Source organism: Vibrio sp. Vb1018, assembly GCF_033338775.1.
GTDB lineage: Bacteria > Pseudomonadota > Gammaproteobacteria > Enterobacterales > Vibrionaceae > Vibrio > Vibrio alginolyticus.
In genome coordinates, this window is the sequence record NZ_JAWOTI010000026.1 from 1 (window position 1) to 57,671 (window position 57,671).

Genomic DNA, 57,671 nt, shown 5'->3' on the forward strand with positions numbered 1-57,671 from the left:
CCATCATCGATCTCATTCGCGATTAGAGAGCCACTAAATAAAATTGCTGACATTGCTAAAGCAAGCCCTGTTTTGTTGAGAGTCATAACAATTACTCCATTTCCTGTCATAGTAGTAGTTCGGATTAAAAATTTTTCAGCTTCCTTCAAATGTTGTGGGAAGCGATGAAATTATAAGAAAGGATCAGTGAAAGCTGTTCTCATGATTGAGAATAATTCAGGCTAGAAAGGAGTATTTAGGTGCGTCTCTTTAGTAGATTAAAGAAAAAAACAGCATAATCATAATGTTATTTTTTGTATTTACTTTAAGTGCTCATCAAGTATGAAATGAAGATAATATAAAGAAGTAATTCGTTCTATTGCATTGTTCAGATCATTCATCCTTTATTGATAAAGGTATCTTATCCAACAATCACCTTTATTATTTAATGTTTAAAATCATTAACTTATAATAATTAAAACTTAAAAGGTATGAGATAAAATATAGCAGGTTCATACTTTTTAAGTCTTTTTCGGTACTAAAATCCAATGTGATATCATTCTGAAGTGCTAAATTTTCTACTTAAAATTAAGATAAATTCTCTTTGCTATCCCTATTTAATTTTCTATGGGGGTAGTGAAACGAGTAAGTTAATGTGGTAGGAACATGGATGATCAGCTCTTTTTATTCGTCATTATTGGTATCGATGACACTGGAAACAAAAAAGCCCCTGGAATTCTGGATCGTCACCAAGAGTCAAAAACAAGTTACAGGACTCATTAAGCACTCAAAAGAACAAGAATTGCTGTTAGCACCCAAGTTCGCCACCGGAGATGGCGAACTTGGCTTCTGAAAAGTCATGGCTAAGTGCGGGCCGCAAGCTACAGTAGCGTAAGTGACAAATATGCTTAGCAAGGTACCCAAAAGCGTGCTACCACGGATGAAGGATGCATTACAAGATATCTTGGATGGCAGAGATCTCTACCTTCCTAAAGCGCCTCTAAGCCAATAGAATCCATGTTCGCCACAGTATGTTTGAGTACGAACAAGACGAAGAACTGTGGGACCAGAAAGACTACGTTGATGATGACCTACAAGTTAATACGCAGTGCAGAAATGAAGTAGTGCCGTCTACAACAGTTGTGTCCTCCTGACGGATGTTGTAAAGGATTTTAGCTTTATTAGTGGAGTGAAAGAAATGGAAACTCATCAACAGGCTACTGTACGCTCTCCATACATTATCTTTGACAATAGTTATTCCTATAATCCACACTTACTGTACCTCCATTTTACAAATTAAAAGGTACTCGTACTGTTAACTGAAAGTCGGGAGTGTCTTCTGTAAGACCAGCTTGAGCACTAACATTGATAGATGAGCGTTCACTAAAGGCATAGTTTATACCAAAAGTTAATGCATCTAATTGAAGCAACTTAGCATCATCTGCCGATCTGCCATTTACTTTGCTTTTTAAAATAGTTTTATGACTAAGCCCTAAAGAGAATGAAAGATCAGGATTCACCGCAAAGCCCATTCCCCCAGAAAGAGAAATAGTGTCCCCAAGATCAACATCAGCTTTTGTATCGCCAACTGTAACAGTATCTTCTAAGTTATAAATGTAACTTAAACTAGCGAACAAAACCGCAGGATCAACAGGGTGAATAAGAGATAAATTAGGCTCAAAACTCCAAAAACCCGAGCCAGTAGGGACATCACTAAATGCGTTGCTTCCATCTTCAATAGAAACATCATAAGGCGATCGTCCTGTATCCGACTTGACTCTAAGGCCACCTACCCAGTATGGCGCAGATTCAAAGTTAAACTGGTGCCTCAATGCGAACTCTACATCACCAAGCCCTCCACCATCCACCGTTGTGTTTACGACTTCACTGTTTGAACCATCTTGAATGGGACGCGTAGAAACTTGGTCATTACGATATACATATGGCACTCTAACTTCTAACTCTGTGGCGTTTGTTAAACCATACCGAGCAGTTAAGCCAACGGTTACTGTAGTCCTATCCGAATCACTCACTTCAATTCGCCCAATAATCAGAGTTGGTAAGACTGTATACCCAACAACAGATACTTTGTTTGAAGAGTTCTGTGTATAGCTTAAAGACGAATCAAATGACCATTTACCTTTAGGTGTGAGAACGCCTGGACGCTCAATAACATCACCAGCAGTTTGGGCGCGTTGAGGAATATCATCTCCTTCAGCGCCATATGCATTTCCCACAATGAATAAACTACAAAGATAGGTACCCAGTAAAGCCTTCCGTAACATCGCATCTTTCCTTTTGCTGATGATCGTACCCAAGTAATCTCAGGCAATAGCTTGAGGTGAAGCCACTAGCTTATAAACAATTAGAATAGATTCTATGTTTTCGCAATATTATTAATAAAATAAATTGCTTACAAACGCGATTCCAACAACGCCCCCATAGTTCTTTGCTGATTTGGTTGCGTATTTCGATAGCTATATGTAACATGTAGCCAAATGGAAAGAGGTTACAGTGTAACAATTTTTTATATTTATAACTAATGCGACAGATTGATAGTCTTTAGGTCATCATAACCGCAACCAAGCACCAGCTTGATTGCCTTTTTTCTGAACCCTTTTTTCATTAATTCTCTTACCTTTGGTTTAAGGTCATTCGGAATTGGGGTTCGGGAAAATTCCTGTTGTCGAAGCTTAAATTCGTTTACTCGTAAGTTCGCGTTCATTAGAGCCTTACACATAATTTCCCCTCCCTTTATTCTGCCTTTGGTTTTAATGAAATGCCTGTTGTGTACTCTTTCGCTTCGTCGTGGAACGTTCTTAAGTAGTGGTCAGTCACGGCAACACTAGAGTGACCAAGCGCGTCCTTAATCACTTTCAAAGAAGCTTTCTTTTCAAGCAGTAGCATGGCGTACATTTTTCGCATCGAGTGTGTTGATAGCTGATATGGCAATCTCAACTCCATTGCTATGCGCTTATACGCTCGGTTGATATACTGGATGCTGATCGCATTGCCCTTTTTGGCCAAGTGGTGATTAGATTGAAACATCAACTCATTATGGCCATTGTGTAAGTAGATACGTTTAATTAGTTCTTCCAGTTCGGCATTAACGTGAATGGTGATTCGAGCGGCCTCTTTAGCGGCTTTTTCGCTCTTACCTCGGGCCATACGGCCTTTAAAACCTTTTGATTGAACAATGTTAAATGAAGACCGGATCACGCCATTTATCATCACATCGCTGAATTTTAGCTTCGAAATGTCGCAATAACGTAAACCTGTACGAACCTCCATTTCAATCATCATAGAGATAAGTGGGTTAATGTCATCCATTAAACGGATTATTTTTTCCAACTCGTCTAAGTCACGCGCAGGGAAAGCAGCCATTAGATCAACTCCACGTGATTAGCATTAACCGTTTTAAACTCGCCACCAACGAACACTTGAATTTGTAGGGTTCGAGATAACAAGCTAAATCCCAAGAATAAGCCTAGTTCGCCATCGACACGCACGAAGTCGTGGTGAACAGGTAAGCGGCCAAAGTGATTGATCATCTTGGTTTGTGCTTGGATGCTTTGAGCTTCTTTAATTGTGTTTATGGCAAAGCGAAGTTGAGAGCGAATCTTTAGCGCATTATTACCTTTTCGAGCCTTGCTGATCGTGCCTTGCACACAAGGGAAACCGTAGAAATTGCGAATGATGGCGGCGGCTTGTTCTTGGCCTCCACATTCATTAATTAGCTCATCCAAAGAGATAAGAATAAGGTCGTGGTGGCGCTCTTGGATGGCACTGCGTTTACTCGCCCACTCATCCGAAAGCGACACCAATTCATTTTTTTTAAACATTTTTGCTGATCCTTTTTTGGCAAAATGCCAGTGTTTGCCCAGAATACAATATATTCCAAAGGAATATCTTTTTCAACTATGTTCGGAATACTTAAATTAAAAGCACGAAGGGTTCCAGAAGTGACCGACTAATCAACTTTTGACAAATAACGCAATAGCGCTCAAAACACCACCAGCAAGAAGTCATTTTTTATCAATATTCCTATGGAATATTTAGGTTCATTCACACAAAATGCCAGGATTAGAAAGCAATCTTAGATATTTGATAAGTTGTTGTTTTTATTGGATTTTATGTCTTTTTGCGTCGATGACCAGCGACAAAACATTGGATAAGTTAGTTTCAGTTCTGTCTAGAACTGAAACTAAAAGAGGTTTTTTGAAACTCGCTACGACAATTACCCGTCTTTGGAAATATAATGACGGTGTTACGTCGTCACGCGAAACGAACAAATATGCATATCCTCAATTATTATGCGGTATAGGTCACGTTCTCAAAACCTAACTGCTAGTAACGATATGTTTGCATTATTTTGCATATCTAGACAATCAAAGATCACAGTCTCATAATACTCCGCGAACATCAGCTCGGCTGGCGAGAATCCCCTAAACTCTTTCCAAATCAGAGCTATATACGTATTGGCTATCCAGTCAATTGGCTTAAGAGATATAGATATGCACTGCACGTTGAATCAATTAATTCCAATCGAAATACTAGACAAATGTGACCTGTCCCTAGATGTATTTAGCAGCTCGTTCCTCGATGACGCGACCGACATTTGCATGATGCATCTTATCCAATCGCATCCGAACGCACTATGCAATTCATCCATTAATCGTGATGACGTATTAAACTTCGTTCGAGATCACTTCTTCGCTTAAAAAGCAACACTTATAACGTTCTTCTGTTCGTTTTTTATTTAATTCCGAACACAAAAACGGTATGCTACGCATTAAGGATAAAGGTAGGGTTTTTCGTTACTCGCATACGCTCAGGGATGGAGTGTAACCTTTATCCTCCAATGTAATTTGGAGCAACCGTTCACCATGATTAATAAAAAAAATACTGAAATTAAAGATTTAAAAGCTATTGATATAGAAACACTTAATCAATTACTTGCAAACAAACAAACGGCAGATGCGCGCCTAAAACGTGCCTTGAAGCACCGCGCGACTTTTTCCGAACAAATAGATGGCAAAGAAGATAGTGGACTATTCAATGATCGCATCGTAGCTGTAGTAAAACGTGGTAATCCAACCACTCGTTTACTTGAGTATATTGAGGCCGCGAAATCAGCCAATAAAGAGCTTTTAGAGCGCGCACCTCAATACTTCAACAGCTCATCTAACTCATTTAAAGAGACGACCGTAATTGAGAACGTCCGTCGCGTTAACATCACAATTAATAAAGCAGCTAGCAGCCAGAAAGTCACTGGCGCACGTCTAGCCAAAAGACTTGAAGCATACCTACGCGACCTCGACCGTAAACTCTCCTACGATCTTCCAGAAGATGAGAAAGAACAGCTCACTAACAATAAAAACACTGCATTGAATGAATTGAAATACTTCAAAGACAATGCAGACGTTGAGTTTAGAAAGCGCGGTCAAGAACACAATGACATTGTAGCTATCATCCATACCTATGATGGCAACAATGGTGGCATTTCTCGCGTAGCTAAAAAGGTTCACGTTAACGCTGGTGGCCTTGTTCTAATTAGGCATCGCTCTTGTAAAGATCACGATGTGCTAATCACGAACAACACCACTGAGGGACGTTCGATATTCGATGAAGCGAATGCTTTTAAGTCGGTACTGTACCCTAACGCTAATATGTATATAGAAAGCGAAGTTGACGCTATTCGTGAAGCCAGAAAAGAGCTTAGAAGCAAGAACGAAAGCAAAGCACGTTCGCAGTTCGATGGATTAGTGAACTAAGGTTTTAAGCTAAATTATTGTTGTTCCGCTTTGATTGGTGATTTGGTGGCGATATTTAACGGTATCGCCACCTTTTCATATTACTTTTATATGTTGGCACCAACGGAATTAAGCATCGTCCGATTCAAGCGCTTCCAGTACCCATTGTTCTACTGAACTGCGAGACTCTAGCATGCTCTCTGTTACTTCCATTTCGTGCGGCACATAATCTACCAATTGAGAAAAACAGTATGTATCCCAACGGTCAGGTGATGGGATGTTCATTTTCTCTTTCATCATCGGTTTTGGCATCATTACCCATTGGCCTGACTCGTTGATTGCACAAGGTATTTTACTGCCTTGTTCTGCCGTCTTGACGTTCTTATCTATCTGCATGCGGCCTTGGTTTATCGCATCCCGAGCCATAACATTGGCATACGCACGCTGGTTAAAGAAACGCTGCTTATCGCTGGTGGAGTGCATCTTCTTACCCCAACGAATGCGCTGTACGCGCCGTCCGTAGCGTTCTAAGCAAGTCGCCGTGTCATAACCTACACCGTCACTATCCACTGCTATCGTGATGTTTGGGTACAAGTCCTCACTACACTCTGCATGGATAATGTCAGCGAACCGAACCGGATCGACCGTGCTTGGTTGTTCAAGCAATTTCACGCTCTTAACGATGCGCTCCATGCGTTGACCCCAAACCTTGCAGATATTGAGTATCGAGCGGTCACGACCATTACCAACGTCCACCAGCGCAGCCCAACCCCAACCATCGGGCATATCGAGGTTGAGCCTTGCGCTTTTGTCCAGCGCATCCCGACTAAGCAGCATGCCAGCAATGGAACTTGGGAACTCCCCACGTACTTTAATCAGGTATTCCGGTGCCTCTCGACCGCCATACTCCAATCGCTTATCGAGGATAAATTCCACGGTTACGAACGGAGATTCCTCGGAGTTAAGCCGGATGGCTCGCCATCGACCACTAGGCTCGGCTAATCGGTGATGCGTATCGTAGAAATAGCCGCTAGGGCGCGTTGGCTGGCTCAATAACAGCATTCGGTTATCTTTCTCGGTCAATGCCCCCGCTAACACACCAAAAGCCTTGTCAGAGACGCCTGACGCCTCATCGACAATAACAAACAAGTGTTTAGCGTGTTCACCCGCTAGCGCTTCCTCGTTACCAATACGGCACGATTTAGCACTGGTTTGCCAGATACCTTTTGCTGAGTTTTCAAAAAAGGCTGTCTCGGTAATGGTGAAGTATTGCTGCAACCAACCATGCTTTTGTAAGAGCGTGTTCCAGTTGGATTTTAGGTACTTCCATACACCGATTTGTACCTGTCTCGCGTTGTTCGCCACCAGCACAACACGCGCATTGGGGAAGCAGAGCATGAAAGCAATGATCATGATACTGGTCATGTCTGACTTGCCTGTACCGTGGCCAGAGCTGACAGTCGTTCGCGCACCAATACGCTGAGCACTATCAATGATTTTGCGCTGCTGCCAGCTCGGCTTCTTACCGACTAGCTCAACAGCGAGGCGTTTCCAGTCATAGCGATACCGCTTAACTAGGGCAGGGTAACGGGGATCTTGTGTTACGCTCTTTATTCTTCTAGCCACCAAGTACCTCGAAGCTGTCTACATCGTCAAACCCCGACACTCCCTCGTTATCGAGGTCATCATAGGCTTGCTCTTTAGCGGCTTCGTTTTGTATTTGGGATGGGGATAGGGTAGGTTCTACGCCGTTCTCTAGGTCTTCGGCTTCTTTGATTCGTCGGTTTACTTCTTCTTTGCGCGCAGGTAGCCAGTTATCTTGCTGCTCAATCTGCTCTAACGTGTAGTCATCAAACAGCTCATCCAGCTCTTGCTCACTGATACCAGTGTCGTCTACTTCTGGCTCTAGGTTCGCTAGTTCTACCTTAGCTTCATGCAATAGCGTTGCTGGTGGACGTGCGCCTAACTTCTCGATTTGCTGACACGTCTCTAAGGCTGTCCAGTTGTTCTTAGTGCGCAGAGAAAGCATTTCTATTACTAGGCTGGTTTCTTCCGCTGGCAGTAAGTGTGGCATCATCAATTCAGCGTATTCCTGTTTACGCAAATCGATGTAGCGCTTGGCCTCTTGTTTGGCCATCGTGGAAATACTCAATTCCAGTTCACGCAATCTGGTGCCATAGCCAAAGATGAGACGGTCACGCATGGCGTTTATGTCTACTGGCTGGTTTTCGTCATCGAGCGGAATGTCTCCGCTTTCTTCCATTTCATCGATCTCTTTAAGGCGTTTAGCTAACGTCTCATTCATTCGGTAATACTGCGAACGGGCAATAATCAGTTCGTTGCAAACCGAAAGCGGATCGGTATCCATGAGAATATCCATGATTTCGCCAGTAATACCCGCACTACGGGCATAACCACCATGCACAACAGGGCGACCCACTTGAGCACTGGAATACTGCGAAAGTCCCTCAACTGATCGCGGCTTGCGCAGTGATCCAATACCCCCTGTTTTCGCGCGATCGCCTTGCGCACTTTGCGCTTGCGCAGTTGCCCCCGCTTCTTTGGACTTTGATTTATCAGCTCTTTTTTTCTTCTTGTCGTTTTTCGCTTCTTGAAATTTCGCTAATTGCTCATCGTAAAGATCAAATAATCGATCAAACTCGGGCAGCGATCGCATGGAATTAAACTGGCGGCGCAATGTCGCACCATTCACCCCTTTATCTTTCGCAAAAGCGGCCATCGTGAGCGTTGGGTTTTGAGCGCCACGCACGAGAAATTCTTTCAAAAGGGAATGCCAGTCATTGCCCTGACTGGTCTTTTTCGCTTTGATTTTTGGCATAACGGACGGTTGGAACTTGCCGCCCGTTTTGGCTGGCCGTTTTATATATCGCTTAGCGGTGCCGTACTTCAATCCGTTGGCTTCGCAATACTCGGCCAGCGTCAAAGTCGGCTGCTTCTCTAACTGCTCCCAAAACTGCTGTTGGTGAGCCTGATAGTCAATCTTGCCGGACACGGTTAAACCCCATTCATTTTATTACGTTCGGAATAATACAGAGTTCAAACAGGTGACAACAACACGAACTAGGCCAGTTAAAAAATAATTTAATTGTCAATAATGTTTTAAAGACAAAATTTGATAACGCGACATTAAATAGTATTTACAGTAACGATTTTCTGCATATAATCATGGCCAGCTAGTGAGTAACGCTACTCATGTACAATTGATTCTGCGGCACGATATAGTAATTGGCTGCGTTATCTCACTAGCCACCTTCCCCCATACCCAAGACAACGCGCTACGTGACGAAAGGAATACCCCCTTGAAAGCACCCGAGCGCATCAAATTCAGACACAAAGCCAAAACCAAAGCACGACAAACCATGTTTAGAACCCGCCAACGGGAAAAGGGATTAACGCTACTTCAAGTGCGAATTTCACGCCTTGCTCACGCAAAAGCATGCGAACAATGCGAACAGAACGGAATTACCCTGACCGAGCTGTATCAGTTGGCCATCAACAACACTGATCCAAACCAACTACCAGAAAAGCACCCCGAAGTAATCGAGGGCGACCTAGTAGGGGCACGCCAAATCAGTCCTTGGATTGACCCCGAAGTTGCAGAGACGTTTGAGAAATTGGCCACCAACTACCGCAATCGAACCATAGCGATGAGTGCCATCGTCTATGCGTATTGCGCTCGATGCGAAGCTGAATGAGCCGAACTGGACACGCTTGGGGCGCACTGTGCTTTGCGCCCGTTCCTCTCGCCTTAATGGCAGACACAACACCACTGCATTCAATCCTGGCATTTCTTGGTTGCTTAAGCGGTTCGAGCGCACCGGACTGGCTTGAATTTGACAGAATCCCGCACCGAACTTACACCCACATCCTTTCGATATGGCTCGCTGTAACGGTTTATGGCTATCATTTAGCGATAGGGGGCACATTAATACCCATTGAGGCGTTAAAAGCCACCAGCACGATTCTAGGTGCGATTCTGTGTGGATTTGGATGCGGTTGTGTGTCGCATTGGCTTGGGGATGTGTTAAACCGCCAACCAGTGCCGATTTTTACCCCATTTGATAGGTACTGTTTGAATCTATTCGCTTCGGGGAGCCACCAGCGAATCACATGCGTATTCATTTTCTCGGTAGCGTGTATTTTAGTTGGTTTTTTACGGCCTTTATAATTCCGAATAGACTTTTTAAAAATGATGTTTTTAACATAAGAAAAGGCCACATTTTACCGTGGCCTTTTGATTTTGAGGAGTTGTCAATAACAGGTAATTCAATAACCAATCAATTGGCCATCTATATTTTGGAGTATCCACGTCCATTTTCTTGCGAGCGAGGTAAATATAGAACACTAAAAATGCCTCTTCAATAGGTTGAAACACGACACATAAAAAGAGCCAGTATTTCTACCAGCTCTTTTGCAAACCTTCTTTGAATCACTCGCCGAAGCTGTACGCTTCACACGAAAACAAGGCAATTATATTGATACTTACCTCGAAAAATCAAGAAAAAAGCGCCAATGGAATAACCAAAGGCGCTTGAGCACAGTTGTCTAAGATTTTTAAAGGAAAACACGGTCGTCACAATGGCAACTATTTAAATCGCGTATACATAAATTTATCCGTTCGGAATGCTAGTTTCAAGTATTTTTTACCTAGCTACTCGCCTAGCTCTTTACTAGAAACACTGGCTAGCTCATCACTATGTGCCGTGTGGGCATTTAAGCCATTCAATAGCTCTGCCTCTGTAAACAATGAGCGTTTCTTTTTGTTCTTAGTCGCCTTGGGAACTGTTTTACCTTTCTTTTGTGCTTGAGTACGCATGCTTCACCTTTTGTAGTGCATCGCTTTGTTAATACTATGCTCTTTACTCCACTCAATCTAGCTGACGCTTTCAGTTTGCTTAAGGTGATTGTTTATTTCGTGAATCATCTTGCGTAAGGAGTTATCCAGCTCTTTGGTGTACAGCTTATCCTTGGCCAGCTCTCGCTTAAGGATGCGGTCGTGTTTGCGATGCCAGAATAGTTCGTGGACTTTTCTCATAGTGCCTGCTCATATAGGCGCTCTTTGGTAGGGGATAGATAGAACAAAGGGCTAACCCTCTTTCGAAGATCAACCCTTTGCCCTCTTTGGGAGCCTGTAGGTTTTACCCTACAACGCTTGCACAACCTTATTAGACAAGCGCACCGTATAGGAAGTCGTATCCGTCACTGTCCTATGGGAATAATACTAAACTCATTCCGAACATATCACAATGTTAGTTTGCATTTCATTTTGTGATTTTTACCCATTTAAAGATTGTTTCTGTCGCTTTTTTCTGGTGGCTTTCTTGAGTGTTTTATAGTAGCCAATCTTTATCAGAAAGAAGTACCACAGCGCGTTAAGAGGCGTAGCCCTCAACCAAGTCCAGCCACCACGTTGTGAGTTCTTCATGTGGTAACAACATCATGCCTTCACGGCCTTTTCTGGCTTGTTCTAGCGCCTTTTCCAGAAACTCAAACTTAAGGTCGAACGGAGGATTGCACCACCAGCCATCTTCCCATTCACCTTGTAGGCCATCGAACCCAACACAAACAGGGTTTAGGAGCTGAGCTGCCTTGTGTTTTGGCTTAAGCTCGGCTGTTCGTTAATCCAGTCAGGAGCCACGTAGAAGCGGTTCGCCTTGGCGGTTTGTGGCTCGGCGGCCACGTCTAAAACAAACTGTTTTCCGGTATCACGTCGAAAGAGGAATTGAGCATCAAAGAAATAGTCCCAACGAGTCGCCCATTTGTTCTTTGCGCCCTCGACGGTCTTACTTTTGACTAGGTGCGCCATTCTCTGACTTCTCCCCACTCTTGGCCGCTACAGTAATGCGCTCTATGCGCTCTGCGTCCAAATCAATCTTCACTCGCTCTATCTTTGGATAGACCACCAATCCATAAAAGCTGTATGTGCCAATACCGACAACAGCCACCAGCGCTAACACAATGGTTATAGCCAGTAGCCGAACGGAGCCGATAAAGACACGTAGCCCAATTGCCTTACTATCATTCATGGACGCGTACCATGTCCTTGTAAGCAGAGAACAATACGCTGTGCTCGGTTTTGACACCTAAGCGCTCTTTCGTCGCCGGATTAATGGTTGTGCGTTCACGCTCTATGTGACGGAAACGGCCAAAGCCTCGAATTTGCACCTCACGGCCTTTCGCAATCTCAACCAGAATGTGATTGATCATTGCATCCAGACAATCGCCCACCAGCTCTGCATCATCACCAGTAAGCTTTAAGCCAAGGCGTTTAGAAATGTTTCTTTCAATGTCAGTTCGGTTTAAGCGTGTACTCATTAATGTGCCCCCTTGATCTCGTTTACCTTGCTTGCCAGCTCATCGCGGAATACATCCGATGCACTAAAAGTCAGCTTGTCTCGCGCAGCTACAATCGCTGGTGCTCCCGTTTTTGGATTACGGCCAGCTCGCGCTTTCTTAAGGCGAGGTGCGAACGTACCGAAACCACTAAGCAATACAGCATTGCCCTCAATCATGGTTTGAGTTGAGATTTCTTCGATAAAGGCATCAAAAACCAGCTCGCATTCTTCACGTAATGCGCCCGTTTCTTTTTTCATTGCTGAGATCAGTTCGTGCTTACCTACGGCTTTTTGTTTAGACACGCTAAGTCCTCTTGAATATCTTTCAGATAAATTCCGTGCTGTTGGCCTAGAAGATTGATGGCGTAAAGAACCAGTTCTTCTCGACTGCTACAGCCAAGTTCTATTTGGAGTCGCCTAATTTGCTCTCGTTGTGTCGCGCTGGCGCGGTAGTATTGACGTTTAATGTCAAACCTAGCCATCTTGGCAAGATGACGATTCCAGCGCTGCTGAGGGGTTAAGGCGTTTTTCTTGGGTTTACGTCCTGCCATTAGACGATTATAACCATTCCGAACACACCGTAAATATTCCGAACACAATTTCTGTTTTTAATACAAAAAAAATACCGCCCATATAGGCGGCATTTGTGGAAAGATGATCAAGGATTGGCGTTAAGCTCGTTTGAACTCCGAAAAGTGGCTGCGCATGCCATCACGAACTTTGAGAGGCGTTTTGCGCAGCTTGGCGCGTGTCGCTGTGTCGTATAAGTATTGTTCCCATTCCCAATAGGACATATCACGTAGTCGGCCTACTGGCTCACCAACACTATTCATGAATATGTAGGTGTTCTTGGCTTGGCCGTTCGGGATTGAGTTGCCATTACCATCCAATATCTCAAAGACACCTCTCGCACCGACAAACGTCACGGTCAGACCATATTGCGCCGCTGTAGCATCAATCATTGCGCTAGTGAGGTAAACATTCTCGCCAAAGATTTTAGTACGGAGGATTTCACGACGATATTTCTTAATGTCTCGAACCCATTCAAAGATAACGCAGCGAGTATGTGGCGTTCGGATGTTGGTTTTTACTTTGATTAGACCAGCATCGAATAGCATTCTAATGACTCGATAGTTGATCTTCTCTCTTGGTGCAATTGTGTCGCCAGTAGCATCGTAGTCACAAATATGACCACCAGTAAGCCAACGATACGCTTGAGCGCTACCAAATTCCCCTGCGGGAGCATAGCTTAGCAACAACTTGTCATAGTAAAGGTAATCGCATAGGAAGTTACGGACTACCTTTGTTGCTTCTAACACGTCTAAATCAACTGGCTTTTGGCCAATGCTGTGGTATTCACTCGCTAACATGAGATAACTAAGCCCTTTTTATATACTTATGCGGCTAGTCTAGTTTTGTTATCAAATGTTGGCAATTGGAGATAGCTATTAATTTGACAAATGCACTCATCAAACCCCTTGGCCACAACCACGTAATATCCTAGATTTTGGAACATTTTTATCTTTTCCTGCTGTTCCTTACTTGGGCGACCTTCTTCCGTTTTCACCTCCAAAAAGAACCCGTGATACACCCCTCTCGGGATAGGAAAAAATATATCTGGCACACCTTTCTTTTGTCCCTCATAGCTCATCATCGAAGCCGCTTTAGGTGTTCGGTAGCCACCATTAGGGATTGAGAAAACCAGCGGGTAAATGTCCTTGTACTGCGTCTCTAACGTGTAGAACAAACGCACCTGTAACCAGTGTTCGGCCAGCTTCGTGTCGTTAAACTCTTTCGGGCGCTTAATCCCTTGTGCAAGGCGCGTTTTGTGTGGTGAATCCAGTTCCACTTTCTTCTGTGTCGCAGCGCGCGCAACGTCAATGTCTTTCTCAAGAATACGGATAAGCCAGGCTGGTAGCTCTGACTTGTCCACCAGCGCAGTATTTGGGACGTTTATCGATACCGGATTGATGATGTGATTAACAGAACGGTTAATCTCGTTAAGTGCTGCATCGATATTGAAGTCGCCGCCGTGGCCAGCTTTCACGCCTTTGCTTTTCCACTTCTTGCGCTTAGCAACTTGGTTTGCGAGAAAAGAGTGATCGAATCGTGGTGCTCTGGCCATAACTAGATAAGCCCTTGTACAACTAAAATCTCTTGCTCCTTACGGCGGTTGAAGTAGGCAAACACCTCGTCCTTGGTGAATTGCTTAGATACCACCTTGCGGCGGCCTCCTTGAGAGAAAACACGCTTAGCAATGTCCTCAGATAGCGTCCAACAAAGTGCAGTTTCGATTTCGGATTCGTCATTGATAGCGCGGTAGGCAGTGATCACCTTGGGTAGCTTGGCGAACGCCTTGCGCTCTGACGACTTCATAACCTTGTGCTTGTTGCGTCTCGGGCACGTAAACAGGGACGACCACACACCTTGATGTTGGTGCGAGCCTTGCGCTTTCCATAACGTTCCAAGCACGTCCCAATAGGTTGAGTCATCTTGGATAGCTGGCACACCAAGGAAGCTCTACAGTAAAAACATCGCTCATCGGGCAATTTCTCTACTACTCAAAAATTGGGATAAGGGAATAGGGTTAAAGTGTTTTATTCTTGGTTAGCAAAGCGCTCTAGGCGTTCTTCTAAGTCATCCAGCCAAACCAGTATTTCGCTACCTTTGTGAACGTAGTCGAGGTAGCTGTCTTGGATTAGTTCGGCCACATGACCCGAACACCCGTTTACTTCTGCCGCGATTGCACGGTTACTGAAATAAAAAGCACTTGGTGTGTCCGTAAAATCCGTTTCGCCTGTCGCCTCGCGCATTTCCATAAGCGCTTTAGTGGTCATTCGACGCAATGCAATCAGTAAGTCGTCTTGAGTTGCTAACGCTAAATTTTGCTTACTCACCGTTCAAGCCGCCACGTAACTCAGCATCTTGTAATGACGAAACTCGTTCTGGAACGGTATTTCATCGTCAAAATCCATTGGTGGCTCGCCGTATTGCTGTTGAGATTGATCCCAACCGCCTTGTTGTTGCTGGCCACCAGCTCGGCTATTGCCAAGCATTTGCATCACGCCATTAAAGCCTTGAACTACTACCTCTGTGCTGTAACGGTCTTGGCCTTGCTTGTCTTTCCATTTGCGAGTCTGCAATTGACCCTCGATGTAAACTTGTGACCCTTTGCGTAGGAACTCCCCCGCTACTTCGGCCAACTTGCCGAACAACACCACTCGATGCCACTCGTTTTTTTCTCGGTTCTCCCCTGTCGCTTTATCGCGCCAAGTTTCGGATGTAGCGATCGTGATATTCGCTACTGCGCCGCCATTTGGCAGGTATCGGATTTCGGGATCTGACCCCAAGTTACCAACCAGAATGACCTTGTTAATGCCTCTTGAAGCCATTCGTTATTCTCCGGTATCTCTCTTTACCGCTTCGTCTCTGTTAGAAATCGCATCACCAAAGAACAAATTGCCCACGTCTGTACTTGTGTAGACAGCTATCAGTTCTAGGTTTTGCACCCTTGGGTTCACTTCGCCATTCTCGATTTTTCGATAAGTGTCTGGTGATAACCCGATTAACCTGCTCATTTCGAGTATGGTTAAATCTGCATGCCGTCTCGCTCGCTTGATTCGCGCTGCACGTTGCTGTCTATACTCAAGCGATTGGATTCGAGCGGCCTGTTTAGTCTTTGCGTCTCGCATTTTCATAGAAGCTCTCCACTTCACTTGCTAGTCGTTCTTCCTCGGTTGTAGTCCCCTTAATCAATGCAACGCGATATTCATATAACCGATTCTTTGACCAATCGAGGCAGAGCTTTTGCCACTTGATAACGGCAACCGGATCGGAAAGGTCGTAACCAGTCCCAAAACAGCTACAGCACTCCCACTTGCTAAATAACGACTTGGTGTAACCTGTGCCATTGCAAGTCGGGCAGCGATCCGGTTTGTCGTCCAATGTCACATCGGCATCTTGTAACCGGTTCGCCAGAGCTTCGCGTTCGTCCGTAGGCTCTATGCCCTCGAATGTATCCAGGATTGATGGTGAGCTTTTGTCTCGCTCTCTTTGCCGTTGTTCCAGTTGAGATCGCTTAATTTCAGAAATTATTTCACCCATCAATAATTCCGAACAAGTAAATTTTTAATTCAGTATAAACCGGATTAAGAAACAATTCAAAAATCACCAATACAAAAACCGAAATGATGTATTTTTATATCAGAAACAGGAAAACGGAATAATATAATGAATCAGAAAGTATCAGAGAACAGCAGCAAAAAAGTTCACAACCAAATCCAAGAAGACGTTAAGGAGTACATGACCAACACCTCTAACAGCGTCTTAGGCTTCGCTTTGGCCAATGCAATTAAGAGCGGTCAGAACAACCTAAATGAATTGTGTAAAATGTGGAAAATCCCAGTAGACAAGCTACTTAGCAAGTTAAACACTTCTCTTTTCAAAGTGGATGATGATGAAGTCCACCTCGCATAGACGGATACGTTTAGCTATCGGGATAAGAGTAATGGAAAGCTTCGGGGAAACTAGAAGCTTTTTTTATCCAATATCTAATCCGAATACTCCAAAATTTAATGTATATATAAAGTTACAAATCATAGATAAATAATTTCCCATTCGGAATGACAGAAAACACAAAATAGCAACAAAAATAAACAATACCAACCAAACAAAACAATAATACTGTCGCGTTACAAATATAGATGAAGGATTGAAAAAGCATCAATCGCGAAAGCTAGTTTGAATTGGTTCATCAAGAAACCTCGTCCGTTAGGTTCCGTAATCATTAAATAACGGTATAGTAAAAAACAGATGCCTTACGTGACCATGACTCCAGATCGTTTAGCATCTTATCGACGTCAAATAGTTGAGTTTAATACTGCCAACACTTAGGCTAATTAGAAATTAGTGGGCAAAAACTAGCCAAAATGATAGGAAGCTTAACCACTTAAGTTGTACGGGGAAGCATTTTTGTTTTTAACAGGATAAGATGAGTTAACAGCAATATATTGAATGCGCTAACCCATCTGCTGGAAGCGGCAACTTTCTTTTGAGGTTAGCATCAAGCAGAAAGGGAAAATGAACATGAATTATTGGATAAAAATCTTGCTCATATCCCGATTCATGTAGAGAAATGAATATTTTTCAAAGCGTTTCTTTATGAAAGGGGAATTATCTGATCACAATGGGACATAAGGACTTGGGAGTTTTCATACGCCTTAACCTGAAAGAGATAACCAACTCGTTTGGGCGTTTGCAAAATTAGCAAAAAGTCTGGAATACTCGGCACTGCAAGACTTGGAACAAAACGTTCCCTAATAACCTTGATTGTGTGAAGAATATAAAAAAAGGCTGGATTCGAAGAACCCAACCTTTAATTAATTAGGAGGTAATTATGTAATCACCAACCAAGCTCGAAGCAGCTAGAAAGCTTCACTTCGTGTATGCGGGTAAACGATGGCGGCCACCATCAAAAACCCTTGTGCGTTGTCTTTCACCATGAGCCTTATCAGGGGAACAAATGGTAAATTTAATTGAACTGATTATAGCGATAATCAATCTCGTCGCCGTTATAGTGCAAGCACTATTCGGTTAACCAACGCTGCTGCTCTAGAAGTACATTGTTGCTTCTAGAGCACACTTACAACTATCCAATAATTAATATTTCCTGTCAATTCGTGTTTTTGTCAAGAACTCACACAAATGCGGCCGCTATTCGTTGTAGCATGCCGTTGTCTATAGCTAGGATCATTAACTCATCTAAACAACAAAAACTTGTTGTGTATGTGGGAAACTGTGTAAATCTTTGATTTTCCAGTTATCCACATACGCTATAAAGATCTATATTTAACTATATCAATCTATGGAAACTATAGAACTATAAGATCTATAGGAATCGTAACGTATTGATTTTAATGCGGTTTAACTCGCTTAAAGATCTTTTTTTAGGTCTTTAAGTAACAAGATCTAGGTTTAATTGATCATTTATTAGGTGTTTGTGATCTTCTTATAGGCTTTAGTGCTACATAATCTAGGTGAAAGTGATCATATATCAGGTGATTGGATAACAGGTTTTAGGTGTTTCTGTTCTTAAATGACATATTTTAGGTGTGTGAGATGGTTGTATAGGAGTCTTGTCCGGTTTTTTCTACTTTCGAGTCAATGATCACGTCGAATTCCCTCCCATATACCTAAAATGTGTCACATAGCTCATTTCAACCTAGAAAATGTCATCTATCGAGCCCATGACCTAAAACTTGTTAGCTATCAGTAATCGTGTGTATCGGTTAGTTCTGAAAGGGTATCTATCTTTTCCATTAACGACTCTAATTCATGCATTCCATCATCATGATTTTGTTGCTCTTTTTCTGAGTGTCGCTTTGACAAGCTAGCTTCAACTTTAAGAGCGTGGTCTTCTTTACCCACATAGCGGTACGCGATGGCAAGTGATTCTAGTTCAGACTCGGTGAGTCTGACTTGGTTTTGAAGCCTTTTCAATTCAAGTTGTCGAATTGTCTTAAGAGCATCGTGTTGATTTAGTTCATCAATTGAACCTAGTTTAACCCACCGGAAGAGAAACTTGATTCCAGTAATGGTTCTACCTTTCTTTACAACCTCAAAACCCTTATCACCTTGGCTGCTTTCTAAAAATAGAAGCTCTTTGCTAATCTGAGGGTGTTCAGAAAGTTCTTTAATGCTTTCCCTGATACAACGTTTCATAAATACGCTGTTGTTTTTGAAGGAACTTTTATCTTTTTTCAGCTTCCCTGATTCGTCCAAAAGCCCAAATATTCCTTTCAGTTCACTAAGCTTTTGCGCATGCATTTCAAAGCCCTTGTCTTTGAAGCGACTAAGCAGTTCGTACAAGCGCTTAGAATACTCCTTCTTTACCTCAAAGAAATTGCGAGTATTAATCAGAGCAAATCCTTGATTATATTCAATATACTCTGATTTGAGCATATCGTTAGGAACCATCGTAAGTATGCCGTGTTTATAAGCTATATGTTTAAAAAGAGGTCTATAGTCGAATTCAATATCACCTTTCGGGGTTTCCACCTTTATCCCGATTTTTCGACTAGCTAGGCGGTTCGCTACTGGACTTAAGTTGCTACCGATATGTTTAGACTCAACACCTAACCACTCTGATAATTGATGTGAAGTAAACTCATAGTGTGGTGTTTTCTGCTCCCAATCACTTGGTTTCATATGTGCAATCATCAACGCAAACATATCTGCTTCCCTAGCGGATAGATCTTGACGACTAAAGACCAGTTGATGGCCTTTTTTGATATGTTTCGGGAGGTTATCGCTTACCGCAGGGTAGAAATATTCTTCATCACTCATGCAAATGCACATCCATAAATAACAAGATTTAGGTAATTATGACACATTTTAGGTCACGCATGTATAGAAATACTCACATCAAGCAGTGATTACAGATACCTGACTTGTACTCGCCCGACTGCGTCACGATAGTATTCAACTAAGCCTTGAGACTCTTTCTCGGAAATGGTGTTCATGTACTCTGCTAACATGGTGGCTGTATCACGAACCTTGTTCACGCTAGCTTTCACGGCGCTTGCAGCCTTGTTGTGCCAGCTAGCAATCACAAACTTAAGGTATGACACGAACTTAGGCGCTAAAGGCTGTTGGTGCTTGTTGTACAGCTTGATAACACGACGAGCTCCACTAGCTGATAGGCGGCCTTGCTTAGCTGCTAGTTGAAGTTGTTTTACTTCGTCAGCGTCACGTTTGAAGATCTTCAAAAACCAAGAATCAGACGGGATACCGTTATTAATTTTATTTTTACTCTCTGTAGAGAGATCTTTTGTATTTATAGTGCCATTTTTGTTTTTGTCTGATTGCTCGCAAGCCTTGTCAGCACTGGCCTCAAGAGTTTTTTCCACAGAAGCCCCCCCTGAGTGCCGTTTCTGTCTATTAAAACGCTTTTGTGCAGCTTGTAGCGCGTATTTGTATGCGCCAGCGAACATTTCTTGGATGGCGTCTACGCATAGAGTGATGTGACGTAGATTCTGACCTGTTGCATTGTTTGGCTTCTGTTCTCGGACAATTAAGTTCAAGTCTTCTGCTGTTTTCAGTTGTTTTTTGAGAGTGTCAAAAGTGGTTGGACGACAACCATAGCGATCGCAGTTCTCGTTGTAGACCTGTACCAATCGAGTAGTTGATGCAAAGCAGGTATGGCCATGCTTAAGAATATGGCTTGAGATAGTTTCTAGTAGGCAAGCAAGTTTACGTTGTGCCGACGGTTTATTGGCTTTGATATTGGAGGCTTGGGTTCTGAATCCTGACTTCCAGTAGCAAGGATGCAGTAAAAGCGGTGTGTTTTGCATAAAATTTGCTCAAAAAAAAGGCGTAAAAATTTGCCACCGATCTCTTTGAACGTTATACTTACACCTGCTTTAGTGTGGTGTAATTTGTGTTAACATTCGCTGAGATTGATGCTCAATCTAAACTGTTAAACTAATTACTAACCATTTGAGGCATTAGTCGCCAACTAAATGTCTCGCCTGATTAGGCTTCGGTCTAATTCATTACGGCATAATGACTTTCCTTAAGTTCGTTTGTCGTGACGCTTTAAGTTAGCCGCTTAAAGCTCGATTTCAGTAAGAAAGCCCGCTCGCCAAAGCGGGCTTTTTTATTTTCTGTTGCCCGAAATCGAATCACTTTCTCTCTATCACGGTATCGCCATGATCTAATTACAGAAAAACTCCCCTATTATTGATCGTAAATGGTTGATCAAACAAGTCTCTGTATCAAAGCGATTCCGAACAAGGTGCGTTACCATCTGGCGCTAGAGTTTACCAAAAATTTTATCTATTTAAACTCCTTTTGGACGTGTTAATATTCCGAACACATCGAATTTTGTGGATAACTCTGTGATGAAATTTACTCCTCCACCAAGTGCTGAACAGCAATTAGAAACTCAAGTTAACCAATTAAAACAACAATTTAAGCGCCGACAGTTCCCGAAAAAGAACGCCCCAGCGCTACCGTTGGATTTGTTAGTAACAATCTCAGGTTGCACCTTTGGTTTGCATAGCCAAAAAGACGGTAGACTCGTTCTAAAGGCCGATAAGGCGATTAACTTTGATAAGGGTGTCAATGTGTTGCGCTCAGTGTCGTATATTACTGGCGCGCGAGATAGCGTATCTATCGCTGGTTGGGACTGGCGACCAACGCACTTCAAGAAAGATAAACTCTATTTTCGTCCTGTCGCGCCTAGTGATTTATAAAATTCCGAATTGGCCACCAGTATTTTCGATTTTATTGAGTGTTTTTTGTACTTAATTACTAATCGCTGGTGGCGCTTTTTAATTGATCAACTTATTGGAATTTTCGTGCCGAAGATCCGAAGTTGACGAACTGCTGTTTAATTTGAGGCGCAACACTCACTTTTTGCTCTACTGGAACGTAGCTATTTGTCGGTAAAGTCGCCATTTTTCGGGAACCTAGCGACTCAAACATAGCTCGCACCACTTGATGATCTTCCTTGCTGGCCATGTTGGCGATCGCTTTGCGCTGCGCATCGGTCACATAGATAGGTAAAGAGTCCACAACATCAAGCAGCATCGAGGTTGCCTTAGCGTTTTGCTCTACCTTTTCACGCAACTCTGCGTTCACGCTTTCTAGGTACATAAGCTGGTTAGTAAGATCACCGACAAGCTCAACATTAGTCTGTTGAGTCATGTTCGCGTAGATATTACGCGCGGATTCCTCATCAAAACCTTGTTCCTGTAGCGATTCGAGGATCATTTGCTCGCTGTTCGCACTTTCCATCATCATGGCCGGATGGTCTAGGCTGATATAGTTCGGCTGCAATACGTAGTCCATACCGTGATATGAAGTCGTGATCGATGCCTCGCGTGTATCTTGGCCACCAGTCGCCCAGCTCCAACCACCAGCACGGCTATTGTGCAAACCTAAAGCAATACGGCCTGTGTCGGTATCTAAAAACTCTTGAGTGTGTTCAACAATACCGTCATCTGAACAGGTGATAGAGATTGTGCGGTTAGATGGCACGTTTTCTACCACAACCGGACGACCATTAATCATGATCACCTCAGTCTCACCGATTGAGAGCTTATTCGCTCGCTGGCGGGATTGATGGCCATAGTAACCATACGCTTCACCGAGTCGTAATAGCTCTTGAGTTCGTGGGCTGTTGAGCATCGCTTGAACGGCTTTGATGATGTAATTGCGCTTGTTGGCGCTAAGCTTGCGACCGTCATTGAATAGGCTGAAACGGTCGGATACTTGTTTAAGTGCTTTTGCTGTCACTTTCTTTTCTCCATTAATGGCTTTGGATTTCGGTTAGTAGGTCGAGAACTACGTCTCTAACGAATCGTTCCGCTTCGCTTTGGTCAGTCATGCCAATGGATTCCATCATTTTGTCGTTTTTAGAGACTTGAGCGGCCAGCTCGGAAATGACTTCCTTGGCCAGCTCGGAATCGAGGCCAATAACAGACGTGTAAAGGTGATTTTTGAGTTTTTCGGATTTGCCGATTGGGGATTGCTCGATAAGGTCAAGCACGGTGGCCAGCATGGTTGCGTAGTTCGCTTGAGATTCCATTGCATCGGCTTTCTCTTGCTCAATAGCGGTATTGAGAGAGTTAAAGCGGATCTCGAATGGCATATCGTTATCGTTCCACACCTTGCCGTCTCGGTAGATGGTGTGAATATCGATAGCGCGCTTAACGAACGCCACCACGGCTGCGCGGATTTGGTTGGCGCGTAGTGCAGATTGAATCGATGTGCGGAAGAAGCCGCCCTCGCCTAGTCCACCAGAAAGAAGATCACCAAACCCAAGCATGGATGGGTCTACGCCAAGCGTTCCGGCTAAGCGTTTAAGGTGAAACATAATGTCTTCGATGTGGGAGATATTCGGGTCAGTGGTAAAGGTATCGATCTGCAAGCCACCTTTAGCGCCGCCCATAAAGGGCAATAGCGTGTTGATGACGGTTGGAATGAAACCTAGCTTGCGGGAACGGTCTACCACCTCTTGACGGTCTTGCTTCATCTGGTCAGCGACCATGTTGATGTATTCCGCAGCTCCGGCCGCATCTAAGCCGTCAGTGTTTACCGCTACCATGCGATCGATAAGTGAAGCATTCACACGACTTGCGCCGAGCGCTGCAATGGACTGGCGAAGCATCGACCAAGCCTCAAAACAGGTAAGAAGAATGGATGTGCCGTAGTTCTGCGTCTCGATTGGCATGCGTGAATACGCATCGTCATAAAGTGAGTAGCGCTGGCCAGTGTAGTTAACTGGCGGTATATCCATATCTGGCCGCCAGATTGGCATTTTTAGTGGGATAAGCGCCCAAGGTTCGGCAAGGCGTACCTGTTCGCCGTTCGCTCGGGTTTGTAGATATTCCGCAGTAAATCCCGCTAGCTCGCCCGAACGTTCGTACTCACGAATTTGGTTTGGCAACGTGTAGTAGTTGGCCTCAAAGTGAGTAATACCCACGCCCTCTTTCGTGTATGGGCGAACATAGTTAACCCCATAAACCAGCGTTGAATACGTCCAGTTCATTAGGTTTTCGTTGATTGGAGTTAGCAGCTCTCGGTTAAGACGGCCTACGTACTCGGCGTACTTCTCATCGGTTGGATGAAGATACACAGCCATGCCATTGTCGTTTGATACCGAAAGAGCGTGACCAAGGTGCAGATTGAGCGCGGCATCAATCGTGCTGTCCTCGGCCATTTCCTTGAGTATCGGATATAGCATGAAGCGATCTTTCGGCAGCTTGTGCAGAAAAAAGCGGTCTGAGCTTTTTCGACCGTCATTGGTCAGAGCGCCGTTGCTTTCATCTAATTGGTGTTCGCGATCGTGGAATGGCGATCCCGTGTATCCAGCGCCAGATTCAAAACTTATCCCACTCTCTTTATCGTCATTCTCGTTAAAGAAAGGGAACGCTTGTTTTAAAGCTGCCGCTAGCCCAATTGATGCCTTATTTTGCGACATGTGCGACCTCGGTAATTTGAGGCGCTTTTTACAGGGATGGGGATGATCTTGGATGATAGCGCATCGCGTCAATGTGACCAATACGCTAATAAATCATTGATTTTCTATGCGTTAATTTTTTTTAGTCAAAGTTCAATTGCTTGCCTTTGAATCTTGGTTACTCACCAAAAACACTAATTTTTATTCTTGATGATAATGGCCGTGTTCGGAATAATTCTTTTGTCCCTAAAAATCTACTTCCTTAGATATTTTAGATTATTCATTAACTTAAATTGATATTGATAGTGGCGTTTTTTTGGGATGGGGAATAGGAAAGGAAAAAGTCGGGCGAAAGCTCGACTTTTTTTTTGGCTTTTATCCAAAGAATAAAAGGCACGTTCAATGAACACTGATTTAACCCGCAGTATTGAACAGGCGACAACAATCGATGAACTGGTACGCCAGTTTGAAGCCTTGCTCGCTGTCGATATTAGCGACACTCCAAAAGGCCACCAGCGCCTTAAGGCTAACCAACTAGCCAAAGATATTCTCGCCAAGTACAACGGCGACTACTCTAACGTTTCACCCGAAGATAAAGCAGCTCTGCGCGACTACACAGGTTTTGGCGGCATCGGTGGCTCCACCAACGAATACTACACGCCTAAATGGCTGGCGAGCGCGACTTGGGATGCAGTTCGTTCCTATGGCTTTACTGGCGGTAGCGTACTTGAACCAAGTTCGGGCGTGGGCGTATTTAGCGAAACCAAACCTAAAGGCACCCTGACTACATCCGTAGAAATGGATCAGACCTCAGCGGCCATCAACCAAATTCTTCACCCCGAAGACCATGTAATCCAATCGGCATTCGAAGCGGTAGCAACTAATCCTGGCATTGGCGACTTTGACCTAGTAATCGGCAACCCGCCTTATGGTGTTCGAGACGCTAGCGCGATGAAAGACAAAGCGTACAAAGACATTAAGTACGCTGATCAGTATTTCGTTTCTCGTTCTATCGATAAGGCGAAAGCTGGTGGCTTGATTGCCCTAGTGCTGCCAACTCGTATTTGTGATGCGAAAAACCTTGAGAAGTGGCGTACACAACTCGCGCTTAAAGCGGAGTTTTTGGGCGCGCACCGACTACCAACGGGCACGTTCTCTGATACGGGCGTAGTGACTGACCTTGTTATCTGGCGAAAACACAGCGACCAAGCGAAAGCACTGATTGATAGCGCCGACCGCGACACGCTGATTGAATCTAACGTACTTTGGGACACTTGGCTCAAAGGTAAGTGGTTCGAGCGCGAGGGTAAGAAATTCATCAACGGCGAACAGACTGTTGAGGGCGTAGGTAAGTTTGCGCGCAAAGTCGTGAAGCGTGGCAACCGTTCTAACGATGATATTAAAGAGTCGTTAATGCGCCGCTTTGACAGTCGCATTGATTGGATGTTACTCGATGAAGCGGTTAGCGAGCCAGTGAGCGCGAAATACTCCGATGGAGACACGATTTTCCGCAATGGCCAGCAGTACGAAATGATTGATGGCGAATGGGAGCTATCTGAAAGCAATGCGAAAACAGGCGTTATCAGTAAGGCGACCTATGGCGTAGATAACACCGATGAGATCGGTTCTATCACCTACTCTACTGAATCGATGCTTAAGCTATCGGCCAGCCAAGCGCTCAAGCTTTTCGAAGATTACGGTTACCTGTGTCATGACGACTTTAAAGCCCTAATGCGCGAGATTGCCAAGCTGCCAAAAGCAAGCCAAGAACACGCTTACAAAGGCATTCTACTTGGCATGAAAGTTCAAACGCTTGCAACGTTGGTTGCTGGTAGCCGAACGACATCCAATAGCGACTTGGCCAACATGGCAATGGGCGCGGAGGACTTCCAGACCGAACAATATCGCGTGAAGTTAAGCGGCGAAGTGTTAGAGCTGAACGCGTTAATGGGCGGTTCTAAGGTATCGAAGAAAGCGCTAAGCAACTTAAGCGAGAAGTACGTCTCTGCATGGAATTACTACCACTCATCGATCGATTCTAAGGGCAAACTGTCTGACCTACTCAAAGGCGACCTTAAGCGTGAGCTGACCGTTCAATACAGTTCGTCTCGCATTTGTGACGTGTTCCATCTATGTGACCGTGAACTAGGCATAACCACACTGACACTGAATGACGTTCGCACGTATTACACCGCAAGCGGTATCGATGCGATGAGCGATGAGCAGTTGCTTGATTACCTAGCGAACATGGATGAGGTAGCGGTAAACCCTGACGGCACGGTGACGGCATTCCATAAAGCGACGACTGGCCTAGTCGGTAAGCGCATGGATCAGCTGACCACACAATTAGTATCGACCACCAGCGATACCGTGAAAGCTAACATCATGCGCCAAATTAAAGCCATCGAATCTAAGCGAAACAAGATCTCGATTGCCGATGTGAAGATGAAGCTTACCGATAAGTGGATTCCTAAAAACATCATGCTTGAGTTCCTGCATGACCGTGGCTACACGGAATTTATCTTGGGCGACTTTACCGAGGATAAGGACGGCTTTGAGGATTTCGTACAAAGCGAATCCGGCCAATACCTTACTGGCTACCGTTGGCGTGATGGCGAATGGATTGATGGCCTAACTCGTAATGGCGTGAAAGGTAAAGCAGCGAACAGCGATGAGCGATTTGAGCGTCAAATTGAATCGTACATCAACTATGGTGCGGTTCGTGGCGGTAGTAAGAACGAAGATAAATCACTTATCCGTGAACAAATGCGCCGCCTCGATGATGAGTTTTCTACATGGATTGCATCATCTGACCATTCAGAATACTTGGAACAGGTTTACAACAATACGTTTAACGGTTGGATTAAGCCGGAGTTTGATGACTCACCACTAACGCTAAATGGCGTATCTGGTGCGATTGAGTTCCTACCTTACCAAAACTCAACGATTCGCCGTCACAGTGCAGACGGTAACGGCATTATTGCCTTTGGTACTGGCTTGGGTAAAACGCTCACTGGCCTTGGCCTCGTGCAGCACAACCTAGAAACCAAACGCGCCAACCGTGTGGCCATCGTTGTTCCTAAATCCGTGTTAGAGAACTGGTTCTATGAGTCCGACCTGTTCTTTGGTGAAAGCAATCTATCTGACAAGGTATTTATCGGCCTTGAAGTTCACAAAGACGATGACGGAAAAATCATTCGGGAACCGGTATTAGATGAAACGGGCGAACCGAAGTTAGACAAGAAAGGCGATCCTATCTTGCGCGCCAAACTGACCGTAGACACAAACGGCAAGCGCGTAGCAGAACAGCTCCACCAGCTTACACAGTCAACCGCTCGCATCGTGGTAATGACAAAAGACGTGTACAACCGCATTCCATTGAAGCCGGACACGATTTCGGCCAACGTGCTTGAAATGCGCGATGCTGGTTTGATTGCTGGTTCAAGCAAGCTAGTTAAGGAAGCGGAAAGCCACACAGATCAAGCGAAGAACGCGCGCTTTGAAGCGAAATATGCTGACGATGGTACGGCCAAAAACGAAGAACTACCGTACTTTGAGGACTTGCTATTCGATTCGGTGATGGTCGATGAGGCGCATGATTTCCGCAACTCGTACAAGGGCGGCTCATACCGAAACAATCTGGCATTCTTGCCTAGCCAAGCGCAAGCCGATCGCGCTATCGATATGCAGCTTAAGAACAACGTCATTAAGGCTCGCAATGACGGTCGAGGCGTTTACTTCCTAACAGCTACGCCAACCGTAAACAGCCCTGTTGATATGTTCAATATGCTGTCCCACATCATTCCGGCAGACACGTTTGCCAAGATGGGGATCTTTGACAGCGACGACTTTATCCGCATGTTTGGTAAGACTGGCGAAGCGCTGGTTACTAAGATTTCGGGCGAAGTTGAACAGCGTGAAGCCCTACTCGGATTCCAAAACCTAGACGCACTTCGAAACATCGTTAACCGCTACATGACGATCGAGGATGCTAAATCCGTTGGTGCCAACGTTCACATTCCTGACCTGATTAGCCAGCAAAGCGTTGTCCAAATGAATAGCGAACAGGAAGCGCTATATGAGGAACTACGCCAGCGCGCTGACGCAATCAGTAATCCAGACAAAGACGAAAACCAAGAGATTGTCGAGCAATACCCTAACGACACGGTTTTCGGCCTAATCCGTAAAATGGACAAGGTAAGTACAGACCTTGATTTGTACTATGAGCGTGTTACCTACCGATTCGCCAAGGACAACAAAAAAGAGGTTGAGGCGGCAGTAGCTAAGCTACCAAATACCGTCACGGTCGCTTTTGAGGATGTGGCACCAGACGGCACGGTTAAGCTAAGCAAAATCCAAGTTAAGGTTGATAAGAGCGTTAAGGTCGAGGGCGATCACTGCGTGGTTCAGCTCCACCAGCAACTTGATGACCGATTCACAAACATTTGTGACAAGGCCAAGTTGAAATTTACGCACCCTGTCTCCCCTAAGTACGCCAAGTTCCTTGAGAACGCGCGCGAGATTTATCTGGCTGGCGGTAAGCAGCTTGTCTTCACCGAAGAAAAAACACAGCACAAGAAAGTCGCGCGAATCATTGCGGATTTTGTTGGTTGTAAGCTGTCTGAAATCGGTATTTTGAACAGCGATACCGTTGCGGGTAAGAAAGGCTCTAAAGCGACTGAGGACGATGAGGAAGCGGGTTTGGAAGCAATGGCCAATGCTTACAACACCTCGAAATACAAATTCATGATCCTCAATAAAAAAGGCGAAGTCGGCATCAACTTGCATCATGGCACAACCGATATTCACCACTTAACGCTACCTTGGACTCCAATGAGTATCACACAGCGTAATGGCCGTGGCGCGCGTGTTGGCTCTAAACAAAACAGCGTGAACGTTCACTACTACACGTCGAAAGGCTCATTCGATGATTTCCGCTTGGCCACAATCCAACGCAAAGCCACTTGGATTGAGACAATGTTCAAAGGTGATGAAAAGTACATTGCGAACGCCGATGCAGACGCAGCCGACGAAACTGCAATCATGCTGGCAGCAAATCCAGAAGAAGCGAAAGCCCGTATCGAAGCGGCTAAGCGTCAAGCTGAGCGCAAGCGCAAATTAGAGGAACGCCGACTAGCAAGTATTAACGTCAGCAAGTACATCAAAGCCACCCAAATGCTTGCTTTGGATGTGAGTGCGGTTGAGGGCGAGCTGGCCGAACTACGCGAGAAGTTAGAGCCACTACGCAAAGAGGTGGAAGAAGATCGCCTACGTGCAGAGGGCGAGAAGCGCGGAAGTTGGCAGCACAAAAACTACCAACGCACCAAAGGCAGACTGTTTGCGCTAGAAAGCCAAATCAAAACCTATGAGGCAGCGATCAAAAACCGCGACAAAGCGAGCGATACCATCAAGAAATTGAAACCAGCAATGGAGCTGGCCATCAATGACGGTGTGTTAAAGGATTACCCTGACTTCCTAACTCATCCAGAGTTGTACATTGTTCGCAACGGTGTGATTGTGCGTAATGGCTACACCTACAAAGCCGAAGTTAAGAGCCGTTCTTGGAGCGCCGAGTACGATTCAAAAGCAACAATCATGATCACCAACTTCGACCGTAAATCTGGCACGGTGGACGGCTTTATTACTGAAATGGACGGCGAACCAGCGTCACGCAACTATGTCGATCTACCTGTTGAGCGCATTATTGAAATTGCGCCAGTGAATCAGGATAGAGCTGCGCTAGAAGCAAAAGCGCTCCAAGGTGTACCACTAAGTGAAGTCGCTCATACGTTTGACCGTGAGACGTTCTTTGAACTGGTCGCAGAAAAGAAAATGAAAGCCTACGGTAACAGCCGCCGTTGTTTGGTGCGCAATGCTGACGGCTCATTCTCTACGCCGTGGGGGTTGGATGTTGAACCAGACCAAACGCTGATTTATCCAGATGCGAGCGATAAAGCGATCGTGAAAGCCCTACTCGACCAAGTAACCAAGCAATTGGAAGATAAAGGTCGCGTGATGTTGGAACACGACATTCTAAGTTTCTTTATCGGTAGCGATTGGGACAAACAGGCGATGGAAAACGGCAACCAAGTGAGCGAACAGGAAGTTGTTGAACTGGTGACACTTGAGATCAAAGCATTCGAGGAAAAATACCCTGAGCTTTATCAAGAAGCGCTACTGAAAGCAGAGACGACTTACAAAACGTCTATCACTTTCCTTAAAGAGCTAGATAACCATCTAAGCAATTTGAAATGGACAGGTTACACCAACGCACACGAAGCGCGCCGCCTATCGGCTCGTGAGTTCACTCGTTACACCGATATTCTGACCGAACGCTCTAGCGAATACCGCACAGAGCTGGAAGATAAGCTATTCGCTGACTTCACTAAGCTGGTGGCTAACGACCCTGACCGTGCGAAACGTCTATCACAGATCGCGTACTGGATGACGCAATACAAACCAACGACCGATACTCACCTACTGAAAAAGGTCGATGCGATTTACGGCGAAAACTCACAAGAAACCATGCTTAAGGTATGTGCTGACCTACACGCTATTGGCGAACGTGAGTTCCTATCCGGTGATGGCCTAATCTTCTCGGATGACTGGTCATTGAATCGCATGAAAGGTGCGTATGGTTCGCTATTCACTTATCGCAGCGCACAGCGTGAGGAATTTATCGAGAAGTACCTAAATGCGGATAAGCCGGAAAAGGCCGAGGTTAAAGTGACCGAAACGCAGAAAGTGAAAATCGATAATATCTCTGCCATTAACGTAGAGAGCATCGAGAAGTTTAGCGAACTAATGTCAGGCATTGGCATCGACGTTAAAATGGTGACTTCACCAATTAGCTGGAAGCCTAAGCGCGGTCGCAACCGAAAAGAGATTGTTGTAGAGCCATACGAGCGCATTGGTTTGATGGACAACAATGGCCTTAAAGGTTCGCTTAAAGTGATGTTCGCTGGTGACAAGGAAGCTAAGGCCGAGTACGGCGCTGACTTCGCATCAAACGCAAGCAGTGAATTTAATGGCGGCTGGTGGTTTATCTCTGCGAAAGCGGATTTGGAATTGCTAGCGAAATCGCTATTAACCATTCATAACACAATGGCCGAAGCTGCCTAACTCAAATTTTCGCATGCGAAAACTTTTTGGAGACAACAATGATTACTCAAGTGAAATTGCCTACCGTTGAAGATCTACAGCCCTTACTCGATGAGGCGCTAGAAACAGCGCAAAGCAAAGAAGCATTTATCCAAGCTCAAGTAGATGGCATTTACAAAACACTTAAAGCCAATCCGCTCATGTACCGTCACTATGGCGCTTATTGGTGGGCGGTTAAATCGCTCATGGCCAAGCATGGTTATGACCTTGGCAGCGATTCAGAAGTGATCACAGAGCAACACTTCAATTTCGAAGACCCTGCGATTTTGTTGTGTGCTGCGTGGGCGTACCAGCAAGAGCAAGTTGATAAAGGCTACTGGCAAGCAAACCTACATACCTACTACGTCGATGATGAAGAATTTGAATATTCTATCGAGGACGTAAATCTCGAAGCGTGGAGTGTTAACAGCAAATCGATGCGTTAAGTTTTCGCATGCGAAAACTTTTGAGATAGAAAAAATAAACCCCGCCACTGAACAAATGGCGGGGATTGCACGTTGAACAGATAAGCTTTGATGCAATCAATCCTACCCCTAATAGTTTTGTTGCCGCCTATCTGTAATTTAATTTATATGAAATAATTTTCACATTCAACAGGTTTTTCAATATTTTTTATTAAAAACAATGAATTATGCAACTAGGTGCTTTTTCCTTCTTATGCCTGTTGACGCTGCTCTTTGTAACCTAGTTAAGTAATAGAATTGTCAAAAAGTTTTCGCATGCGAAAACACATGGAATCAATCTCACAATTTATTTAATGTTCTCGCATGCGAAAACTTGTGCAATCGGTTCTGTTTGTTACTTTTTTTTCTTGTGCTGTTGCTACTGGCAACGTATAGTGTGTGCCTGTTGCCAGTGACAACAATCGAGAGGCATTGATATGGCATCCAAGGAACGATGCGAAAGATTAAATCAATTAGTCCAAAAGGCAGGAAGTACCAGAAAAGCCAAGCAGCTCATTGATGGCGTTAAGGGTGTAAGCCCTTGCCACACTGCTATTTACAAAGCAATGCACGGCGGCGGTACAACTGATTACGTAGTTCAGTGCTATATCGAGGATCTTGAGGTAGCACTGAGCAAACCAAAACAGCAAACAAATTCCACCAGCAAAGGAAATTAATTAATGAGCATTATCATGGCGATTGCCAACCAAAAAGGCGGCGTTGGTAAAACAACTTGTACTTACAACTTTGGCATTAGCATCGCTAGCCAAGGCAACAAATGTCTATTCCTGGACTTTGACCCACAAAACAACTTAGGCGGTTCAATCGCACCGGAAATGGTCGAGAATCCAGAGTACACATCTGCGAGCTGCCTACACAACGCTTACAACCTTTTCGAAAATCCAGTAAAGGCTAAACCTTTCGAAGTCAGCGAAAACGTACACGTTATTGGCGGCGATAAGCGCATGGGCAACATTACTCAATCACAAATCTTAAACGTGGCTGAGTCTATCGACCTTATCAAAGACGACTACGACTATATCTTTATCGACTGTCCACCAGCGGCGAACGCGCTACAGCATGCAGCGCTACTTGTGGCCAGCAAGCTACTTATCATTAGCCAAGCACAAAAAATGTCGATCAAAGGCGTTAATGAGCTGGTTAAGACCTCGCGCCAAATCCGTCGAATGAACCCTGACTTGGAAGTGTTAGGCATTGTCCTAAACCTTATTGAAGCCAACATTACAAACGACCAGCGCGAACAGGAAGCGGAACTTCGTAAAGAGTACGGCAACCTAGTTTTTGAAAACAAACTGATTAAAACAACGCGCGTAAGTGAAGCTCTAAACCAAGGCAAAGCACTGATTGAAACCAACCCTAAAGCGGCTGATAAATTCGGCTTTACAGCGGTTTGTGATGAGCTTTGCAAGCGCATGGTAGAGGTGACAGCATGACCAAAAGCTTAAGAGATCGAATCAAGCTTAGCGACCTAGATAATCTCTTGGATGAATCAGCGGTAGAAATCCGCGATGCAGCGAAAGTGCTGGCTATCCCTAAAGACTCTTTGTATTCAGTTGAGCAAGTTCGTGAAGAATTTAACGATGAATCACTACTTGAGTTATGCGAAAGCCTAGAAGAAAACGGCCAAATTCAACCTGTCGTTGTTTACCCGTTCGATGGCAAGGGATACAAAATCCAAGAGGGTGAACGACGTTGGCGCGCCGCTATGTTGAGCGACAAGCTGACTCACGTTGAATGTATTGTCCGTGAAAAGGGCGATATTTTTGGCCAGCTTATTGAAAACATCCAACGTGAAGATTTAACGGCAATCGAGTTGGGTAAGGCGTTTGACCAAGCTAAGAAAAAGCACAATCTTGATAACCGTGGCTTAGCTAAGCGCCTTGGCAAATCAGACGGCTACATTTCGAAATACCTAAATGTGCTTAAAGCCCCTGACTTTGTTTTGGAAGCATTCAAAAAAGGGATTATTGGTGATGTTGAGTCCATCAACGAACTACGCAAAGCCAGCATCGATAACTCTGAGCGCGTTCGTGAAGCACTGGAAAGCGGCGAGAAGCTAACGCGCCAAGATTGTGTAAAACTGCGTACTGGCGAGCTAGATAGCGAGGTGGAAGTTACCCCTAAACCTAGCGAACTCGAGAAAGCAGAAAAGACCGATAAGACACCAGTAAGCAAAAAGCCTACAGCAAACCAAAAGCCTACCAGTATTTGTGTCATGGTTAATGGTCGTCATGGTTTGGTGTTCGCATCTGGTAAGCATAGCGACAAGCTAACGGTACTGTTTGATGATGGCGAACTTGAGCAAGTGCCAGTTGGGGAAGCTCAATTAGTCGGTTATCGCGTGTAAAGTTCTCGCATGCGAAAACTTTTTTAGAGCGGGTGGCTAATTAGCTGCCCGTTTTTCGTTAGAACGTAATACCCGCCGTCACGGTAGACACCAACCACATAGTGATCGAGTGGCACGTCTTGCCAGCCAAATAGCCCTAGTTCGTCATCGCAATAAGCGACGATATTCACCAGCTTTACCTTTTGGACATGCAGCAGATAGATATTATCTAGCGCCCCTTTAAATGGTCTGTAGATATACTCGCCATCTTTCCTTAAAGCGGGGATCTCATTCCCTGCGACTGAATGTCCATCGGCAACGCCGTCTTCGTTTATGTCGATTAGCCCGTAGTGATAACGATGCCTGATAGTAAACATCCCCTACCCCCAAATGCAAAAACGCCAGATTTGACAATTAAATCTGGCGTTTTTGTGTGTCTATAAAGGTTGTATAGGCAGTATATACCAAGAACTATTTTATAGCATGCCTCGAAGCGTTTGCAAGTTCGTCCAGTTGCACACTGGACTCGAACATAAAGCCTGTTTGTACCCCCTCGTTTTCCAGCTCTTGATTTACACGCCCAAGAATATCAATAAGCGATGCACCACCACCGCCAAACATATCCCCGAGCGCTTGGCCTTGGTGAAGCAATTCACTATTGATTGCCTCGGCCATTGCCTTAAATGCCAGTGTCATGCGTTTTGCGCTTCGGTTGTTAGCAGCAATGAATCTCGCCAGCGCTTCGGCCTCGGGATCGTTGTCGCCAAACAAACCGGACTGAGCCAATAGCTCATCGATGTGCTGACCGGAATCTTTGGCCTGTCTTACTAACTCGGTTGCTTGCACCAGTGAGTCAAGTGCTGACTTAGCGAGGTCAGGTTGTGAGGCGTTAATTTCCACGGCTTCTGCCAGCGTTCCAGACGTGTTTTTATGCACCTCCCCGCTAAGGTATTGCATCTCAACAAACGCGCTTGCTGCGCCGTTTAGCGCGCTCAAAATGTTGCGAATTTCGGGATCGGCTTCCTCGGCTACCAGCTTCACCAACTTCTCGTTTTTGTACGCCTTGGCAAACACGGCATTTTGCATGCGCTCAATCAGTTGCTTGGTTGGTCGGCCATCTTCGGTAAGTAGTCCGGCGGTTGAGTTATCCCCAATTTCAGTTAAGAAACTGTTTATAAATCCTTGGTTAGACTTGGCCAAAAGGTTGCCTGTTTCGCTCGGTTGGAAAAGGGCAATCATGCGGTCATCGATGCGCTCTGCGTCAACCCAAGCCGTCTCGGCGGCGCTCATTTGTTGCAAGTCAGAGAGGTTGGAGTCTCGGGTAAACTTAGCACGGTTAACTTTGGTGACACGTTCTCGAACCAACACTGGCTCGCGCATGCTCTCAACTTTCTCTGGCGATAGGTCGAAGCGCTCCGCATTGTCGATTAGGAACTGGCGGTACTTATCAGCCTTGCCCTCTCGATACGCCTTGATGATAGCGATGGTTCGACCGTTCCCCGACTCCACCACATTGTCCGAGCCAACAATCGGTGCGCCGTGGCTAGATAGTCCAGAATCGGTCAATTGTTGTGGGCGCAAATCGTTGGCTATTTTTGAGATCTGCAATTTTGAGGACACGCGAGTACGGTCGCGCGGTTGCAGCTCTTGTGGGAAATTCGGATTGATTCTACCGTCCAAATCGTTCGATGGAATAAGGTCGCTGGCTTCCACGACTTTAAAGCCTGTTTCTACTTCGTCGCCTTTTGCTGTCACAACGTAGCTGGTTCGACCTAGCTTGGGTTTTGGATTGTCTGTTGCGTACAGTTGAACAATCTCGGCTAGGTCATTGATGTTTTTCGCCTCTTTGATTTCGACGTTAATTGATGTGAGTTGATTCAATTTGACCGCTCCGGTTGGGAGTGGCGAGTTCTCGCATGCGAAAACTTTTGGGACAGGGAAAAGGATTAATGGCTCTTAAGCAATGCGAAAAGCGCCTTGGAGTAGTTATGACGCTCACTGGCTGCCAGTGCAAGGTTTAGAGATTGCTTGTAGTAATAGTCTGCTCGGATTTTAGTGAAAACATTCATTTTTTTTCTCAAGTTCTCTGAAAAGTTTTCGCATGCGAAAAGTATATAGAATGTCATGTTTTAAAGTTCTCGCATGCGAAAACTTAAGCGGCCAGTTTGTCAGGATTGTGCTCGAACCATTCAATCGCTTTTTGCTTGATGCTATCTAGCTCCAAGCCCTCTGAGTGAACGTCTCGCATTACATCAACAAACAACGATGGCTTGGCTGTATTAAACTCTCCTGCAAGGAATCTCGCAACCAGTTCGCTTTGTTCAACTGGACGTTCGCCATTGTCGCGCTCATTCTGCTCAATGTGCTTAGTGATGGTCTTGATAGCCTTGCTACGGTCAGCGCGCGACCAGCTACCAAAACCACCATTTTTCTTGGCTGAACCCGCATCGTTTTTCCAGTAGTCCAAACCTCGCGCAATATGCCCTTTGTAGCCAAACTGGAAGTTTTCGCCATCCTTGTACACAACGTAGTTATCGCCCTTTTCAACCATTTGGTAGTTAGGGAAAAACGCCATTTCGTATTCGTACCAGTTAGGCAGAAGTAGCACTTCATTGAGCTTTTCAATCTTATCGGAGCGGCCTAACTTGGAAAATTCTTCTACCGATATTGGCTCATCCGAACTTGATACCGGCTCCTGCTCAACCTTTTGGTTAGCGCCAGTCAGTTTATTAAGAATTTCCACCAGCTCACGGTTCTTTTTGATGCGTTCACCAATCGATAGCTGGCCACTCTTAAGCTCTTTCAACAAACCCGCAGCATCGCGGTTGAGCGTCATTTTTTCTCTTAAGCTTAACACTTGATTGTCTCCGGTTTAGGCCGCCGAAGTGGCGGCCTTGGTTGTGATTAAATTTGCGCTTGGATCATGCTTGTGATGTTGCTTAGAGCGGCATCCATCAACGCTTCGTTCTCTGCTATTTGGTCGTTAGCTTCGAAGTGGGCGTAAGCCTGTTCTAGTGCGGTTTGGAACTCATCAACCAATTCCGGCGTAGGTTCACCAGTGAAATCTCGGATTTCCTTTAGTTTCTCTACATGTTCCATTTCTTCGTTATTGCCCTCTGTTTCAGATTGAGGCGCTTCACTACTTAGATTGAACGCTTTCACTAATAGCGCTTCCATTTCCGCTGTATCGTCAAATTCACCGATCAAGTCGTTGCCTTGGTATAGCGCGAACTTGTACTCGCCATCTTTAGCGATCGGATAAATGTCAGCGTGGCTTTCATTTAACCATGAACGGGCGATTAGCGGAGCGTACACGTTCGCTGGCACTGAGCCATTTACTGAGTGGATACCTGCCGCAACACTTGGTTGTACCAATGTGCCTTTTTCGTTGTAGTAGGTATCCGAAGATTGCCAGTCCTTAATCGTCTCAAGTTGAGCTTTCGCTTTTTCGCTTAAGTCGGTCGCTAGAATGTCGAATAGAACGTCTAGGCTGTAAGTTAGTCCATCCTCATCTTTCGCATTAATCGACTTCACTCGGCCTGTTGGGAAAGTCACTTCCTGCTTACCAAGTTTTAGCTCTAGGTTGGTAAAGGCTTCTAGCTGCTCAAGCGCTTTCGCTTCTTCTTCATCTAGGCTTTCACGGAATGAGGTAACGTCTAATGCGTCATCCTCTGCCTGTTCGCCTTGCTGGTGCATTTCAGTTAGAGACGCGAGCTCTACCACTTTGCGCTCTTTACCAAAATCAAAGTCCACGGTTAGGTGGCCACCAAAGAAATTGCGATCGTGGTAATCGGTCATCGTGTCGCTGTTGTTGTAGTCGTATTGGCCTACATAAGCGTTAACGAACTCGATCAGCTGATCTACTGCTTCGGTATAACGGCTCATACCGTGTGGCGCTGGCGAGTTAGGGTTATCAATCTCGAACTGTAGGTAAGCTGGATTGCAGAGCATGACGTTTCTTGGCAAGTCAGTCAGAGTTAGGTCTAGTGTGCCGTAGCGAGGCTTGCGTACTGAGATTTTAACGTCATTACTTATCTTGCCAGCTTTCTTAAGCTGAGCGATAAAGGCGCGGGTTCGCTTAGCGATTTCACCCGTATCTCGAATGCCCTCGCTCTCATAGATTGAGCCAAATGAATATTGAGTTGGGTCTAGTGCGAGAAGTTGTTTTTCTTCCTCGGATGCACCCTTGCTCACTTCATCTGCTGTGTCAGATTCTACGGCGTTCTTAGCACCCAATAGCTCAAGCAGTTTGTTAGCACCGTCAACCGTTAGGTAGCTGCGAGAATTGGTGTTAGCGATAAAGCGTAGCTCTTTACCCTTGTTCGACTTCGCAGAGAAGAAACTGTAGCCAAATGTATTTTCCATTTGGTTCTCTTGTTCTTCGGTTAGCGCAATATCGTTAATCTTGCCGTCAGCGTCCACCTTAGCCAGTAGCTTGTCGGCGTTCTCGCGTAGTGTTGGGCGCGAGTGAAGCGAACCCGAGCCGTTAATGGCTAACGTTGAATACAATGATTCAAAGCCGTTGATTGTGGTGAACATGGCCGGACTGACAGGCTCTAGTGGTGCGCTGTATTCCGTCTCTGCAATTTGCTCAAGCGTTTTGCCGTCCTTAAGCATGTTAAAGATTGCAATAGTGCTTTCTTTCACTGCTTGGTCGTTTAGTTGAGTCGCTTTTTGCTGCGCTGCTGCGCCCTCTAGGCCAGTTTCTAGCACCTTGCCTGTGTACGTATCGATAACGCTAAAATCAGATTGGCCAATAGTGCCAACTGGTGCGTAGCGTTTCTCGCGTGTCGCCTTGAATTGACCTTTATGGTTCAAGTCAGGCAACGCAGCAAGGCTAGGGAATCCACGGCTTTCGTATTCCGCTTCGATAGCTTTTGTGTACCACAATGGCATGACCGAGTTATGGATAGCGCGAGCCATCTGTTCATTGTCGATCTGCTCATCGTTATCCAAGTATCTAAAACCATGAATTGCCAGGATTTCTTGGTTGGTAACACTTGCCATTGCATAGTGCTGAGCAAAGAGCTCATCTGAACTTAGTTCGGATAGGTCAGGGTAGATACCGTCATCAATCGCCTTAATGAAGCGCTCAACTTTTTGGTAGTCCTCGCCTTGGTCTGCCATTGCTGGAATGACGGTTTCACCTTTTGCCTTGGTGTAAGCTACGTCTCCCTCATGGTAAACCGTAGTCGCGCTAAACGCTTTTTCTACGTCATCCAGTGCTAACGCTTCGCCGTTCTCAAACTTCTCGTATAGGTCGCCACGTAGCGCGCGTAGGTCGAACATTTTCGCCGTTGCACTAAAGAATCCGTCACGGTAGTTCAAGATAGCTTGCAGTAGGTCAGCGCGTTTCGCACGGCGGTTAAATGGAATGCGATGAGCCGTTAGGAAATCAGTGATCTCTTTGCGGTTCTTAAATTGCGCTTCCAGTGACGCTAGGGTTTCACCTTGTAGTGATTCCACTAGGTGCGCTTGTTCTGAAATACGCTTAGCTTGGTCATCCACTTTCTCGCCACGTTTTAGTGTTTTACCAGTACCTAGCGTTAGGTCAGCTAGCATAACAAGACGTTTGCGATCGCTTGGGTTTACTGACTGCATATCCTTAAGTTGGGATAGAGCTGCTTCTTGGAAGCGCATGCGGCCTTGCGTGTGTTCTGCTTGGCGCTGTAATTCAGCATCGCTTTGAACCAGCATTAGGTCTTCGGCAATCTCTTGAATCATGTCCGGCGTCACAAGGTTAATCGATGCGCTCCATAGCTTGTACGCGTTTGGATTTTCCTTGCGGTTCTTCATTTCTGGTTGCTGGCGTAGCTGCTTAGCGAACGCTGCTTTGAAGCCCACTTGTTTTAGGGTATCGAGCGTAGACTGAGGAATTTCATCAACGCCTTTGTCCTCAACCCATTGGCCTAGCGCTTCGGTTGTGATGCGCTCAGCTTCTTCTAGGTCGCCCTCAACCATGCCAAATAGCGGCTCTAGGTCAAAGTTGCTTACTAGTTCTGGTGGCAGTTTTTGGTCATAAGCGATCGCACCGTGGCGAATGCCATTACCAGCGTCAGCGAATTGCTCTTTAGCCGATTCTGGATCGAGGTACTTAGCCACTTGATGTTGTGGCGGCGTTGTACCCAAGCCATAAGGGCGTAGACGTAGGCCATACCAGAATAGGTTATCCGTGGTTTCGTCTTTGTCTTGATCGTTCGCGTTTGGCTCGTCGTTCTCAATTGGTTGTGGTTCTTCGTTGTTGTCATCGGTATCTTGAAGCAACTTAGATTCGCGATCGTAGTCAGCCAGAATAAGTGATTTAGCAGCTTCCCAACCTTGTAGATCGTCACCACCAGCAAGCGGTGAACCCTCGCCGTAAGTGACAGCCAAGGTTTGGTTATCGCGCGCGTGGATCATGTACTGGCCAAAGCTATCATCGTCGTTCGCGTCAGGCGATTCGAAGTAGACAAACGGCTCGCTATCTTCGCCTTTATCCATCTTCCAGCCCTTAGCAATGGTCTTGCGACCAATAAGAGCCAATAGCCATTCTTTGCGCTCGATATTTGCTTTTCGTTCCCGTTCTTCGTCTGACAACTGAGGAAAATCGTTTTCAATTGAATCACGGATGTATTCTTTAGCCTCGGCAAGCTCTGATACCGTCATAGCACCTTTATCGAGGTCATAAATCACATCATTGATGTACGACTCTGAATAAGTGCTAGGAACGTTTTGATTTGCTGCACCTGCAAACTCTAATGAGTCTTTAAACTCTTGGCTTAGCTGCTTAACAAAGGCATCAAGATCGCCATTGAAAGCACGGTTAATGATGAAGTCGCGCTTCTCTTGCTTAGTCCATGAAGCGTCCCATTGCTCGATCACTTGAGACGAACTGCCACCAGCGTTTACATTTTTCGTTGCTGTATTTGCTGCTGGCTTGATAGCAGCAAGCTGTTTGCGTAGTTCTTCTTGGATTTCGTTCTGCGTAGCGATCTGAGTTTCCAAGCGCTTCTCTTTCTTGGCCAGCTCATCGAGCTTTTGTTCCAATTCGGTAGCTTCTTCGCCTAGTTGCGCAGCTTGTTCATCAAGTTCTTGTGCCTTTTGTTGCGCTTCTTCCAATGCTTTCTTGTCAGCGTCTTTCTTGGCCTTAGCAGCGACAAATTTCTCACTGTTGTTTTCAAGCAACTGCGCTAGCTTGTTGGTCACTTCCTTAAGGGATAAATCCATGTTGCCCTTTGGCGCGACTACGTGAGTAATATCGCGCGAGTTCATTAGAAAGCGGAACGCGATTAACGTGTCATCTGGATTGATTTTTAGCGGATCGTTATCCGGCGCATGGAACGCAATAGAAATGCTCTGGCCATCTGAAAACGGGATTTTCACCATTTGGACAGCAACCGCACCAGACTTGCGCGGTTTGCCTACTTCAACGGCCTCTACCGATAGAGTAGGGGTTTTACGTTCCAAGTGCTTACCGAATTGCTGAGCACGAAATTGAAGCCTTGAGGCTTTCGATTTGAACGCCTCTAACATCATTTGTGGCACAGGCCTGCACTGATACAAGTAGGTGTTCTCCAAATCCTCAAGTGACAATGCTTCTAGGATTTGATCGGCGTTTTTACCTTGCAGCACCGCTTCAATCTGCTCCGGCGTGAGTTTCTTGGCCAGATGGTCGATGCGATCCACAATCTTGATTTGATTTTGACTGGTAAACATCATGACTTTGCCGCCTCTAATTGTGCTTCAAGTTCTTTGGTTTCTTGCTTCTCTTGCTCTAATGCAGTTTCGAGATCTGCTATGCGGCGTTGTTCTTCTTCCAACTTAGTGCGAACGCTATCCCGAGCGGCTAGGGCATTGGTGTAATTGGACTGAGCGACTTGTTCAGCCGCTTTGGCTTCTTCAAGTCGCTTAGCAACAGAACGTGTAGCTGGTTGAATGTCTGAGGTGTCTTTAACGGCTTTAGCCGCTTTACGTGCAACTTGCTTGTCAAACTTGCTTTGGTTGCGCTTCATTAGGCGAACCATTTCACGCGCAAGCTCACGCTCGTTTTTCACGCTAGGGATAGGCTGTTTAGTGCTGTTGAGTGTCATTTGGAAAATATCACCCTCATCACCAATAAACAGCGTCATTGACTGGCCATTATCAAAGAATAACTTGGCGCGTTTAACTGTCTCGCGGTCTCGTCTCGTTCTCTTGTTTGAGGCTTCTACGTCTGTAACAGTCGCACCAGCTTGTTTTAACGCAGTGATCAGACTCTTAAGGCCGCGTTCGGTCACGTTGTCAAAATCGACCACCACATAGTTATGTGACTGGTCTAGTGCAAACTTACTGTTGTTACGCAATTTCAAATTCCTCTGAATATGTCGTACAGGTAGGAAAGATTTTGTATAGCGGATTGATTAGGGAACAGGAGCGCTCAATCTTAACGTCCAGAATCCACTCGCCATGCAGCTTTTCCCCCGCTTCGAGTTCGAGTAACTTGCGATCGAACGTCAGGTATTCGCTGTTATGTCCGGCGTGTGAAAAGTCGAGCTTACGTGTGCGAGTAATGACGGCTTTTGGTCGTTTTTTACTGCGCAACGAATAGGTTAAAGTCCCACTCGTTATGGCTCGCTGAGATTGATAACCAAGAACGAATCGAATCACATCGGGATCGTCCATCTGGTTTGCATGCAGTATTTTTACTGCGTTTCGTTTAAGCAAAAATCGGTCAGCAATGGCTAGGCCAATTACTGCAAATTCCATCATTTGCCTTGCCCTCCGGTATTAAAAAATCTCGCTAACATTTGGCTAGCCAGCTTGCGGATAAAGTTGATCGAGTCTGCTCCGTTGTTCGACGCAATGAGGACAAGCGCGCTGGTATAACCAGCCTCCACACCCTCGCTTTCACACAAGTAAGCGACTATCAAACCGACCACCAACGCCAGCGTTAGCTCGGTTAAAAAATCAAGGAATCCACCAGCTAGACGTTGCTCGCGTATGCCTTGGAGATATGACCCAACACCACTGAGGACAGATAGAGCCAGTACGCTAATCGCAAAGCTCTCACCAACAACTGACACTGGCATTAAATCCCCCTTTTGTATATCACCTAGCGAGTGTATTCGGAATGGTGGATTTTACTCAATAGACGGGCGTTACTTACTTTTGAATGGGCATTAAATAGGGCTATTTTGCGGAAAAAAGTTAGATTTCAAGAGCCTATATAAAAAAAGAAGCCTTTCACCCAAAAGGCTGGTGAGAGGCTAATCCAAGCGTTTTGTTGCGCGGCAACGCATACAAAACTTCCAACGAGGATAGTCGAGTCGAATCGATATTTGACGAGGAAGATTATATAAATATTGGTTTTCGCATCAATATGCGCCCATGTTTTCGCATGCGAAAACTTTAGGGGATGCCATGTTTTAAAGTTCTCGCATGCGAAAACTTTGCAAAAAAGGGACAGCATCGTGTCCCTTTGGTTGATGGTTATGGCTTGATGTAGCGGATCGAGAAATGCGAACCCTGAATAGGCGTGGATGCACCTCTGTCTAAGAATTGAATAAGCTCACCGTAGTATAATTTTCCTACCCATCGACAAGTCGTTGGCACGGCATCGAAGTCGTTAGAGTAACTTTGAGCCTCCGCTATAATTTTATTGCTTTTGGCGATGGCAGAGTACACCACCGATGAGTTTGAAGCATTACGGCGTCGTATCGCAGTCCATTCAATTTCGTAATAACCCTCAACACGAACATCAAAACCAGCAACCGGAGCGTTGTAGTTAATCAAATCAAACGGATCGAGGAAACATCCTATCCAATTCTTGAACTCCCATGTAATGCCATCTATCGTAAGGTTGCCCTCTCTTAGCCCCGCATTACAGCCCAAGGCAACCTCTCCAGCGCGTGATGAAACACCCGCTAACTTACTATCAACGTAGTCTTTACGTGCGAGAGAGTTACCAGCCGAGCTCTGAGGCGAACCTGCATATACATTGCCGTCCTTAATGTCTACATACTTACTGCGGCGGTTAGTGTAGAAGCGCATCCGACCCTCTGAGTTAGATAGGATCTGGATGCCAGAACGGATATTGGTGCCATCATAGTACGAGGCTAACGCCCAATGCGCACTTGAACTATCTTTACAGTTGATACTGAATCCAGCACGGCCATTCGTCGCCCATGATGAATCCATAAAACTATTATCCATACGAACGGCATCATTCGAACCACTCCAAGAACCCGCAGTAAACTCACCATCAGTACGAACCAGTGAGCTACCGAAATAGATACCAGAAGTAAACTTGGCTAAGTCATTGATGCGAAGCCAGTTGCCGTCTGTGTTACGAAATGCAGCTCGCCCACCTAATGAAATGCTCTGATTGAGCATTACATCCATCCCTTTAGCAAAGGTGAACGCGGAGTAAGAGTAAAAGCCGCTTGTGGCCTCAGTCTCCATGTGGCACCAAGATGAATTACGAGAACCAATCCAAGTTTTCTTTGCCGAGTAATCAAGCTCTAAACCCTTTCCATCAACAGAGTTAATTGCCCCTAAGTCTTTATTGTAAGACGTATAGCTAGTGACCATTCGCCCTTTGACAATACCCGCTGGCTGGCTTGCCCCCTTATTGCTAACGTATGGCGTAATGGTGTGACTACACATGTATCGAATAAGAATGTTCGTACTGTAGGCACTACGTGTTTTTACATAGATGGCGTAATTGTCACCGCTAGTATTTACCCAACCAAACTCACTAAATGGCAAGCCGCTAGGATGATCTGTAATAACCTGACCATTTAGACCTTTAGGGTTTCCGTTACTGGCTCTCAGAATCATTTGATGTCGTGACGCCTGATAGTGCAAGTCAGTGTTAAAGCCAGCACCACCAAAGAACTCAATAACCGCAGTAGAGCTTGATTGAGGCATCGTTACGTTAGCAACCAGACACCAAGAGTTGTCACTACCTAAAGAGGTGCGCACAACCTCAGTACGGTTAAACGCCTCTGTAACTACTTTATTCCCTTGCACTTCGATAGGGACACTGGAACTAAGCTTTGACCGAGTCAGGTCTAACTTGGCGTCCCCTCCATTATGAGCACCACCCACCGCGATTTGAACGTAAGCATCCGACGAATTAGAACCGTTCGTTAAGTAAACCGCCCGACGATTACCAATCAACCCGTACCCGTCCAGCTTAACTTGCTCGCTCGATGGAACGTTATTGCCAGCGCGAGTGCCTTGCACCTCAACACTACGATTCGAAGATACCGACTCTGTAGCGTTTAGGGAGCCGTATAGTGTTGATTCACCACCTTTGCGGATCTTTAATCGACTTGAAACGTCACTTTCTACAACCTCAAAGGTGCCATCGGTTTTCGTTTCAACATGAAAGCGCTTACCTGCATGACCTATGTGCAATTGAGAAACATTGGAACTGCCCTCATCAATGAGTAGGCCACCAGTCAATGTACCGCCTGACAGTTTTAGGTAGCGGCCATCGGCTTGCGCTTGAGTCATCTTTGAGGCTGCAAGGTCATACGCTTTCTTAACGGCACCTGCCGCCGCAAATTTCACATCGCTAGCATCATTAACCGCTGCTGTGAATGCGTAGTTCGGCACGTTTGATAGACCAACTTGAGCTTTCGTAACCTTGTGTGGGTTCGAGTTGTCTGATTTGTGTTGAGCAATGTTGGTTGTAATGGCCGCTACCGCATCTTCTTGATCCATGAGCGCGTCACCAAGCTCTTTGATTGTATCGAGCGCTTCTGCTGGCGCACCACCAATCAAAGCACTAATGCGGTTGTCAGTGTGGGCATTTGCGTTCGTCTCTGCTTGTTCTGCGCGGTCATAAGCTGCGTTACCGCGATTTAAACCCTCGATGCCTTTGTCGTATGCCTGTTTAACAGCACCAGCGGTCGCAAGTTTGCTGTTGGACGCATCTGTTACCGAGCTGGTGGCCGGATAGTTTGGTACGTTACCTAAGCCTACTTGTGCCTTTGTGACTCCGTGCGGGTTCGTTTTATTGCTAGCGTGTTCATCCACTTTTGTTGTGATTTCTTCACGCAATTTTCGAGCTGGACTACCACCAACTTGAGTCAATTTTTTTAATGCCATTCAGAAATATGCCTTTCTCAATTCAATGACCAGCAACTCCGACAAAGCGCCGGAGCACATCGTTAATGGGGAAGTAGGAAAGGAAAGGTCATGTTTACTTGAAGCCGATAACCGTCACGATGTCGCCAGCTTGTAGCTGTTCACCGAACGTGATTGTGTTACCAGATAGACTCCATACACCTGCGTTCTGCATTACGCCGCACACGCTTAGAACAAGGATTGCTGAGACTGTACCTGCTGGCAGAGCCACCGTAGTTGATGCAGATTCGACAGTAATATCCACCGTTCGGATCGCGTCTTTGATTGAGGCGCCTAGACTATCCTTGGTGGCATACTTACCGTCAGATTCCGCTTTGGTGTATGACGCGCCGCTAGCTGCTAGACCGCTACGCGCTTGTGAAATGATTTGCGATTTAGTGGTGTTCTCAAGCTTCGCTGCGTTAACGGCAGTTGCGCCAGCGTCTAGTGCGCCCACGTCTTCTGCGGTTAGCTCGACGTTTGCGCTTAGCGCGTGACCGTTGATGGTGCGAGTCTTTGGCACTGCATTCACAACGCGAGAGTCGTTACCCTGCATAACAGTGCCAGCGCTAGTGCCGAAGTTTTTGTTAAATGCTGTGTTTTTGCTAAATGCTGGTTCAGCGCCAACGTCTGTAGCCTCAAGCACTACGTTACCGCGCTGACCATTAACCGATGAAACGGCGTCAGTCGGTGTTAATAGTTCTTGCCAGTTCGCTAGTGTGCTCGCTGGTTGGCGCATAAGAACGAACGATTTACGCAGATCTGAGCGGATTGCCATATCGCCCTCTTGCGCTGTAAGAGCAAGCATTTCCGCTTCTGATTTAACAGGGAACGTTTCTTTGATAGCGATAGCTGGTAATTGACCTTGTGGGATTTTGCCTGTGCTATCTAGCGTAGCCACACCGTCTGCAACGCCTTTCTTGTTGTTAGGGATGTAGTCGTGCGTGTGGCTTGCTGGCGCTGCGCCCACATCTGAGTGAGTCAGAGTCACATCGCCCGTTAGCGGTTTGTTATTGATAGTGCGAGAAGTTGGGACAAGATTCGAGCGCGCTTCACTGACAACTTGTGCCTTGGTTTTCCCCTCTAGTTTTGATGAGTCTGTTGCGCGAGAGCCCGCTGGTAATGCACCAACGTCTTGCGCTGAAAGATCAGAAACAAGACGGTTAATGCGAGTTAATTTGTTTTGTGTAGCCATAAAAAATCCAATTTCGTTGTTAGTAAAAAGGGCATTTATGGGGAATAGGGCTAGGGGAATTTGAAAACTGATTAGCCGACCAAGGTGATCTCCGTTCCTGCCGAAATCGGGTCAACAAACTGGATAACATCACCGTCCGGTGAGATGGTGTAAGCAATATCTTTTGATTGCTGCACACCTTGTAGGAACACCAGCTTAATCGCGCATTCTTCAAAGACTGGTGGAACAGTGAAAGTATTCGACGTGCTAGCGAAGTGGCTATGGAATACTTCCATAGGCGCGCCAGCGATACCGCTGTTTATGATGGCTTCAAGGTTATCGATATGTTCTTGAAGCTCGGCAATGATGGAGCTTGAGCTTAGTGATGGAACACCAAGAGTAATCACCACTTCATCACCCGTTTCAAGTGGTTCGGCTACTTCAACCTCATTAGTGTCTTTCAAGAATTGCCAAGCACTGTCTTTGGTCTGCACGATACCTTGGATAGACAATGAATCTACTTCCGGCACTTCGTAAGGCAATGCTATTTTTGTTTCGCCACCAGACGCAATGTACGGCCAATGTTCAACCGACTTATTGTATGCAGCAGCAGCTTTGTCGTGAACCAACTTGATGGCTCTCGCAGTGGCATAAAGCTGATCGTTGTCTACGTTTATCTGACTGGTTGCGTCCCAGTTGTTTACCAAGCTAAGGCCAACTTGCGCTTTGGTTACATGGTGCGGGTTTTCACGATCTGCGTAGTGCGCATTGGCTTCGGCGCGCATCGCATATTGCTTATGTGGATCGGGATGTGAAACGTGGCCTTGTAGGTCATAACCGCCTTGTTCACGATCATCAAAGTTAAGGTGTTCACTTTTGAGTTGGGTAACGCCATCTGGCACGGTAGCGCGACACAATATCAAATGATGTTCTTCAACCGCTTCCTGCGGAAGCACCTTAATTTCGGACGCTTCAATGTCTGACGCTAAATCGACTTGTTTTGTCTTTACGCCAAACTTATAGAACGCTTCGAGCACCACATAAGAAGTGGCACCAGCCGGAATCTCCACATCAACATCGTGTTGTTGTCGAACGGTTAACACATAGTCGTCGCGCTCAACTAACGCCACGCCAAATTGTTCACCACTGCTCACACGCAGTTTCATTCCACCAGCCGGAGCACATTCAAAACCACGGAAAATACCAGCGCGAACGATGCCGTAAAACTTACGGTTTAGGCTGTTACTGGCCAGTGGTTCTAGGTACTGCGTATCGGTGATAAGCGGTAGCGCTTGCCAGTCCGTTAGCAGTGGCGGGATGATGATCGTTTCTTCGAAGTTTGGGCGACTCATTAGGCACCTACCTGCGCCAATTGAGCGCTATCCGTGCGAGCCGTGTTAATCACGATTTCTATCGATAGACCACGGTCAGAGTAGATCCAAACTGGTTGAGTGACAGCCACTAGAATCAGACCGCCGCTCGCATCTTTCACGCCGACGCAAGAGAACTGGTATTGTTCATCTTCTGCTAGCGTACCCGCTGGCAAGTTTGCCGTTATTACGATATTGCCGTTCACATAGGCGTAGTTCGCCTTAGAACGGTAAAACACGTTTTCAACGGTTGTCTTATCCAGTGGGATAGGCATGCAGCTAGGCTTGCCCTCAATTTCTTGGATAAGGTCAAAGCCCCATTCAAGATCGCCAAATTGGAAATAAGGCTCAGTACCATTGGTAGGCAACGACGACAAGGCGCGTTCGTCGTAATAACGGTTAAGCAGTTCACACTGCGATAGGACTACTTTTTGTGTAAGCACCTTTACGACCTCGTATAAGTCGTGGCGCTTTAATGGGACGGGGAGTAGGAATAGGGTTAATAGTACCGTCTATCAATGGAGATCGCATCTAAGGGGATCGCATCCATTCTAGGTGTACCATACATAGGGCTAACAGGGCGTTCTTCCTGTGTCGTCGTTCCAGTCTGAACGAAATCCTGTTTATAGCTCGGTGTTGATTCTATATCGGTCGTGGTCTGTTTTCCAACCGTAACATGGTCAGAATAGTTAGGTATTTCCACCATATCCATGACTTCAAACTCAATAGAATACAATTGGCCATCTAAAACAATTCGTAATGGGATAAGAGGATGCACCACTCGCTTAATCTTCGCTTCGAATGCTCGAATGGCTTCCTCGGTAATGCCGTCCTCACCTGCAATGTCGTTCAAAGGGATGCGAATAGCACCGCGACTGGTCAGGAAAAAGTCGCTCGGGTTTAGTCCGTTTTGCAGCTCCAACTCTGACTCGGGAACTAAGAACGTACCGTATGGAAATTGCTCTTGGTCTACTACTGGCGCGTAGATTCGTTCCCACTTAACACGTAACCCTTTAAATTCACGCGCGAGCGTTGAGATAAGTGGATAAATGGTCTTTTTAAAGTGAATTTCGTCCTTACGCTGCATCACAACGTGTGGCAAGTCCTCATCGGCCACTTCGCCTAGCGGGAAGATTTTTCGCAGCTCTTTAATGTCTTCTAGCAGCGATTCTTTGTCCATTTCGTACAGTGAAGAACGCGCTTTAAGCTTTTCAATGTATGACTCTACGTGAGTTTCAATTGACTCTGCGATCGCGCTTGCTAAATCTACCCAAGCGGTTTCCTTTTGACGCGCCTTGGTTAGCTGGCCAGATAGCCATTTTCTGAAGTCTCCAAATGCCATGTTTTTCGCCTTATTGGTGTAAAAGTTTTCGCATGCGAAAACTATACGGGATGATGTTTCTTAAAGTTCTCGCATGCGAAAACATCCGTGTCTTTCTTGCTCCGTGCGAAAACTTCTATGAGTAATCGAAGTTCAGTTGAATGGTTGACGCATTCACATCTAAATAGTGGTAAGTATCAACCGGGATGCGGTCAAGAATCCCAATAACTTCGACCTCAAACTCTTTAATGCCCAAAGTCACGTTGAGCTCTTGGATGACATCCCAAATTTGGTTTTTGGTAATGCGCTCATTGCGACTTGTCTGTTTGCCAAATTTCTCATCTAACGCATCGGCCAGTACCTTTGTCGCCCATTCTGGATTTGAACTTGGGTAAAGCTTACCTTTGACCGTCACGGTAAATGGCACGTCCTTACGCTCCACCAGCTTATAGCGCTCGTTATAGCCCTCTCGGCCAGCGAATAGAACTTGGATTTCCTGATTCAAAATCTCGTCGGTTTTATCGGCAGAGTAAGCACAAATAAAGATCGTATTGATGTTGCGAACGTCCGGCGTTCCTGTGAGTTTTTCCTGCTCCGCTTCACCCCAAATCGACAACCAAGTAACACCAGAAATATTGCGCTTAACAAAGGTCATGTAATCCGAGTCCCACGCTATCTGCTCGTCATAGATTGGCGAGTAAAGGGCGTTGTTTCGGATTGATTCAATTTCTTCCGGCTCTGCACCGCCGATGATGCTGGTGGACGTTTTGATTGAGAGTTGGTCTTTATAGGCGCTTTGAATCCCCATATCGATAAGCTCTAAAGGCTGCGCATCGAGTAGGGTAGTCACACCATTAGTCAGCCATAGCTCAAACTCAATTACATCACCTGTCGCTGGCGCGCGACCGTTATTGTTGTTACCAAAACGAACGCCTAGCTGGTCGGTTGGCTTGTAATACTCCATGTAGGCGTTGGATTTGCCGTCCGTATTACGAAACTTAAAGACGTGCGTCCATTCTTCTCCGTTCACGCGCACGATGATGTTATGAATACGCTTAGTCAGCTCTTGAGGGAACGCCACGGCCAACCAGTTTTTTCCTTCATCGACCGTGTAGGTCATCTTGGACACTTCGAACTGTTGCACCTCTACTGCGGCGCTTTCTTGCGGCATAAGATCAATGGCTTCCATTAGCGTATAGCGCAATTGATTGTCAGCCACGCATTGGCTGTATTTCGGCAAGGTAACGCGCTTTGTTCCGGTATTGGTCACTAGCGCACGGCCTTTCGATGGCGCTGCTTTTCGCCCTACATAGCCCTCAGTTTCAGCACCCGCCAAAATGGAGGTGCGTTTAGTGGCTAGCGTTAGGTAGGATTCTTGCAATGCACGGCTACTGATTGCTGCCATGCGTTCAACAATCTTGGCCACAAATAAGCAAAGGTAGTCAACGAACTGCGAACCAATATGACGCGACCACCAGCTTGAACCAGCAATCGCCTCGTTAAAGGTCTTTTTGACTTCTTCTAACTTGCTCAAAACGTAATACCTCTCTCCAACGTTTGACCGTTCACAACGATCGTCAATTTGTAGGCATCGATACCGTTCACGCTTGGCTCTACGGCAATGCCTTGAACCACCGCGTCTTTCACGTCAATTGGGAGGGTTAATAGGATTGAGTTTTCGATAGCTGCTGCTGTGGTTTCGTTTATTGGTTCATGCTTGTATGCCCCTAATCTGTTGCCCCATTTTGGAGCGCCCCAAACTTGGCCTTGAGGTGTATCGAGCCATTCAGAGACGCGCGCAACGATCGCGTGTTTCTCATCGGCCACCTTCACACCGTCAATATCGACCCGTAGTAAGTAATCAATTTCTTGGCTCATCTATTACTCCATATCAGCGCTTTGACGCTGTAACGAACGGTCATCAAAGTTGAGAGGAATAGAGCCGCTAGCCTTAGTGGCTGACGCTGGCTTGTCTTTGCTTGAGCTGCCGCTAGGCGCTGCAAAGATAGTGGTCGGTTTGTTGTTATCACTGCCGCTAACCGCGCGCCCAATGGCATCCAGTGAATGTTTGCTAAGTTCCACGGTTTGAGGCTTGCCGCTCTCTTTGAGGTCTTTCATTGCTGCCTGTACTTGCAGCTCGCTAACTCGCTCATTGCGTTGAATGGATGATTGAGTCGCAACCGTCTTATTCGAGGTGTTTTCGGTGTCCACTTTCACCACGGATTGAGTGTCCGTTTTCTGGTTACTTAGCTCGGTATTGATGGATGATTCATGGCTGGCTGTGGTCACGCTGTTGGTTTGCGTGTTGTTTGCAGCCTTGGTTAGTGCGGCTACGGCCTCAGCCTCTTTACGGCGTTTGATCTCCGCATCGACGGCGGCCACTTGTTCAGCTTTCTTATCTGGCGAGTAAACTTGGCCAAGCTCGGGATGCTCGACCATGCCGGACATATCCATGCCTGTTTCATTAGCCACTTGCACACGTTTGTCCTGGCTAATACGTTTTTCTCTTTCTACAGCTAAGTAAGCTTCTTTGTAGCTAATCCCTTGCTCGCTGGCCTTTTGCGATGCCTCTTGAGAGGTCACTTGAATTGAGTTTTTCGCATCAAGTTCGCGCATGGCTTGGCTATCATTGGATGTTTTAGCCGTGTGGTAGGCTTCGGCGTTCTTAAGGTGTTCTTCTTTCTCCGGTTGAGCTTTCTCAGCCTTAGAATCCTTAGCCTCTTTGTCGTCCTCAATCTCACCACCAAATAGCTTGTAAATGCCTTTGGCCATATCGCCAGAATCAAAGGTCAACGCTTCCTTAGCGCCATCCAAACCGAACGCCCCAAGCGCCGAACCAAGCAAACCAGCACCGCCACTGACTAGGCCACCCAAATCGAGCACGTTCGCCAATGCCATTGAGCTTTTCTGGCCAGTTGTCGCCTCTTGGCCATCTTTGAGGTTGAACGTCTCTTTCTGCTTGTCTTGGTCTGTAAATCCGCTAAACGCATCGTAGGCCATTAAGGCCGGAGCAAGGAAAGGGATCGCCTTGCCAGCAACAGAGCCGATTTTAGACATACCTTTAAAGGCAGCTCCCGCCATCGATACGCCCTTGCTGGCCACGTTTGAGGCTTTGCTGCCAATGCCTGACATAACCGATTTAACTCGGCCACGCTTACCGCCAACTTTACGACCATTGCGGCGTTCAAACATATCGCCAGCCAAGTCAAATAAACCACCTTGGCCATCGTTCCCCGCTGCTTTGGTTGCCGAAATCAGATCATCGAGCTTGTCTAGCACATCATCAAACTGGCGTTCACGATCAGCACTCGACTCATGGAGCACTTCAAGCATGTTTGCTCGGTAGCTCTGATCTTTGGTGCTCGTTAGCTCACTGGCCTTGCTTATCCGGCTAGAATCGCCCCTAGCAAGATTGACAGGATCGTTACCCCTAGCACCATCACGGTTAGGTCGATCACTAGGCGTAATTTGCGTTGAATGGCTTGTCTCGAACGAATCTTTTGTCGCTGATAGTTGTTCATGGCTAACTGTCTCTATGGCTGTGACGGCCTGACTGTCTGCCTCTGGCGCTTGTTTGCCTCGGGTAAAGAGTCGGCCTAGTTTCGATTCTTTTAGCTTGTCCTTGGTTGAGGTGGCTTTTTCAGTCACATCATCCAATGCTTCTTTAGCGTCTTGCCCCAAGTGATAAAGCTCTTTAGCGGAGTAGAAGAACGAACCACCAGCCGCAGCGCCAGCCGCATCGGTCGCGTCGTTTTCTTCCTGTAGGAACTCTTTCACGTTATTGATGGCCAGTTGCTTAAGGCTGGTGGCCACCTTGGCAAAAACGTTCTGGCTTTCCTTTTCCGTGTCGGTTTGCTTTTCAATTTGGCGCTCTAATGCGGTTTGCTGTGCGTTCTTGTAAGCCGATTGCTCTTGCTTACTCGCATAGCGACCATCGGAGCGTCGAAGCTTGCCGTTAGCGTCTTCCCAATAGCCCTCAAACTCTGCCAGTGCGTCAGAGACAGCCTTTTCTAACTTCTCTGGCACATCATCAAGGATTGAAGTATCCAAACGTTCAGAATTGAATTCTGGCGCTTCTACACTCACGACAACGGGCGCTTGTTTTACTTGCTCGCGCGCGTCCTCGCTTTTCAGCGTGTCAGCAATCGACTTTACGCCACTTACAGAGCTGCTTTGCTCGATCGCTTTGGCGTCCGGCTTAGCTTGTGTTTCTGCTGGCTGACTAGGCGCAAATGACAACTCAATTTCACCTGTACGCTTGGTCTTGGTTGCACTTGGTTTAGGTGTGCCGCTTGATTGTTGTGTTAATCCTTTTTGTGGATTAATGCTCGGAATGGTAGAGACGTTAAGAGAGGCATTGGAAACGCCCTTAGTTACCGCCTTTTCGATGCCCTTTGTATCCACTGCAAGGACGGCCTTTTGTTGGCTCGTTGGTAGAGTCTTGCCATCGAGTTTGCGACTAATCTCAGATAGCACGGTCAGCTCTTTGTCACTGGCTCGTTTCACTGCATCAACAACCAGTGAAAGATCAACCTCTGTTTGGTTTCTGTCCATTTTTCACCTTGTCTTGGAGCGCTTTATCTAGGCTTATGGCCATCGTTTGAGGTGTTTTGAATACCGCATCGATAGGCTGGCCACCGTAGATCGTTAAGTTCTCAATCAGTACGTTCCAACCAACGTAATCAAAACGTTGTAATGAAGTCGTTATGCCGAAAGGGTAAGAGCAACGTTCGAGTTGCTTCACCTCCTTGCTCGATAACTTTCTGACACTGCGGAATGGTGGCGACTAGGTAGTAACGCCCCTCGTCGTACTTGGTGAGCAATCCGTGACGCGCATTGCGTAGGCACTTTTCAACCTTGGCAAAGGCCACACGAAATTCCGTGTTGAGGTACATCGATTTCAATAGGTCGATTTTCCACACTAGGGCATCGTCTTGGTCTTTGGGTTGATCTTCGAACGTTAGGCAGTAGGCCAGCTCAGTGAGCGCCATGTGATTCGCTTGCTGCTTCCATTCAGCGCTGTCCGGTTCGTACTGGTCGCGCTCATTGCGAATGTTCTCAAGTTGCTCCGCTTCGTAACCGGTTAGTGGTTTCACGTTCGCTAGGTATGACTTGCCTTTCACGCTTAAGGTGATCTCTTGTTTTGGCAATCCATTGAGCGCTTTGGCCGATTCCATTAGCTCGCCCATATTGAGGTCGAGATAGTGAGTTTTTTTGCAGTGCTCGCACTCATAGCTAAAGGGAATAGTGCCTAGCTCGCTGGTGGACATAAAAATCCACCACAATGCTGCGCGGCGATCTTCACCAGTCCATAGGCCGCTATCACTCATAGGGCGCTTACTGGTGTCTTGCATGTGGTTCAGATAGCGAGTTGTGTTGGCTTCCTCTTGGTACTCGTTGAGGTCGCAGAACAATAGAGCGTCTTCCACGGTTGGGACTCGAAACTCAATCACTTCTGAAATGTTACTTGGTAGTGGAAATGATGGAATGCGCATTACAGTACCTTGTTACCTACAGACATAAATTTTTGGAGAATGAGCGGGAATGACTGGATCTGGTTGCCGTTTTCGCGTGAAAACATCACGTTGCCAATCTTGGTAGGAAAGACTTGATAGCTCTTATAGAGTGACTTTTTGCCGTCCTCATTGAGCGTGAATATGTTGATTTTGAACACGTACTCTTTGGGGATGTTGAGTGTGCCGTCTTGGTTTCTGACTTTCTTGATTCGGCTTTCAAACCATTTAGAAACAGTCAGGTTTTGGTCATCACGAACCGTTAGCGTGATTTCGCCAACGCTGCTGTATGTAGGCAGCGCAATCGAGCCAGAACCGACTTGGAATGAATCCGCATCGATAGAGCCAGCACCAAAATCAATATCCTTTACGTAAATATCAAAGTCCGTTGGCGCGTCCGGCGAGTCGATTTCTACCGCCCATTGCCAGCCTTGCAGCCACGGCTTATTCATAAAGTTATTGGTCGCGCGTTTGGCGAGCTGCATGTATGGATTCATGGCCGCCTCGCTTAGAGCAACGATACTGGTGGAACAATGGCACGGTTCGCGCGCATTGAGTTTTCAATCTCGGCTTTACGTGCGGCTAAGTCAGGTTCGGCAGCAATATCGGTCACATCCAACTTGCCAGCTATGGCAATACGGCGTTGACGCTCTGCGTTCGGGATAGTGATCAGCAATTCCAGATAGTCGCCAAGCAAGCTAATGCACGGCGTTGGAAGCTGGAACGAATCAAACGGCTCATTGAGTACGTTTTGCATGTACATCAATGTCAGTGGGAATGTTTCTGCGCCTGTTAATTTCAGTTCAAGAACGTTGCCCCAAACCTCGCTACGCACATAACGGCCACGGTCATCTTTGACCACCAGCCTTGCAGCAAAGTCGGACGGTAATTCAAACTGATTGCTATCGGCTAAGTCGCTTTGTTGGATGCGGATTTTAGTGGTAAATCCGGCAATCTCTTGGTACTTGGCCAGCGCTTTACGCAGTAGGCTTAACAGCGCCTTTTCGTCGTCGTGGAGCAAGATAGGGAATCTCGCTTTCACGTCTTCGAGTAGTTCAATCGGTGTCATGGCCGCTCCGGTAGTGGCGGCGCATTTTGAGATAGGGGATAGGCTTGGTGAATCTTAACTCAAACCAATAGTGCTCGCGATTTAAACTTTGTTATTGTCGATGGACAACAAAGACCGAAACTCATTTTTGGACAAAAACCATTTACGGAAAATCGAACATTAGCAATCAATGAATAAGTTCAGGTATTGCAAGCCGCTTAACTTGCCGTCCAATCTTGTTCAAGCAGATCACATCATTATTGACTTTGATTGTTAACAACGGGAAGTCCACATAAGCTGTCTTGCTGCCTCAACTACTCGCCTTTCTCTGCTAGCTTCAAATTAAATTCAGGTGAATAGATAATGCGTTTCTTATTGCTTGTCATGGTGCACCTTGCTCGTTAATGATTGTATTAACTTAACTTGGTGTCCAGAACTAGTGGTGCAGAGCATAGATTGCTCAAAAGAAATTATGGACAATTTTATCCATAATGATTGGCCAAAATGGCTCTGTTTCTGTTACCTCGTTATAAGTAATATGCACCGCATCGGTAACGCAATAAGGAATTATAAATGTCACATCCAATCATCCAAGATTTGAATCGTCGCTACACAGCGAAAAAATACGACGCAAGTAAGCGCATTTCGCCACAAGATATGGATGTAATCAAAGAAGCGATCCGTTTGTCAGCATCTTCGATCAACTCACAGCCATGGAAGTTCATCGTGATTGAGAGCGATGAAGCGAAGCAACGTTTTCACGATACTTTCGCGAACATGCACCAGTTTAATCAACCACACGCGAAAGAAGCGTCACACATCATTTTGTTTGCGCACAACCCGAAGTTTACCAAAAATGATTACCGCAAAGTCGTCGATGTGGAAGTCTCTTCAGGTCACTTACCAGCAGAGATGTATGACAACATGCTCAACGGAGCATTCCGATTTGCTGAGGCACAAACCAATGAACTTGGCTTTAATGGCCACTGGACTAAAGCGCAAACCTACATTGCTCTAGGTAATACTCTGCATGTGTTGGCACGCCTTGGCATTGCTTCAACTCCAATGGAGGGCGTCGATCCTGAAATGATCGGCAAAATCTTCGAGAAAGAGCTTGATGGCTACGTATGTGAGTTTGCACTAGCGAT

General features: G+C 45.9%; 53 protein-coding genes and 1 pseudogene (1 of these 54 running past the window's edge). 12 read left to right on the forward strand and 42 right to left on the reverse strand.

Translation table 11 applies throughout. From position 1 onward, the window contains the following. Window positions 1-645 precede the first annotated feature (645 nt). Window positions 646-1,201: pseudogene (locus R7Z10_RS20680) on the forward strand (IS256 family transposase); the annotation flags it as partial. A gap of 67 nt (window positions 1,202-1,268) precedes the next feature. On the opposite strand, the gene R7Z10_RS20685 reads toward R7Z10_RS20680, so the two are convergent. The 3 genes from R7Z10_RS20685 to R7Z10_RS20695 form a co-directional block, all read right to left on the reverse strand. Further along, window positions 1,269-2,264, reverse strand: a complete 996-nt coding sequence (locus R7Z10_RS20685) for a transporter (RefSeq protein WP_054579104.1) — start codon at window positions 2,262-2,264, stop codon at window positions 1,269-1,271. Between the two features lie 469 nt (window positions 2,265-2,733). Further along, entirely contained in the window at window positions 2,734-3,363 is a 630-nt protein-coding gene (locus R7Z10_RS20690) for a tyrosine-type recombinase/integrase (protein WP_053307330.1), read from the reverse strand. Beyond that, a complete protein-coding gene (locus tag R7Z10_RS20695) occupies window positions 3,363-3,821 on the reverse strand; it encodes a hypothetical protein (protein ID WP_054577250.1) in 459 nt (152 codons plus the stop codon). The genes R7Z10_RS20690 and R7Z10_RS20695 overlap by 1 nt, the downstream gene beginning before the upstream one ends. 1,044 nt (window positions 3,822-4,865) lie before the next feature. Here R7Z10_RS20695 and R7Z10_RS20700 point away from each other — a divergent pair. Beyond that, window positions 4,866-5,753 carry a hypothetical protein gene (locus R7Z10_RS20700; RefSeq protein WP_017634088.1) on the forward strand — a complete coding sequence of 296 codons (888 nt, stop codon included), beginning with the start codon at window positions 4,866-4,868 and terminating at the stop codon, window positions 5,751-5,753. 108 nt (window positions 5,754-5,861) lie between these two features. On the opposite strand, the gene R7Z10_RS20705 is transcribed toward R7Z10_RS20700, so the two are convergent. Both R7Z10_RS20705 and R7Z10_RS20710 read right to left on the reverse strand, forming a co-directional pair. Further along, a complete protein-coding gene (locus R7Z10_RS20705) occupies window positions 5,862-7,358 on the reverse strand; it encodes a hypothetical protein (RefSeq protein ID WP_017634087.1) in 1,497 nt (498 codons plus the stop codon). Further along, window positions 7,351-8,745 carry a hypothetical protein gene (locus R7Z10_RS20710; RefSeq protein WP_017634086.1) on the reverse strand — a complete coding sequence of 465 codons (1,395 nt, stop codon included), beginning with the start codon at window positions 8,743-8,745 and terminating at the stop codon, window positions 7,351-7,353. Before R7Z10_RS20710 ends, R7Z10_RS20705 begins: the two co-directional genes overlap by 8 nt. A gap of 307 nt (window positions 8,746-9,052) precedes the next feature. On the opposite strand from R7Z10_RS20710, the gene R7Z10_RS20715 reads away from it, so the two are divergent. Beyond that, window positions 9,053-9,448 (forward strand): hypothetical protein, encoded by a 396-nt coding sequence (locus R7Z10_RS20715; RefSeq protein WP_213916128.1) that lies wholly within the window; start codon window positions 9,053-9,055, stop codon window positions 9,446-9,448. Further along, on the forward strand, window positions 9,445-9,921 hold the full coding sequence (locus tag R7Z10_RS20720; RefSeq protein ID WP_155486347.1) for a metal-dependent hydrolase: 477 nt from the start codon (window positions 9,445-9,447) through the stop codon (window positions 9,919-9,921). Before R7Z10_RS20715 ends, R7Z10_RS20720 begins: the two co-directional genes overlap by 4 nt. Before the next feature lie 483 nt (window positions 9,922-10,404). Here the strand turns inward: R7Z10_RS20720 and R7Z10_RS20725 are convergent, their stop codons facing one another. From R7Z10_RS20725 to R7Z10_RS20790, 14 genes are all read right to left on the reverse strand, one after another. Continuing rightward, on the reverse strand, window positions 10,405-10,569 hold the full coding sequence (locus tag R7Z10_RS20725; RefSeq protein ID WP_170894064.1) for a hypothetical protein: 165 nt from the start codon (window positions 10,567-10,569) through the stop codon (window positions 10,405-10,407). 57 nt (window positions 10,570-10,626) lie between these two features. Next, window positions 10,627-10,788, reverse strand: coding sequence for a hypothetical protein (locus R7Z10_RS20730; protein WP_017634083.1), 162 nt, complete (start codon window positions 10,786-10,788; stop codon window positions 10,627-10,629). Window positions 10,789-11,325: 537 nt separating this feature from the next. Then, window positions 11,326-11,559, reverse strand: coding sequence for a hypothetical protein (locus R7Z10_RS20735; protein WP_017634082.1), 234 nt, complete (start codon window positions 11,557-11,559; stop codon window positions 11,326-11,328). Continuing rightward, window positions 11,537-11,779, reverse strand: coding sequence for a hypothetical protein (locus tag R7Z10_RS20740; protein WP_017634081.1), 243 nt, complete (start codon window positions 11,777-11,779; stop codon window positions 11,537-11,539). The genes R7Z10_RS20735 and R7Z10_RS20740 overlap by 23 nt, the downstream gene beginning before the upstream one ends. After that, window positions 11,772-12,068, reverse strand: coding sequence for an HU family DNA-binding protein (locus R7Z10_RS20745; RefSeq protein ID WP_017634080.1), 297 nt, complete (start codon window positions 12,066-12,068; stop codon window positions 11,772-11,774). The genes R7Z10_RS20740 and R7Z10_RS20745 overlap by 8 nt, the downstream gene beginning before the upstream one ends. After that, a complete protein-coding gene (locus tag R7Z10_RS20750) occupies window positions 12,068-12,391 on the reverse strand; it encodes an HU family DNA-binding protein (protein WP_017634079.1) in 324 nt (107 codons plus the stop codon). The genes R7Z10_RS20745 and R7Z10_RS20750 overlap by 1 nt, the downstream gene beginning before the upstream one ends. After that, window positions 12,370-12,639: a hypothetical protein gene (locus tag R7Z10_RS20755; protein ID WP_017634078.1), complete on the reverse strand. Its 270-nt coding sequence runs from the start codon at window positions 12,637-12,639 to the stop codon at window positions 12,370-12,372. Before R7Z10_RS20755 ends, R7Z10_RS20750 begins: the two co-directional genes overlap by 22 nt. Before the next feature lie 120 nt (window positions 12,640-12,759). Next, on the reverse strand, window positions 12,760-13,458 hold the full coding sequence (locus tag R7Z10_RS20760) for a hypothetical protein (RefSeq protein ID WP_017634077.1): 699 nt from the start codon (window positions 13,456-13,458) through the stop codon (window positions 12,760-12,762). Window positions 13,459-13,484: 26 nt separating this feature from the next. After that, a complete protein-coding gene (locus tag R7Z10_RS20765; protein WP_054579109.1) occupies window positions 13,485-14,213 on the reverse strand; it encodes a VRR-NUC domain-containing protein in 729 nt (242 codons plus the stop codon). A 2-nt stretch (window positions 14,214-14,215) separates the two neighbouring features. Then, entirely contained in the window at window positions 14,216-14,596 is a 381-nt protein-coding gene (locus R7Z10_RS20770; protein ID WP_017634075.1) for a hypothetical protein, read from the reverse strand. Window positions 14,597-14,685: 89 nt separating this feature from the next. Then, window positions 14,686-14,985 (reverse strand): hypothetical protein, encoded by a 300-nt coding sequence (locus R7Z10_RS20775; RefSeq protein ID WP_054579110.1) that lies wholly within the window; start codon window positions 14,983-14,985, stop codon window positions 14,686-14,688. A gap of 3 nt (window positions 14,986-14,988) precedes the next feature. Next, window positions 14,989-15,480, reverse strand: coding sequence for a single-stranded DNA-binding protein (gene ssb, locus R7Z10_RS20780; protein WP_170894063.1), 492 nt, complete (start codon window positions 15,478-15,480; stop codon window positions 14,989-14,991). Between the two features lie 3 nt (window positions 15,481-15,483). Continuing rightward, window positions 15,484-15,786 carry a helix-turn-helix domain-containing protein gene (locus tag R7Z10_RS20785; RefSeq protein ID WP_213916129.1) on the reverse strand — a complete coding sequence of 101 codons (303 nt, stop codon included), beginning with the start codon at window positions 15,784-15,786 and terminating at the stop codon, window positions 15,484-15,486. After that, entirely contained in the window at window positions 15,761-16,192 is a 432-nt protein-coding gene (locus tag R7Z10_RS20790; protein WP_017634071.1) for a hypothetical protein, read from the reverse strand. The genes R7Z10_RS20785 and R7Z10_RS20790 overlap by 26 nt, the downstream gene beginning before the upstream one ends. A 126-nt stretch (window positions 16,193-16,318) precedes the next feature. Between R7Z10_RS20790 and R7Z10_RS20795 the strand changes: the two genes are divergently transcribed. Continuing rightward, window positions 16,319-16,564, forward strand: coding sequence for a hypothetical protein (locus R7Z10_RS20795; RefSeq protein WP_054579112.1), 246 nt, complete (start codon window positions 16,319-16,321; stop codon window positions 16,562-16,564). Between the two features lie 1,791 nt (window positions 16,565-18,355). On the opposite strand, the gene R7Z10_RS20800 is transcribed toward R7Z10_RS20795, so the two are convergent. Both R7Z10_RS20800 and R7Z10_RS20805 read right to left on the reverse strand, forming a co-directional pair. Further along, the gene (locus tag R7Z10_RS20800; RefSeq protein WP_318105832.1) at window positions 18,356-19,432 is read right to left on the reverse strand and encodes a replication initiation protein; all 1,077 of its coding nucleotides are present in this window, start codon (window positions 19,430-19,432) and stop codon (window positions 18,356-18,358) included. Window positions 19,433-19,521: 89 nt separating this feature from the next. Then, window positions 19,522-20,439 (reverse strand): hypothetical protein, encoded by a 918-nt coding sequence (locus R7Z10_RS20805; RefSeq protein ID WP_017634068.1) that lies wholly within the window; start codon window positions 20,437-20,439, stop codon window positions 19,522-19,524. A 546-nt stretch (window positions 20,440-20,985) separates the two neighbouring features. Between R7Z10_RS20805 and R7Z10_RS20810 the strand changes: the two genes are divergently transcribed. Then, window positions 20,986-21,342 (forward strand): hypothetical protein, encoded by a 357-nt coding sequence (locus R7Z10_RS20810; protein ID WP_155486349.1) that lies wholly within the window; start codon window positions 20,986-20,988, stop codon window positions 21,340-21,342. Between the two features lie 91 nt (window positions 21,343-21,433). Here the strand turns inward: R7Z10_RS20810 and R7Z10_RS20815 are convergent, their stop codons facing one another. Further along, a complete protein-coding gene (locus R7Z10_RS20815) occupies window positions 21,434-22,387 on the reverse strand; it encodes a hypothetical protein (protein ID WP_017634066.1) in 954 nt (317 codons plus the stop codon). 13 nt (window positions 22,388-22,400) lie between these two features. Then, window positions 22,401-24,074 (reverse strand): portal protein, encoded by a 1,674-nt coding sequence (locus R7Z10_RS20820; protein ID WP_171343329.1) that lies wholly within the window; start codon window positions 24,072-24,074, stop codon window positions 22,401-22,403. A 381-nt stretch (window positions 24,075-24,455) separates the two neighbouring features. Between R7Z10_RS20820 and R7Z10_RS20825 the strand changes: the two genes are divergently transcribed. From R7Z10_RS20825 to R7Z10_RS20845, 5 genes are all read left to right on the forward strand, one after another. Next, the gene (locus tag R7Z10_RS20825; RefSeq protein WP_213867181.1) at window positions 24,456-31,175 is read left to right on the forward strand and encodes an SNF2-related protein; all 6,720 of its coding nucleotides are present in this window, start codon (window positions 24,456-24,458) and stop codon (window positions 31,173-31,175) included. Between the two features lie 38 nt (window positions 31,176-31,213). Continuing rightward, complete coding sequence (locus tag R7Z10_RS20830; protein WP_054579116.1) at window positions 31,214-31,639, forward strand: hypothetical protein; 426 nt, start codon at window positions 31,214-31,216, stop codon at window positions 31,637-31,639. Between the two features lie 455 nt (window positions 31,640-32,094). Further along, the gene (locus R7Z10_RS20835) at window positions 32,095-32,334 is read left to right on the forward strand and encodes a hypothetical protein (RefSeq protein ID WP_017634062.1); all 240 of its coding nucleotides are present in this window, start codon (window positions 32,095-32,097) and stop codon (window positions 32,332-32,334) included. A 3-nt stretch (window positions 32,335-32,337) separates the two neighbouring features. Next, on the forward strand, window positions 32,338-33,111 hold the full coding sequence (locus tag R7Z10_RS20840; RefSeq protein ID WP_054579117.1) for a ParA family protein: 774 nt from the start codon (window positions 32,338-32,340) through the stop codon (window positions 33,109-33,111). Further along, window positions 33,108-34,025, forward strand: coding sequence for a ParB/RepB/Spo0J family partition protein (locus R7Z10_RS20845; protein ID WP_054579118.1), 918 nt, complete (start codon window positions 33,108-33,110; stop codon window positions 34,023-34,025). The genes R7Z10_RS20840 and R7Z10_RS20845 overlap by 4 nt, the downstream gene beginning before the upstream one ends. 23 nt (window positions 34,026-34,048) lie before the next feature. Here R7Z10_RS20845 and R7Z10_RS20850 read toward each other — a convergent pair whose 3' ends face one another. The 19 genes from R7Z10_RS20850 to R7Z10_RS20940 all read right to left on the reverse strand — a co-directional run bounded on the left by R7Z10_RS20850 (window position 34,049) and on the right by R7Z10_RS20940 (window position 56,544). Next, complete coding sequence (locus R7Z10_RS20850) at window positions 34,049-34,381, reverse strand: hypothetical protein (protein ID WP_079878982.1); 333 nt, start codon at window positions 34,379-34,381, stop codon at window positions 34,049-34,051. Window positions 34,382-34,475: 94 nt separating this feature from the next. Continuing rightward, window positions 34,476-35,885, reverse strand: a complete 1,410-nt coding sequence (locus R7Z10_RS20855; protein WP_054579120.1) for a hypothetical protein — start codon at window positions 35,883-35,885, stop codon at window positions 34,476-34,478. Between the two features lie 65 nt (window positions 35,886-35,950). After that, window positions 35,951-36,073 carry a hypothetical protein gene (locus tag R7Z10_RS20860; RefSeq protein ID WP_258457758.1) on the reverse strand — a complete coding sequence of 41 codons (123 nt, stop codon included), beginning with the start codon at window positions 36,071-36,073 and terminating at the stop codon, window positions 35,951-35,953. 83 nt (window positions 36,074-36,156) lie between these two features. Then, window positions 36,157-36,840: a hypothetical protein gene (locus tag R7Z10_RS20865; RefSeq protein ID WP_054577307.1), complete on the reverse strand. Its 684-nt coding sequence runs from the start codon at window positions 36,838-36,840 to the stop codon at window positions 36,157-36,159. A gap of 68 nt (window positions 36,841-36,908) precedes the next feature. Then, window positions 36,909-41,702 (reverse strand): hypothetical protein, encoded by a 4,794-nt coding sequence (locus R7Z10_RS20870; protein ID WP_213892686.1) that lies wholly within the window; start codon window positions 41,700-41,702, stop codon window positions 36,909-36,911. Further along, on the reverse strand, window positions 41,699-42,325 hold the full coding sequence (locus tag R7Z10_RS20875) for a hypothetical protein (RefSeq protein WP_054579122.1): 627 nt from the start codon (window positions 42,323-42,325) through the stop codon (window positions 41,699-41,701). Before R7Z10_RS20875 ends, R7Z10_RS20870 begins: the two co-directional genes overlap by 4 nt. Next, entirely contained in the window at window positions 42,318-42,731 is a 414-nt protein-coding gene (locus tag R7Z10_RS20880) for a hypothetical protein (RefSeq protein ID WP_136976912.1), read from the reverse strand. Before R7Z10_RS20880 ends, R7Z10_RS20875 begins: the two co-directional genes overlap by 8 nt. Next, a complete protein-coding gene (locus tag R7Z10_RS20885) occupies window positions 42,728-43,051 on the reverse strand; it encodes a hypothetical protein (RefSeq protein WP_017634052.1) in 324 nt (107 codons plus the stop codon). The genes R7Z10_RS20880 and R7Z10_RS20885 overlap by 4 nt, the downstream gene beginning before the upstream one ends. 400 nt (window positions 43,052-43,451) lie before the next feature. Next, window positions 43,452-46,079 carry a hypothetical protein gene (locus R7Z10_RS20890; RefSeq protein WP_213892688.1) on the reverse strand — a complete coding sequence of 876 codons (2,628 nt, stop codon included), beginning with the start codon at window positions 46,077-46,079 and terminating at the stop codon, window positions 43,452-43,454. Window positions 46,080-46,173: 94 nt separating this feature from the next. Next, window positions 46,174-47,292 carry a hypothetical protein gene (locus R7Z10_RS20895; RefSeq protein ID WP_170890831.1) on the reverse strand — a complete coding sequence of 373 codons (1,119 nt, stop codon included), beginning with the start codon at window positions 47,290-47,292 and terminating at the stop codon, window positions 46,174-46,176. 71 nt (window positions 47,293-47,363) lie between these two features. Next, the gene (locus R7Z10_RS20900; protein WP_213892684.1) at window positions 47,364-48,623 is read right to left on the reverse strand and encodes a hypothetical protein; all 1,260 of its coding nucleotides are present in this window, start codon (window positions 48,621-48,623) and stop codon (window positions 47,364-47,366) included. Continuing rightward, complete coding sequence (locus tag R7Z10_RS20905) at window positions 48,623-49,084, reverse strand: hypothetical protein (protein ID WP_033905433.1); 462 nt, start codon at window positions 49,082-49,084, stop codon at window positions 48,623-48,625. Before R7Z10_RS20905 ends, R7Z10_RS20900 begins: the two co-directional genes overlap by 1 nt. A gap of 56 nt (window positions 49,085-49,140) precedes the next feature. Beyond that, window positions 49,141-49,983 carry a hypothetical protein gene (locus R7Z10_RS20910; protein ID WP_213892682.1) on the reverse strand — a complete coding sequence of 281 codons (843 nt, stop codon included), beginning with the start codon at window positions 49,981-49,983 and terminating at the stop codon, window positions 49,141-49,143. 115 nt (window positions 49,984-50,098) lie between these two features. Continuing rightward, window positions 50,099-51,496 (reverse strand): hypothetical protein, encoded by a 1,398-nt coding sequence (locus R7Z10_RS20915; RefSeq protein WP_213892680.1) that lies wholly within the window; start codon window positions 51,494-51,496, stop codon window positions 50,099-50,101. After that, complete coding sequence (locus tag R7Z10_RS20920; protein WP_033905435.1) at window positions 51,493-51,840, reverse strand: hypothetical protein; 348 nt, start codon at window positions 51,838-51,840, stop codon at window positions 51,493-51,495. The genes R7Z10_RS20915 and R7Z10_RS20920 overlap by 4 nt, the downstream gene beginning before the upstream one ends. 3 nt (window positions 51,841-51,843) lie before the next feature. Then, on the reverse strand, window positions 51,844-54,516 hold the full coding sequence (locus tag R7Z10_RS20925; RefSeq protein WP_318105852.1) for a hypothetical protein: 2,673 nt from the start codon (window positions 54,514-54,516) through the stop codon (window positions 51,844-51,846). A 128-nt stretch (window positions 54,517-54,644) separates the two neighbouring features. Next, window positions 54,645-55,457: a hypothetical protein gene (locus R7Z10_RS20930; protein WP_158157470.1), complete on the reverse strand. Its 813-nt coding sequence runs from the start codon at window positions 55,455-55,457 to the stop codon at window positions 54,645-54,647. Continuing rightward, the gene (locus tag R7Z10_RS20935; RefSeq protein WP_054866402.1) at window positions 55,457-55,972 is read right to left on the reverse strand and encodes a hypothetical protein; all 516 of its coding nucleotides are present in this window, start codon (window positions 55,970-55,972) and stop codon (window positions 55,457-55,459) included. Before R7Z10_RS20935 ends, R7Z10_RS20930 begins: the two co-directional genes overlap by 1 nt. 11 nt (window positions 55,973-55,983) lie before the next feature. Continuing rightward, a complete protein-coding gene (locus R7Z10_RS20940; RefSeq protein WP_042522733.1) occupies window positions 55,984-56,544 on the reverse strand; it encodes a hypothetical protein in 561 nt (186 codons plus the stop codon). A gap of 552 nt (window positions 56,545-57,096) precedes the next feature. Here R7Z10_RS20940 and R7Z10_RS20945 point away from each other — a divergent pair. Further along, window positions 57,097-57,671, forward strand: partial view of an NAD(P)H-dependent oxidoreductase gene (locus tag R7Z10_RS20945; RefSeq protein WP_158157472.1) — the 5' portion only. Its footprint extends 85 nt past the window's final position; only the first 575 of its 660 coding nucleotides appear in the window; the start codon lies at window positions 57,097-57,099; its stop codon lies beyond the right edge, outside the window.

Coding starts and splice junctions, on each gene's coding strand:
- R7Z10_RS20850 (WP_079878982.1), bottom strand. CDS start 34,381: ATGTTTACTATCAGGCATCGTTATCACTACGGGCTAATCGACATAAAC.
- R7Z10_RS20740 (WP_017634081.1), bottom strand. CDS start 11,779: ATGAATGATAGTAAGGCAATTGGGCTACGTGTCTTTATCGGCTCCGTT.
- R7Z10_RS20900 (WP_213892684.1), bottom strand. CDS start 48,623: ATGAGTCGCCCAAACTTCGAAGAAACGATCATCATCCCGCCACTGCTA.
- R7Z10_RS20700 (WP_017634088.1), top strand. CDS start 4,866: ATGATTAATAAAAAAAATACTGAAATTAAAGATTTAAAAGCTATTGAT.
- R7Z10_RS20720 (WP_155486347.1), top strand. CDS start 9,445: ATGAGCCGAACTGGACACGCTTGGGGCGCACTGTGCTTTGCGCCCGTT.
- R7Z10_RS20840 (WP_054579117.1), top strand. CDS start 32,338: ATGAGCATTATCATGGCGATTGCCAACCAAAAAGGCGGCGTTGGTAAA.
- ssb (WP_170894063.1), bottom strand. CDS start 15,480: ATGGCTTCAAGAGGCATTAACAAGGTCATTCTGGTTGGTAACTTGGGG.
- R7Z10_RS20825 (WP_213867181.1), top strand. CDS start 24,456: ATGAACACTGATTTAACCCGCAGTATTGAACAGGCGACAACAATCGAT.
- R7Z10_RS20865 (WP_054577307.1), bottom strand. CDS start 36,840: ATGACGCTCAACCGCGATGCTGCGGGTTTGTTGAAAGAGCTTAAGAGT.
- R7Z10_RS20870 (WP_213892686.1), bottom strand. CDS start 41,702: ATGATGTTTACCAGTCAAAATCAAATCAAGATTGTGGATCGCATCGAC.
- R7Z10_RS20785 (WP_213916129.1), bottom strand. CDS start 15,786: ATGAAAATGCGAGACGCAAAGACTAAACAGGCCGCTCGAATCCAATCG.
- R7Z10_RS20880 (WP_136976912.1), bottom strand. CDS start 42,731: ATGATGGAATTTGCAGTAATTGGCCTAGCCATTGCTGACCGATTTTTG.
- R7Z10_RS20755 (WP_017634078.1), bottom strand. CDS start 12,639: ATGGCAGGACGTAAACCCAAGAAAAACGCCTTAACCCCTCAGCAGCGC.
- R7Z10_RS20745 (WP_017634080.1), bottom strand. CDS start 12,068: ATGAGTACACGCTTAAACCGAACTGACATTGAAAGAAACATTTCTAAA.
- R7Z10_RS20845 (WP_054579118.1), top strand. CDS start 33,108: ATGACCAAAAGCTTAAGAGATCGAATCAAGCTTAGCGACCTAGATAAT.
- R7Z10_RS20685 (WP_054579104.1), bottom strand. CDS start 2,264: ATGTTACGGAAGGCTTTACTGGGTACCTATCTTTGTAGTTTATTCATT.
- R7Z10_RS20885 (WP_017634052.1), bottom strand. CDS start 43,051: ATGCCAGTGTCAGTTGTTGGTGAGAGCTTTGCGATTAGCGTACTGGCT.
- R7Z10_RS20830 (WP_054579116.1), top strand. CDS start 31,214: ATGATTACTCAAGTGAAATTGCCTACCGTTGAAGATCTACAGCCCTTA.
- R7Z10_RS20930 (WP_158157470.1), bottom strand. CDS start 55,457: ATGCGCATTCCATCATTTCCACTACCAAGTAACATTTCAGAAGTGATT.
- R7Z10_RS20920 (WP_033905435.1), bottom strand. CDS start 51,840: ATGAGCCAAGAAATTGATTACTTACTACGGGTCGATATTGACGGTGTG.
- R7Z10_RS20765 (WP_054579109.1), bottom strand. CDS start 14,213: ATGGCCAGAGCACCACGATTCGATCACTCTTTTCTCGCAAACCAAGTT.
- R7Z10_RS20760 (WP_017634077.1), bottom strand. CDS start 13,458: ATGTTAGCGAGTGAATACCACAGCATTGGCCAAAAGCCAGTTGATTTA.
- R7Z10_RS20925 (WP_318105852.1), bottom strand. CDS start 54,516: ATGGACAGAAACCAAACAGAGGTTGATCTTTCACTGGTTGTTGATGCA.
- R7Z10_RS20805 (WP_017634068.1), bottom strand. CDS start 20,439: ATGCAAAACACACCGCTTTTACTGCATCCTTGCTACTGGAAGTCAGGA.
- R7Z10_RS20790 (WP_017634071.1), bottom strand. CDS start 16,192: ATGGGTGAAATAATTTCTGAAATTAAGCGATCTCAACTGGAACAACGG.
- R7Z10_RS20860 (WP_258457758.1), bottom strand. CDS start 36,073: ATGAATGTTTTCACTAAAATCCGAGCAGACTATTACTACAAGCAATCT.
- R7Z10_RS20935 (WP_054866402.1), bottom strand. CDS start 55,972: ATGAATCCATACATGCAGCTCGCCAAACGCGCGACCAATAACTTTATG.
- R7Z10_RS20695 (WP_054577250.1), bottom strand. CDS start 3,821: ATGTTTAAAAAAAATGAATTGGTGTCGCTTTCGGATGAGTGGGCGAGT.
- R7Z10_RS20910 (WP_213892682.1), bottom strand. CDS start 49,983: ATGGCATTTGGAGACTTCAGAAAATGGCTATCTGGCCAGCTAACCAAG.
- R7Z10_RS20940 (WP_042522733.1), bottom strand. CDS start 56,544: ATGACACCGATTGAACTACTCGAAGACGTGAAAGCGAGATTCCCTATC.
- R7Z10_RS20735 (WP_017634082.1), bottom strand. CDS start 11,559: ATGGCGCACCTAGTCAAAAGTAAGACCGTCGAGGGCGCAAAGAACAAA.
- R7Z10_RS20800 (WP_318105832.1), bottom strand. CDS start 19,432: ATGAGTGATGAAGAATATTTCTACCCTGCGGTAAGCGATAACCTCCCG.
- R7Z10_RS20820 (WP_171343329.1), bottom strand. CDS start 24,074: ATGTCGCAAAATAAGGCATCAATTGGGCTAGCGGCAGCTTTAAAACAA.
- R7Z10_RS20690 (WP_053307330.1), bottom strand. CDS start 3,363: ATGGCTGCTTTCCCTGCGCGTGACTTAGACGAGTTGGAAAAAATAATC.
- R7Z10_RS20835 (WP_017634062.1), top strand. CDS start 32,095: ATGGCATCCAAGGAACGATGCGAAAGATTAAATCAATTAGTCCAAAAG.
- R7Z10_RS20795 (WP_054579112.1), top strand. CDS start 16,319: ATGAATCAGAAAGTATCAGAGAACAGCAGCAAAAAAGTTCACAACCAA.
- R7Z10_RS20730 (WP_017634083.1), bottom strand. CDS start 10,788: ATGAGAAAAGTCCACGAACTATTCTGGCATCGCAAACACGACCGCATC.
- R7Z10_RS20895 (WP_170890831.1), bottom strand. CDS start 47,292: ATGGCTACACAAAACAAATTAACTCGCATTAACCGTCTTGTTTCTGAT.
- R7Z10_RS20890 (WP_213892688.1), bottom strand. CDS start 46,079: ATGGCATTAAAAAAATTGACTCAAGTTGGTGGTAGTCCAGCTCGAAAA.
- R7Z10_RS20725 (WP_170894064.1), bottom strand. CDS start 10,569: ATGCGTACTCAAGCACAAAAGAAAGGTAAAACAGTTCCCAAGGCGACT.